The sequence below is a fragment of the Pseudomonas sp. SD17-1 genome, from assembly GCF_029201585.1.
GTDB lineage: Bacteria > Pseudomonadota > Gammaproteobacteria > Pseudomonadales > Pseudomonadaceae > Aquipseudomonas > Aquipseudomonas palmensis.
The window spans coordinates 1,582,934-1,640,604 of record NZ_CP104044.1; the positions used below are offsets into that span (position 1 = coordinate 1,582,934).

Annotated in this window: 46 protein-coding genes (1 of these 46 cut by a window edge); 26 read left to right on the plus strand and 20 right to left on the minus strand. The window is 64.4% G+C overall.

Annotation, left to right across the window (positions count from 1 at the left end; translation table 11 throughout):
* From hrpA to N0B28_RS07260, 6 genes are all read left to right on the plus strand, one after another.
* On the plus strand, positions 1–3,625 hold the 3' portion of the coding sequence (gene hrpA / locus N0B28_RS07235; RefSeq protein ID WP_275731228.1) for an ATP-dependent RNA helicase HrpA. 287 nt of this gene lie to the left of the window's left edge; only the last 3,625 of its 3,912 coding nucleotides appear in the window; its start codon lies off the left edge, out of view; it ends in the stop codon at positions 3,623–3,625.
* Between the two features lie 194 nt (positions 3,626–3,819).
* A complete protein-coding gene (locus tag N0B28_RS07240) occupies positions 3,820–4,941 on the plus strand; it encodes a beta-ketoacyl-ACP synthase III (protein WP_043864158.1) in 1,122 nt (373 codons plus the stop codon).
* A 12-nt stretch (positions 4,942–4,953) separates the two neighbouring features.
* Entirely contained in the window at positions 4,954–5,562 is a 609-nt protein-coding gene (locus tag N0B28_RS07245) for a sigma-70 family RNA polymerase sigma factor (RefSeq protein ID WP_043864157.1), read from the plus strand.
* Complete coding sequence (locus N0B28_RS07250) at positions 5,556–5,789, plus strand: zf-HC2 domain-containing protein (protein ID WP_043864156.1); 234 nt, start codon at positions 5,556–5,558, stop codon at positions 5,787–5,789. Before N0B28_RS07245 ends, N0B28_RS07250 begins: the two co-directional genes overlap by 7 nt.
* A 206-nt stretch (positions 5,790–5,995) precedes the next feature.
* Positions 5,996–7,309 (plus strand): OprO/OprP family phosphate-selective porin, encoded by a 1,314-nt coding sequence (locus tag N0B28_RS07255; protein WP_100634645.1) that lies wholly within the window; start codon positions 5,996–5,998, stop codon positions 7,307–7,309.
* A 94-nt stretch (positions 7,310–7,403) separates the two neighbouring features.
* On the plus strand, positions 7,404–8,528 hold the full coding sequence (locus N0B28_RS07260; protein WP_275731234.1) for a GNAT family N-acetyltransferase: 1,125 nt from the start codon (positions 7,404–7,406) through the stop codon (positions 8,526–8,528).
* A 77-nt stretch (positions 8,529–8,605) separates the two neighbouring features.
* On the opposite strand, the gene N0B28_RS07265 is transcribed toward N0B28_RS07260, so the two are convergent.
* The 4 genes from N0B28_RS07265 to N0B28_RS07280 all read right to left on the minus strand — a co-directional run bounded on the left by N0B28_RS07265 (position 8,606) and on the right by N0B28_RS07280 (position 12,806).
* Positions 8,606–10,435, minus strand: coding sequence for an ABC transporter ATP-binding protein (locus N0B28_RS07265; protein ID WP_058541540.1), 1,830 nt, complete (start codon positions 10,433–10,435; stop codon positions 8,606–8,608).
* Between the two features lie 68 nt (positions 10,436–10,503).
* Entirely contained in the window at positions 10,504–11,061 is a 558-nt protein-coding gene (locus N0B28_RS07270; protein ID WP_275731237.1) for a peptidylprolyl isomerase, read from the minus strand.
* Positions 11,055–11,870 carry an alpha/beta hydrolase gene (locus N0B28_RS07275; protein ID WP_043864151.1) on the minus strand — a complete coding sequence of 272 codons (816 nt, stop codon included), beginning with the start codon at positions 11,868–11,870 and terminating at the stop codon, positions 11,055–11,057. Before N0B28_RS07275 ends, N0B28_RS07270 begins: the two co-directional genes overlap by 7 nt.
* Positions 11,871–11,882: 12 nt before the next feature.
* Positions 11,883–12,806, minus strand: coding sequence for a LysR family transcriptional regulator (locus tag N0B28_RS07280; protein WP_043864150.1), 924 nt, complete (start codon positions 12,804–12,806; stop codon positions 11,883–11,885).
* 50 nt (positions 12,807–12,856) lie between these two features.
* Between N0B28_RS07280 and N0B28_RS07285 the strand changes: the two genes are divergently transcribed.
* The 5 genes from N0B28_RS07285 (at position 12,857) to N0B28_RS07305 (ending at position 16,905) form a co-directional block, all read left to right on the plus strand.
* A complete protein-coding gene (locus N0B28_RS07285) occupies positions 12,857–13,171 on the plus strand; it encodes a hypothetical protein (protein WP_043864149.1) in 315 nt (104 codons plus the stop codon).
* 107 nt (positions 13,172–13,278) lie between these two features.
* Positions 13,279–13,878, plus strand: a complete 600-nt coding sequence (locus N0B28_RS07290; protein ID WP_054914940.1) for an FMN-dependent NADH-azoreductase — start codon at positions 13,279–13,281, stop codon at positions 13,876–13,878.
* Between the two features lie 249 nt (positions 13,879–14,127).
* Positions 14,128–14,949, plus strand: a complete 822-nt coding sequence (locus tag N0B28_RS07295; RefSeq protein ID WP_054914939.1) for a hypothetical protein — start codon at positions 14,128–14,130, stop codon at positions 14,947–14,949.
* Positions 14,950–14,994: 45 nt separating this feature from the next.
* Entirely contained in the window at positions 14,995–15,933 is a 939-nt protein-coding gene (locus N0B28_RS07300) for a hypothetical protein (RefSeq protein ID WP_054914938.1), read from the plus strand.
* A gap of 93 nt (positions 15,934–16,026) precedes the next feature.
* Positions 16,027–16,905 (plus strand): carboxylate/amino acid/amine transporter, encoded by an 879-nt coding sequence (locus N0B28_RS07305; protein ID WP_043864146.1) that lies wholly within the window; start codon positions 16,027–16,029, stop codon positions 16,903–16,905.
* On the opposite strand, the gene N0B28_RS07310 is transcribed toward N0B28_RS07305, so the two are convergent.
* On the minus strand, positions 16,846–18,147 hold the full coding sequence (locus N0B28_RS07310; protein WP_058541541.1) for a mechanosensitive ion channel family protein: 1,302 nt from the start codon (positions 18,145–18,147) through the stop codon (positions 16,846–16,848). The two genes, N0B28_RS07305 and N0B28_RS07310, sit on opposite strands and share 60 nt — an antisense overlap.
* 142 nt (positions 18,148–18,289) lie before the next feature.
* On the opposite strand from N0B28_RS07310, the gene N0B28_RS07315 reads away from it, so the two are divergent.
* Complete coding sequence (locus tag N0B28_RS07315) at positions 18,290–19,618, plus strand: DEAD/DEAH box helicase (RefSeq protein ID WP_043864144.1); 1,329 nt, start codon at positions 18,290–18,292, stop codon at positions 19,616–19,618.
* A gap of 74 nt (positions 19,619–19,692) precedes the next feature.
* Here N0B28_RS07315 and N0B28_RS07320 read toward each other — a convergent pair whose 3' ends face one another.
* Positions 19,693–19,962 (minus strand): hypothetical protein, encoded by a 270-nt coding sequence (locus tag N0B28_RS07320; RefSeq protein ID WP_043864143.1) that lies wholly within the window; start codon positions 19,960–19,962, stop codon positions 19,693–19,695.
* 128 nt (positions 19,963–20,090) lie between these two features.
* Between N0B28_RS07320 and N0B28_RS07325 the strand changes: the two genes are divergently transcribed.
* Positions 20,091–20,486, plus strand: a complete 396-nt coding sequence (locus N0B28_RS07325) for a hypothetical protein (protein ID WP_043864142.1) — start codon at positions 20,091–20,093, stop codon at positions 20,484–20,486.
* A gap of 98 nt (positions 20,487–20,584) precedes the next feature.
* Positions 20,585–21,514: a DMT family transporter gene (locus N0B28_RS07330; protein ID WP_043864141.1), complete on the plus strand. Its 930-nt coding sequence runs from the start codon at positions 20,585–20,587 to the stop codon at positions 21,512–21,514.
* Here N0B28_RS07330 and N0B28_RS07335 read toward each other — a convergent pair.
* Positions 21,462–22,637, minus strand: coding sequence for an MFS transporter (locus tag N0B28_RS07335; protein WP_116053171.1), 1,176 nt, complete (start codon positions 22,635–22,637; stop codon positions 21,462–21,464). The genes N0B28_RS07330 and N0B28_RS07335 overlap by 53 nt on opposite strands.
* 104 nt (positions 22,638–22,741) lie before the next feature.
* On the opposite strand from N0B28_RS07335, the gene N0B28_RS07340 reads away from it, so the two are divergent.
* Positions 22,742–23,641, plus strand: a complete 900-nt coding sequence (locus tag N0B28_RS07340; RefSeq protein WP_088514513.1) for a LysR family transcriptional regulator — start codon at positions 22,742–22,744, stop codon at positions 23,639–23,641.
* A gap of 111 nt (positions 23,642–23,752) precedes the next feature.
* On the plus strand, positions 23,753–23,878 hold the full coding sequence (locus N0B28_RS26260; protein WP_286900691.1) for a PA1414 family protein: 126 nt from the start codon (positions 23,753–23,755) through the stop codon (positions 23,876–23,878).
* A gap of 538 nt (positions 23,879–24,416) precedes the next feature.
* On the opposite strand, the gene N0B28_RS07345 is transcribed toward N0B28_RS26260, so the two are convergent.
* Together N0B28_RS07345 and speB are read right to left on the minus strand one after the other, a co-directional pair.
* The gene (locus N0B28_RS07345) at positions 24,417–25,796 is read right to left on the minus strand and encodes a sodium:solute symporter (protein ID WP_058541544.1); all 1,380 of its coding nucleotides are present in this window, start codon (positions 25,794–25,796) and stop codon (positions 24,417–24,419) included.
* Positions 25,797–25,934: 138 nt separating this feature from the next.
* Complete coding sequence (gene speB / locus N0B28_RS07350) at positions 25,935–26,885, minus strand: agmatinase (protein ID WP_043864136.1); 951 nt, start codon at positions 26,883–26,885, stop codon at positions 25,935–25,937.
* Between the two features lie 223 nt (positions 26,886–27,108).
* Between speB and N0B28_RS07355 the strand changes: the two genes are divergently transcribed.
* The 3 genes from N0B28_RS07355 to N0B28_RS07365 all read left to right on the plus strand — a co-directional run bounded on the left by N0B28_RS07355 (position 27,109) and on the right by N0B28_RS07365 (position 30,373).
* Positions 27,109–28,002 carry a LysR family transcriptional regulator gene (locus N0B28_RS07355; protein ID WP_043864135.1) on the plus strand — a complete coding sequence of 298 codons (894 nt, stop codon included), beginning with the start codon at positions 27,109–27,111 and terminating at the stop codon, positions 28,000–28,002.
* Between the two features lie 136 nt (positions 28,003–28,138).
* Positions 28,139–29,704 (plus strand): PAS domain-containing methyl-accepting chemotaxis protein, encoded by a 1,566-nt coding sequence (locus tag N0B28_RS07360; protein WP_043864134.1) that lies wholly within the window; start codon positions 28,139–28,141, stop codon positions 29,702–29,704.
* 75 nt (positions 29,705–29,779) lie between these two features.
* Positions 29,780–30,373, plus strand: coding sequence for a DTW domain-containing protein (locus N0B28_RS07365; RefSeq protein WP_058541545.1), 594 nt, complete (start codon positions 29,780–29,782; stop codon positions 30,371–30,373).
* Positions 30,374–30,379: 6 nt separating this feature from the next.
* Here the strand turns inward: N0B28_RS07365 and N0B28_RS07370 are convergent, their stop codons facing one another.
* From N0B28_RS07370 to N0B28_RS07380, 3 genes are read right to left on the minus strand one after another with little or no spacing between them, the layout of a single operon-like run.
* Positions 30,380–31,735, minus strand: a complete 1,356-nt coding sequence (locus N0B28_RS07370; protein WP_078481616.1) for an HlyD family type I secretion periplasmic adaptor subunit — start codon at positions 31,733–31,735, stop codon at positions 30,380–30,382.
* 11 nt (positions 31,736–31,746) lie between these two features.
* Positions 31,747–33,900 (minus strand): type I secretion system permease/ATPase, encoded by a 2,154-nt coding sequence (locus N0B28_RS07375; RefSeq protein WP_043864131.1) that lies wholly within the window; start codon positions 33,898–33,900, stop codon positions 31,747–31,749.
* 28 nt (positions 33,901–33,928) lie between these two features.
* A complete protein-coding gene (locus N0B28_RS07380) occupies positions 33,929–35,302 on the minus strand; it encodes a TolC family outer membrane protein (RefSeq protein WP_043864130.1) in 1,374 nt (457 codons plus the stop codon).
* 510 nt (positions 35,303–35,812) lie between these two features.
* Between N0B28_RS07380 and N0B28_RS07385 the strand changes: the two genes are divergently transcribed.
* The gene (locus N0B28_RS07385; protein ID WP_275731253.1) at positions 35,813–43,666 is read left to right on the plus strand and encodes a retention module-containing protein; all 7,854 of its coding nucleotides are present in this window, start codon (positions 35,813–35,815) and stop codon (positions 43,664–43,666) included.
* A 124-nt stretch (positions 43,667–43,790) separates the two neighbouring features.
* Here N0B28_RS07385 and N0B28_RS07390 read toward each other — a convergent pair whose 3' ends face one another.
* Positions 43,791–44,156 (minus strand): YbaN family protein, encoded by a 366-nt coding sequence (locus tag N0B28_RS07390; protein WP_058540758.1) that lies wholly within the window; start codon positions 44,154–44,156, stop codon positions 43,791–43,793.
* A 10-nt stretch (positions 44,157–44,166) separates the two neighbouring features.
* Positions 44,167–44,754 carry a YecA family protein gene (locus N0B28_RS07395; RefSeq protein ID WP_054916593.1) on the minus strand — a complete coding sequence of 196 codons (588 nt, stop codon included), beginning with the start codon at positions 44,752–44,754 and terminating at the stop codon, positions 44,167–44,169.
* A 245-nt stretch (positions 44,755–44,999) separates the two neighbouring features.
* On the opposite strand from N0B28_RS07395, the gene recQ reads away from it, so the two are divergent.
* Both recQ and N0B28_RS07405 read left to right on the plus strand, forming a co-directional pair.
* Positions 45,000–47,132, plus strand: a complete 2,133-nt coding sequence (recQ, locus tag N0B28_RS07400; RefSeq protein ID WP_275731257.1) for a DNA helicase RecQ — start codon at positions 45,000–45,002, stop codon at positions 47,130–47,132.
* A gap of 118 nt (positions 47,133–47,250) precedes the next feature.
* On the plus strand, positions 47,251–47,685 hold the full coding sequence (locus tag N0B28_RS07405) for a MarR family transcriptional regulator (RefSeq protein WP_043864125.1): 435 nt from the start codon (positions 47,251–47,253) through the stop codon (positions 47,683–47,685).
* Here N0B28_RS07405 and N0B28_RS07410 read toward each other — a convergent pair.
* Positions 47,682–49,871: a patatin-like phospholipase family protein gene (locus tag N0B28_RS07410; RefSeq protein ID WP_043864124.1), complete on the minus strand. Its 2,190-nt coding sequence runs from the start codon at positions 49,869–49,871 to the stop codon at positions 47,682–47,684. The two genes, N0B28_RS07405 and N0B28_RS07410, sit on opposite strands and share 4 nt — an antisense overlap.
* A gap of 70 nt (positions 49,872–49,941) precedes the next feature.
* Here N0B28_RS07410 and N0B28_RS07415 point away from each other — a divergent pair, with 70 nt between their 5' ends.
* The gene (locus N0B28_RS07415; RefSeq protein WP_054916592.1) at positions 49,942–50,226 is read left to right on the plus strand and encodes a SelT/SelW/SelH family protein; all 285 of its coding nucleotides are present in this window, start codon (positions 49,942–49,944) and stop codon (positions 50,224–50,226) included.
* A gap of 1 nt (position 50,227) precedes the next feature.
* On the opposite strand, the gene N0B28_RS07420 is transcribed toward N0B28_RS07415, so the two are convergent.
* On the minus strand, positions 50,228–51,112 hold the full coding sequence (locus tag N0B28_RS07420) for a DMT family transporter (RefSeq protein WP_058540759.1): 885 nt from the start codon (positions 51,110–51,112) through the stop codon (positions 50,228–50,230).
* Positions 51,113–51,252: 140 nt separating this feature from the next.
* Here N0B28_RS07420 and N0B28_RS07425 point away from each other — a divergent pair, with 140 nt between their 5' ends.
* Positions 51,253–52,071: a UDP-2,3-diacylglucosamine diphosphatase gene (locus tag N0B28_RS07425; RefSeq protein WP_054916590.1), complete on the plus strand. Its 819-nt coding sequence runs from the start codon at positions 51,253–51,255 to the stop codon at positions 52,069–52,071.
* Between the two features lie 25 nt (positions 52,072–52,096).
* Here N0B28_RS07425 and N0B28_RS07430 read toward each other — a convergent pair whose 3' ends face one another.
* Positions 52,097–52,408, minus strand: a complete 312-nt coding sequence (locus N0B28_RS07430; protein WP_043864120.1) for a DUF962 domain-containing protein — start codon at positions 52,406–52,408, stop codon at positions 52,097–52,099.
* A gap of 159 nt (positions 52,409–52,567) precedes the next feature.
* On the opposite strand from N0B28_RS07430, the gene N0B28_RS07435 reads away from it, so the two are divergent.
* Positions 52,568–53,653, plus strand: coding sequence for an AraC family transcriptional regulator (locus N0B28_RS07435; RefSeq protein ID WP_058540760.1), 1,086 nt, complete (start codon positions 52,568–52,570; stop codon positions 53,651–53,653).
* Here the strand turns inward: N0B28_RS07435 and N0B28_RS07440 are convergent.
* Entirely contained in the window at positions 53,610–55,064 is a 1,455-nt protein-coding gene (locus tag N0B28_RS07440) for a TrkH family potassium uptake protein (protein WP_043864118.1), read from the minus strand. The genes N0B28_RS07435 and N0B28_RS07440 overlap by 44 nt on opposite strands.
* Before the next feature lie 100 nt (positions 55,065–55,164).
* Between N0B28_RS07440 and N0B28_RS07445 the strand changes: the two genes are divergently transcribed.
* Positions 55,165–55,728 (plus strand): nitroreductase family protein, encoded by a 564-nt coding sequence (locus N0B28_RS07445; protein ID WP_043864117.1) that lies wholly within the window; start codon positions 55,165–55,167, stop codon positions 55,726–55,728.
* A 128-nt stretch (positions 55,729–55,856) separates the two neighbouring features.
* On the opposite strand, the gene N0B28_RS07450 is transcribed toward N0B28_RS07445, so the two are convergent.
* On the minus strand, positions 55,857–57,194 hold the full coding sequence (locus N0B28_RS07450) for a HAMP domain-containing sensor histidine kinase (RefSeq protein WP_043864116.1): 1,338 nt from the start codon (positions 57,192–57,194) through the stop codon (positions 55,857–55,859).
* A 57-nt stretch (positions 57,195–57,251) separates the two neighbouring features.
* Complete coding sequence (locus N0B28_RS07455) at positions 57,252–57,668, minus strand: Spy/CpxP family protein refolding chaperone (protein WP_043864115.1); 417 nt, start codon at positions 57,666–57,668, stop codon at positions 57,252–57,254.
* Positions 57,669–57,671 lie beyond the last annotated feature (3 nt).

Genomic DNA, 57,671 nt, shown 5'->3' on the forward strand with positions numbered 1-57,671 from the left:
AACCGGCTCGGGCAAGACCACCCAGTTGCCCAAGATCTGCCTGGAACTGGGCCGCGGCCAGCATGGCCAGATCGCCCACACCCAGCCGCGCCGGATTGCCGCGCGTAGCGTGGCCACCCGCGTGGCCGAAGAGCTGGGTACGCCGCTGGGCGCGCTGGTCGGCTACCAGGTGCGCTTCGAAGACCAGAGCGATGCCAACACCCTGGTCAAGCTGATGACCGACGGTATCCTGCTGGCCGAAACCCAGCACGACCGCTTTCTGGAACGCTATGACACGATCATCGTCGACGAAGCCCACGAACGCAGCCTGAACATCGACTTCCTGCTCGGCTACCTCAAGACCCTGCTGCCTCGGCGCCCCGACCTCAAGGTCATCATCACCTCCGCGACCATCGACCTGGAGCGCTTTTCCAAGCACTTCAACGATGCGCCGATCATCGAGGTGTCCGGGCGTACCTACCCGGTCGAGACCTGGTACCGGCCGCTGACCAGCGAGCAGGACGAGGAGGGCAACCGCGTCGAGGACGATCTGACCGTCGACCAGGCGATCCTGGCCACCCTCGACGAGATTGCCGCCCATGAGCGCAGCATCGGCAAGGGCCCGGGCGACGTGCTGGTGTTCCTGCCCGGCGAGCGCGAAATTCGCGATGCCGCCGAGATGCTGCGCAAGGCACAGCTACGCCACACCGAAATCCTGCCGCTGTATGCACGGCTGTCGCCGGCCGAGCAGCAGAAGATCTTCCAGTCCCATCCGGGGCGGCGCGTGGTGCTGGCCACCAACGTTGCGGAAACCTCGCTGACCGTACCGGGCATCCGCTACGTGATCGACAGCGGCACGGCGCGCATCAGCCGCTACAGCTACCGTGCCAAGGTGCAGCGCCTGCCCATCGAGGCGGTGTCCCAGGCCAGTGCCAACCAGCGCAAGGGTCGTTGCGGGCGGGTCGAACCGGGCATCTGCGTGCGCCTGTACAGCGAGGACGACTTCAATGGTCGGCCCGCCTTTACCGACCCCGAGATCCTGCGCACCAACCTGGCTGCGGTGATCCTGCAGATGCTGCACCTGCGCCTGGGCGAGATCGACGCCTTCCCGTTCATCGAGCCGCCGGATGGCAAGGCCATCAGCGACGGCTTCAACCTGCTGCAGGAACTCTCGGCAGTCAATCGCGAGAACCAGCTGACCCCGCTGGGCCGCCAGCTGGCGCGCCTGCCGGTGGACCCGCGTCTGGGCCGCATGCTGCTCGAAGGCGCCAAGCAGGGCAGCCTGCAGGAACTGCTGATCGTGGCCAGTGCACTGTCGGTGCAGGACCCCCGCGAGCGTCCACCCGAGCGCCAGCAGGCTGCCGACCAGGCCCATGCGCAGTGGAAGGACAGCGACTCGGATTTCGCCGCGCTGGTCAACCTGTGGCGCGGCTTCGAAGAACAGCGCCAGGCCCTGACGGCCAGCCCGCTGCGCAACTGGTGCCGCAAGAATTTCCTGAATTACCTGCGTCTGCGCGAATGGCGCGATGCACACCGGCAACTGAGCCTGATCTGCCGCGACCTGCAGTTGAGCATCAACAAGGAGCCGGCCGACTACCCGCGCCTGCACAAGGCGATTCTGTCCGGGCTGCTCAGCCAGATCGGCCAGAAGACCGAGGACGGCGACTACCTGGGCGCGCGCCAGCGGCGCTTCTGGGTACACCCGTCCTCGGGCCTGGGCAAGAAACGCCCGCAATGGCTGATGACCGCCGAACTGGTCGAGACCACCAAGCTGTATGCGCGCATGGTGGCCAAGATCGAGCCGGACTGGATCGAGCCGCTGGCCGGGCACCTGATCAAGAAGAACCACTTCGAACCGCACTGGGAGAAGAAGCGCGGCCAGGTGGTGGCCTTCGAGCAGGTCACGCTGTACGGCATGATCGTGGTCGGCCGGCGCCCGGTGCACTACGGGCCGATCGACCCGCAGGCCTCACGCGAGCTGTTTATCCGTCAGGCCCTGGTGGGCGGTGAGATCCAGTCGCGGGCCAAGTGCCTGGCAGCCAACACGCGCCTGCTCGAGCAGCTCGACGAGCTGGAGGCCAAGGCCCGCCGGCGCGACATCCTGGCTGATGAAGAGACCCTGTACGCCTACTACGAGGCGCGCCTGCCGGCCGAGATCCACCAGACCGCGACCTTCGACAGCTGGTACCGCGTCACCAGCCAGAAAGACCCGCAGTTGCTGATCATGCGCGAAGAGGACGTGCTGGCCCGCGAGGCCAGTGAAGTCACCGCCACGCAGTACCCCGATACCCTGCGCATCGGCGACCTGAGCCTGGCGCTGAGCTATCACTTCGAGCCCAACCACCCCCGCGACGGCGTTACCGTGAGGGTGCCGGCGCCGCTGCTGCCCAGCCTGCCGGGCGAGCGCCTGGAATGGCTGGTGCCGGGGTTGCTGGAAGCCAAGTGCATTGCGCTGGTACGCAACCTGCCCAAGGCCTTGCGCAAGAACTTCGTGCCGGTGCCCGACTTCGTCAAGGCCGCCTTGCAGCGCATGACCTTCGCCGACGGCTCGCTGCCCCAGGCGCTGGGCCGCGAACTGCTGCGCATGACCGGTGCGCGGGTCAGCGACGAGGCCTGGGCCGAGGCGGCTGCGCAGGTGGAAGGCCATTTGCGCATGAACATCGAAGTGGTCGATGCCCAGGGCAAGTTCCTGGGTGAAGGCCGCGACCTGACCGAGCTGACGGCGCGCTTCGTTGCTGCCAGCCAGGCCGCGCTGGCCGTGCCGCAATCGGCCAAGGCCCAGCAGCCGGTGCAAGCCAAGGTGTTTGCCGAGGTGGCCCAGACCGCCCAGCAGAAGATCGCCGGGCTGTCGATGACGGTGTACCCGGCGCTGGTGGAAGAGGGCGGTACGGTCAAGGAAGGGCGCTTCTCGACCCAGGCCGAAGCCGAGTTCCAGCACCGCCGAGCCTTGCAGCGGCTGCTGCTGCAGCAACTGGCCGAGCCGGCGAAGTTCCTGCGCGGCAAGCTGCCGGGGCTGACCGAACTGGGCCTGCTGTACCGCGAGCTGGGGCGTGTCGATGCGCTGGTCGAGGACATCCTGCTGGCCAGCCTGGACACCTGCATCCTCGACGGCGAGAGCAGCCTGCCGCGCGACGGTGCCGGGCTTGCTTCGCTGGCCGAACGCAAGCGCGGCCACTGGGCCGATCACGCCGAGCGCCTGGCCCGCCTGACCCTCGAGATACTCAAGCTCTGGCACGGTCTGCAGAAGCGCTTCAAGGGCAAGATCGACTTGGCCCAGGCCGTGGCGCTCAACGACATCAAGCAGCAACTGGCCAACCTGGTGTACCCGGGTTTTGTGCGGGAAACCCCGGGCATCTGGCTCAAGGAACTGCCGCGCTACCTCAAGGCGGTGGAGCTGCGTCTGGAAAAACTCGGTTCGCAGGTGCAGAAAGACCGCGTGTGGAGCGGCGAGCTGAGCGGTCTGTGGGCACAGTACAAGGCGCGTGCCGACAAGCATGCCCAGGAGGGCAAGCGCGACGAGCAACTGGTGCTGTACCGCTGGTGGATCGAGGAATACCGCGTGTCGCTATTTGCCCAACAGTTGGGTACCAAGGTACCGATTTCCGACAAGCGCCTGGCCAAGCAATGGAGTCTGGTGGAAGCCTAATCCCCGGAACTTGTGGCACACTTGGCGAACTTCGCTACCGTGTCAGGTACCTGCCACGGTAGCTACAGAATGCAGCACAGCGTACTGCCCCGCTTGCCGGGTGCATTGCCTGTATTAATTGGTACTTTCGTGCCATTTGACCGACAGAACAGGCCGTTGCCCGGCAGGCAGCGGCCCCGAACAGAGGAACGACCGTGCATAACGTCGTCATCAGCGGCACCGGCCTGTACACCCCGGCCAACAGCATTTCCAACGAAGAGCTGGTCGAGTCTTTCAACACCTATGTGCAGCAGTTCAATGCCGACAATGCCGCTGCCATCGAACGGGGCGAAGTGCAGGCACTGGCCGAGTCGAGCGCTGCGTTCATCGAGAAGGCCTCGGGCATCAAGAGCCGCTTCGTGATGGACAAGGCCGGCATCCTCGATCCGCAGCGCATGAAGCCGCGCCTGCCGGAGCGCAGCAACGACGAGCCGTCGATCCTCTGCCAGATGGGCGTGGCCGCCGCCGAGCAGGCCCTGGCGCGTGCCGGGCGCACCGCAGCCGATGTCGACGCGGTCATCGTCGCCTGCTCCAACCTGCAGCGCCCTTACCCGGCCATCGCCATCGAAGTGCAGCAGGCTTTGGGCATCGCCGGTTTCGGTTTCGACATGAACGTGGCGTGTTCGTCGGCGACCTTCGGCATTCAGGTCGCCTGCAACAGCGTGCAACTGGGTCAGGCCCGTTCGGTGCTGGTGATCAGCCCCGAGATCTGCACCGGCCACCTGAACTTCCGTGACCGTGACAGCCACTTCATCTTCGGCGACGCCGCCACGGCGGTGCTGGTCGAACGTGCTGACCTCGCTACCTCGGCGCACCAGTTCGATATCGTCAGCACCAAGCTGCTGACCCAGTTCTCCAACAACATCCGCAACAACTTCGGCTTCCTCAACCGCGCGGCGGAAGAGGGTATCGGTGCGCCGGACAAGCTGTTCGTGCAGGAAGGCCGCAAGGTGTTCCGCGAGGTGTGCCCGATGGTGGCCGAGCTGATCGGCCAGCACCTGAGCGAAAACAACCTCAACGTCAGTGACGTCAAGCGCTTCTGGCTGCACCAGGCCAACCTGAGCATGAACCACCTGATCGTCAAGAAGCTGCTGGGCCGCGACGCGCTGGTCGAGGAGGCCCCGGTGATTCTCGATACCTACGCCAACACCAGTTCGGCCGGCTCGGTGATCGCGCTGCACAAGCACCAGGACGACCTGCCCAAGGGTGCCCTCGGGGTGCTCAGTTCGTTCGGTGCCGGCTACTCGATCGGCAGCGTGATCCTGCGCAAACGTTGATCGCCCACGCCAGTGACGGCTGACGAACAGCGCTTGCTCGACCGCCTGCTGGCGGGAGAGCAGCGCGCGTTCGCCGAACTGGTTCAGACCTGCCAGGGCGCCATGCGCGCGGTGGCCTATGCCATCGTCGGCGAACGTGGCGCCGACGAGGTGGTGCAGGATGCCTGGCTGGCGGCGGTACGCGGTCTGGCGGGCTTCCAGCGCCGCTCCAGCCTCAAGACCTGGCTGCTGACCATCACCGCCAATACGGCCAAGACCCGTTACCGGCAAAACCGCCGCGAGGTGCTGCTCGACGACCTGCCGGCCCCCCATGGCAGCATCGACGACGCGCGTTTTGCCAGCGACGGTCACTGGCTGCTGGCGCCTTCGGCATGGCACGAAGACAGCCCCGAGGCCCTGCTCAGCCAGGAGCAGTTGCGCGAATGCCTGGAGCACACCCTGCTCAGCCTGTCGCAACTGCAGAGCAGTGTGCTGTTGTTGCGTGAGCGCCAGGGCCTCGAACTGGTGGAGATCTGTAATCTGCTCGACCTGTCGCTCTCCAATGTGCGTGTGCTGCTGCACCGTGCACGCCTCAAGGTCTTCGCGACCCTGGAACATTTCGAGGACACCGGCCAATGCTGACCTGCAAGCAACTGGTCGCCTGCTCCAGTGATTACCTGGACGGGCAACTGACCCTGGGCGAGCGCCTGATGACGCGCCAGCACCTGCTGTTCTGTCGCAATTGTCGTCGCTTCATCAAGCAGTTGCGCCTGGCCCAGGCAACCCTCAAGGCGCTGCCGCCGGCGCCTGTGGAGGGGGCCGATGCCCTTGCGGCGCGGCTGGCCGCCGAGCGCCGGGCAACGCGCTGAAACCCCGCAACCAGCCCTGCAACGGGGCTGATTGTCTTATTCACATTCGAAGTAAAAAGTTCCCCTGTCACTAAATATTTATCTAACAGCCACTGATCTGAAATAACCCCCCGCCAAGATTCGTCCCCAGCACAAGTGGCCTGAGCCGCGTGTTTTTTCAACGTAATCAAGACCATAAACGTTATGAACGTAGGGGAGTTCCTTCGATGATCCGTAAGCACTTCGCAGGTTTCGCAGCCAGCGCCTTGGCAATGGCCGTTACCGCCCAGGCTTTCGCGGGCACCGTGACTACTGACGGCGCCGATATCGTAGTCAAGACCAAGGGTGGCCTGGAGGTCGCTACCGCTGACAAGGAATTCAGCTTCAAGCTGGGTGGCCGGGTCCAGGCCGACTACAGCCGCTTCGACGGTTTCTACACCAAGAACGGCAATACCGCCGATGCGGGCTACTTCCGCCGTGCCTACCTGGAACTGGGCGGTGTGATGTACACCGACTGGGCCTACCAGATCGCCTACGACTTCTCGCATAACTCCGGTGGCGACAACCGTTCCGAAGACGGTTACTTCGACGAAGCGTCGCTGGCCTACAACGGCTTCAAGCCGGTATCGATCAAGGTCGGTCGCTTCGACCCCGAGTTCGGCCTGGAAAAAGCCACCAGCTCCAAGTGGGTGACTGCCCAGGAGCGAACCGCTGCCTACGACCTGGTGGACTGGACCAACTCGCACAACGGCGGCTTCGGTATCCAGGCATCGGGTAACGCCGGTGACTCGCTGTACGGTTCGGCCGGCCTGTTCGCCAAGGACGCCACCAACCAGGACAAGGACGGCGACAGCTCCAAGCAGTTCAACCTGCGCGGTGTGTTCGCACCGATGCACGAGGCCGGCAACGTACTGCACGTTGGCCTGAACTACGCCCAGCGCGACCTTTCCGACACCGCGTTCGACGGCCGTATCCGCAGCCGCCTGGGCATGCGTGGGGTGAGCACCGACGGTGGCCAGGACGCCGGCAACAACGGCAACCGCCTGGTGCTGGGCGGCAACGCCACCACCCCGGCCGGTGCCTACGACACCGACAAGGCCTGGGGCCTGGAAGCCGCCTACGCGCTGGGCCCGTTCTCGGTGCAGGGCGAGTACATCAAGCGTGATGTTCAGGCAGACGACTCGGCCTTCTCCGACATCAAGGCCAAGGGTTACTACGGCCAGGTGGCCTACACCATCACCGGTGAAGCGCGTGGCTACAAACTCGGCAAGTTCGACAGCATCAAGCCTTCCAACAAGCAGATTGGTGCGTGGGAAGTGTTCTACCGCTACGACCACCTGAGCGTCGACGACAACAACGGCGCATTTGCCGACATCGGTGACGTGGAAGCCAAAGTGCACAACCTGGGTGTGAACTGGTACGCCAACGAGTCGATCAAGCTCAGCGGCGTGTACGTCAAGGCCAAGACCGACAACGCGCAGAACGCTGCCGGCGACGACAGCGGCGACGGTTTCGTGATGCGCGCGCAGTACGTGTTCTAAGCGTTACCCCTGCAACACACTCCTTCATCCGTTAGATCTTCGCCCCGCACCTGCGGGGCTTTTTTTTGCTCGCACGAGGGGGCAGACTGCGCGCATGCCCATCTCAATTCTGCCGCACCTTGCCGATATCGACGCCGCCACCTGGGATGCCCTGGTGCCGGATGCCCAGCCGTTCCTGCGCCATGCCTTCCTGCGCAGCCTGGAAGACAGCGCCAGCGTCACCCCACGCACCGGCTGGGCGCCGGCCCACCAGGTCCTGACGGACACTCAGGGCCAGGTGCGGGCGGCCATGCCGGCCTACGTGAAGACCCATTCGTTCGGCGAGTACGTGTTCGATCACGGCTGGGCCGACGCCTGCGACCGCGCCGGTATCGACTATTACCCCAAGCTGCTGTGCGCGGTGCCGTTTTCACCGGTCAGCGGCGCGCGCCTGCTGGGTGACGCGCAGGCGGCGGGTGAGCTGATCGACGGCGTCAGTGATGCTTTGCTCGAACAGGGGCTGTCGGGCCTGCACGTGAACTTCACCGACCCGGCCAGCGACGAAGTATTGCGTGGGCGTGCGGGCTGGATGGAGCGCCTGGGGTGTCAGTTTCACTGGCGCAACCAGGGTTATCGGGACTTCCAGGATTTTCTCGACAGCCTCAGTTCGCGCAAGCGCAAGCAGATGCGCAAGGAACGCGAGCAGGTGTCGGGGCAGGGTATCGAGTTTCAGTGGTACCACGGCCATGAGCTGAGTGAGGCGCAGTGGGATTTCGTGTACGCATGCTATGCCAACACCTACGCCGTGCGCCGCCGTGCCCCGTACCTTACCCGGGCGTTTTTCAGCCTGCTGGCCGAACGCATGCCCGCGTCGATCCGCGTGGTGATGGCGCATCAGGGCGGGCGGGCGGTGGCGATGGCGTTCAGCCTGGTGGGCGGTGACAGCCTGTATGGGCGCTATTGGGGCTGCCTGGCGGAGTTCGACCGGTTGCATTTCGAGACGTGCTTCTATCAGGGCATGGACGTTGCCATTGCCGAAGGGTTGCAGCGTTTTGATGCCGGGGCGCAGGGCGAGCACAAGCTGATTCGCGGATTCGAACCGGTGATCACGCGGTCCTGGCATTACCTGCTGCATCCGGGGTTGAAGGCGGCCGTGCAGGACTTTCTGGCGCAGGAGCGGGTGGGGGTGCTGGGGTATGCCGAGGAGGCGCGTACGGCGCTGCCCTTCAGGCAAGTCTGAACGCCAAGCCCGCTCTCGCAGGCGCAGTGAAATCCCTGTGCGAGCGGGCTTGACCCGCGATACCGTCGCCGCGGTGTTCAATCGACCCCGACAAACCCACCCGTCTGGTGATGCCACAACCGTGCGTACAGCCCCTGGTGCGCCAGCAGTTCGGCATGGGTGCCCATCTCGGCAATCCGCCCCTGCTCCAGCACCACCAGCCGGTCCATCCGCGCGATGGTCGACAGGCGGTGCGCAATGGCGATCACCGTCTTGCCCTGCATCAGGGTCTCCAGGCTCTCCTGGATGGCTGCCTCCACTTCCGAATCCAGCGCCGAAGTAGCTTCGTCCATGATCAGGATCGGCGCATTCTTGAGCAGCACCCGCGCAATCGCGATGCGCTGGCGCTGGCCGCCGGACAGTTTCACGCCACGCTCGCCCACATGCGCATCGAAACCGGTGCGCCCCTGGGCATCGGACAGCTGAGGGATGAACTCATCGGCCCGCGCCCGGCGCACCGCCTCCCACAACTCCTCTTCTGTCGCATCCGGCCGGCCATACAGCAGGTTGTCGCGAATCGAGCGGTGCAGCAGCGAGGTGTCCTGGGTGATCATGCCGATCTGTGCGCGCAGGCTGGCCTGGCTCACCTGGGCAATGTCCTGGCCGTCGATCAGGATACGGCCACTTTCCAGGTCGTACAGGCGCAGCAGCAGGTTGACCAGGGTGGACTTGCCGGCGCCCGAGGGGCCGATCAGGCCAATCTTCTCGCCGGGGCGAATGTCCAGGGTCAGGTTGCTGATGATCCGGCTGCCCTGACCGTAATGAAAGTCGACGTTGTCGAAGCGCACCGCGCCGCGATCGACCTTGAGCGCCGGAGCATCTGGCGGATCGGTGACGGTGACCGGCTGGGCGATGGTCTTGAGGCCATCCTGCACCATGCCGATGTTCTCGAAGATGCCGTTGACCACCCACATGATCCAGCCCGACATGTTGACGATGCGGATCACCAGGCCGGTGGCCAGGGCGATGGCGCCCACGGTGATCAGCGACTGGCTCCACAGCCACAGCGCCAGGCCGGTGGTGGTGACGATCAGCAGCCCGTTGAGGCTGGTGATGACCACATCCATGCTGGTGATCACCCGCGAGGCCAGCTGGGTCTTTTCGGTCTGCTCGCGAATCGCTTCGCGGGCGTACTGGCGCTCGAAGTCGGTGTGGGCGAACAGCTTGAGGGTGGCGATGTTGGTGTAGCCATCGACAATACGGCCCATCAGCTTGGAGCGCGCATCCGATGACACCACCGAGCGTTCCTTGACCCTGGGCACGAAATAGCACAGTGCGCCGATGTAGGCGAAGATCCAAACGGTCAGGGGCAGCATCAGGCGCCAGTCGGCCTCGGCGAACAGTACCAGCGAGCTGATCGCGTAGATCAGCACGTGCCACAGGGCGTCCACCGCCTGCACGGCCGAATCGCGCAGCGAGTTGCCGGTCTGCATGATGCGCTGGGCGATGCGCCCGGCAAAATCGCTCTGGAAGAAATTGAGGCTCTGCTTGAGCACATGGGTGTGGTTCTGCCAGCGGATCATGCTGGTCATGCCCGGGCTGATGGTCTGGTGCACCAGCAGGTCGTGCAGGCCGAAGAACAGCGGGCGCAGCAGCAGCGTGACCACCACCATCCAGATCAGCTCGCTGGCGTGATCGCTGAAGAAATCGGGGTTTGGCGCGCCCTGGGCCAGGTCGATGATACGGCTCAGGTAACTGAACAGCGCCACTTCGATGAGCGAAGCCACCAGCCCCACCACCAGCAGTGCGGCAAAGCTGGGCCACACCTGGCGCAGGTAGTAGAAATAGAACGGCAGGACCTTGCCCGGCGGCGATGCGGTCGGTGCTTCGCGAAAGATATCGATCAGCTTTTCGAAATAGCGATACAACCTCAAAACTCTAACTCCTGTCTGACTCGACCGGGCCGGTCGTGGTTCACGTCCCTGTGAACACGGGCTCAGTCAATGCGTTTGGCGGACTTGATCAGCACGGGATCGACCGGTACATCGGCCATGCCGTTCTTGCGCGTGGTCGGCGAGTTGACGATCTGGTCGACCACGTCCATACCCTTGACCACCTTGGCGAACACGGCGTAGCCGGCATCGCGGCCCGGATCGAGGAAGGCGTTGTCGGCCACGTTGATGAAGAACTGGCTGGTGGCCGAGTTCGGGTTGGATGTGCGGGCCATCGACAGGGTGCCGCGGGTGTTGTGCAGGCCGTTGCTGGCCTCGTTGCGGATCGGGTCCTTGGTCGACTTCTGTTGCATCTGCGCGGTGAAGCCGCCGCCCTGGACCATGAAGCCCGGGATCACGCGGTGGAAGATGGTGTTGGTGTAGAAGCCGCTGTCGACATACTCGAGGAAGTTCTTGGTCGAGATGGGCGCCTTGACCGGGTCCAGTTCCACTTCGATCTGGCCGAAGCTGGTGTCGAGCAGTACGTGCGGGGCTTTTTCGGCAGCCATCAGGCTGGTGGCGAAGACGACCGAGCAGGCGGCAAGCAGAAGTTTTTTCAGCATGAACTCAATGATCCTTGAGAAGTGGTTGAAGCCGTTGCCAGAAACTGCAGCAGGGTCTGGTTGAACAGCCGGGGTTGATCCAGCGGTGTAGCGTGCCGTGAATCTTCGATGACCGCCAGTCGTGCTTGAGGAATAAGCGCGACGTAGCGCTGCTTGAGCTGTATCGGGGTGTAATCGTGGTCGGCGCTGATGACCAGCGTAGGACAGCGGATCTGGCCCAGGCGTTCCTGTACCCCCCAGCCGACGATGGCATCGAAGCTGGCCAGGTACGCACGCTTGTCGTTGCGCGCCCAGCGCTCGGCCATCTTGCGTCGCAACTCGGCCTGCTCCGGCTTGGGAAACAGGCGTGCGGCCAGGCCTTTGCCGATGGTCTCCAGGCTCAGCAGGCGGGCCAGGCTCCAGCGCTTGAACCATTGCCAGTAATCGTCGCGGCTGCGCAGCTTGACCTCGGGTGCGCTGTTGACGATGCACAGGCTGCGCAACCGGTGGGGATGGTCGACGGCAAACTGGAAGCCGATCATGCCGCCCATCGACAGGCCAGCCAGGTGTACCGGGCCGGTGTTCAGGTGCTCCAGCAGGGCCAGCAGGTCGGCGCTGAAGCCGGCGATGCTGTAGCGCTCGCGAGGCTTGTCGGAGCGCCCGTGGCCGCGCACATCGAGCAGGATCACGCGGTACTGACGGGCCAGCTCCGGTACCTGGTATTCCCAGTCCTGGCAGCTCGAGCCCAGGCCGTGCAGCAGTACCAGGGGCTCGCCCTGGCCATATTCCTCGTAATGCAGGGTGCAACCTTCATGTTCGAAATAGGCCATGGGCGTTACCTGTCAGGCTTGGGCGGGGGCGGCGAAGGGCACGTCCAGCGGCGCAGTGTCGAAGTTGCGCAGCAACTCGATGAGGATCTGCGTGGCCGGGCCCAGGGGTTTGTCCTTGTTCGAGTAAAGGTAGAACAGCGGGTGACGGCTGCCACCCTGGTCCAGCGGCAGTGGCTTGAGCACGCCTTCGCGCAGTTCGCGCTCGATCAGGTGGCGTGGCAGCCAGGCAAAGCCCAGGCCGCTGCTGACGAAGGTGGCGGCAGTGGCCAGGCTGCCGACCGTCCAGCGCTGTTCGGCGCCCAGCCAGCCCACATCCCGCGGTTGTGCCCGGCCAGAGTCGCGGATCACCACCTGCAACTGGCTCTCCAGGTCCTGGAAACTGAGCTCGCGGCCCAGGCGGTGCAGGCTGTGCTCGGGGTGTGCAACGGCCACGAACTCCACCGCGCTCAATTCGGTGCCCAGGTAGCCGGGGATGCTGAAGCCGCTGATGGCAAGGTCCGCCACCCCTTCGTGCAGCACTTCCTCGACCCCTGACAGCACCTCCTCGCGCAGGCGCACCCGGCAGCCGCGACTTTGCGGCATGAACGCACTCAGGGCACGTACCAGTCGGGCATTGGGGTAGGCGGCATCGACCACCAGGCGCACCTCGGCTTCCCAACCCTGCTCCATGTGATGGGCGAGGTCTTCGAGCTGGCTGGCCTGCTTGACCAACTGGCGCGAGCGGCGCAGCAGCACGCTGCCGGCATCGGTGAGCACCGCCTTGCGCCCGTCGATGCGCAGCAACGGCACGCCGAGCTGGTCCTGCATGCGGGCCACGGTATAGCTCACCGACGATTGGGAGCGGTGCAGGGCTTCGGCGGCCTGGGCAAAGCCGCCGTGGTCGACCACCGCCTGCAGAGTCCGCCACTGATCCAGGGTAACGCGCGGCGCTTTCATCTTCGGCTCCTGTTGTCCTAAGCTGGCGCACTTTCATGGAGAGCGCCGTTATGAAGAAAATCTGTGTTGCACTGCTGGCCCTGCTGCCGCTGACGGCCCTGGCCTACCCCATCGACGTGACCAAGAACACCGACGGGGTGAAGCTTGACTACACCACCTACGACACCGACCGTGACATCGGCTCGATCAGCCTGAACAACTACGGCGATGTGGCAGCGACGTGCAAGGTCACCTTCCGCAACGGCCCGGAGGCCCCCAGGGTACGGCGCATACAGGTACCGGCGAAAAAGAGCGTCGACGTGACGGCCAAATTCAACCGCGAAATCCTCAAGCTGCGCATCGCGCTGGACTGCAAACCGCAATAAAACAGGTTAACTGATAGATTTAACCCAGTTTTTACGCTTTTTTATCGATAGGTCAATCTCTAATCTTGCCTCCATCGACTTAGCGAACTTGCCGATGGAGGCAACCCATGTCCCGCGTACTGATCATCGAAAGCAGCGCCCGCCTGCAGGACTCCGTGTCTCGTCAGCTGACCCGTGATTTCATCAGCCAGTGGCAGGCGGCCAACCCGGCCGACCAGATCAGCGTGCGCGACCTGGCATTGAACCCGGTACCCCACCTGGACAGCCATCTGCTGGGTGGCTGGATGAAGCCCGAAGCCCAGCGCAGCGCCGAAGAAGTGCAGGCACTGGCACGTTCCAACGAACTGACCGACGAAGTGCTGGCCGCCGATGTACTGGTGCTGGCGGCGCCGATGTACAACTTCACCATCCCCAGTACGCTGAAGGCCTGGCTCGACCATGTGCTGCGTGCCGGCGTCACCTTCAAATACACCCCCACCGGCCCGCAGGGCTTGCTGACCGGCAAGCGCGCCTATGTGCTGACGGCCCGCGGCGGTATCCACGCCGGGGCCGGTAGCGACCATCAGGAGCCCTACCTGCGCCAGGTGATGGCCTTCATCGGCATTCACGAGGTGACGTTCATTCACGCCGAGGGCCTGAACATGGGCGGCGACTTCCACGAAAAAGGCCTGAACCAGGCCAAGGCGCTGCTGGCTGCGGTAGCTTGAGCCGTACCGATTTCCCCCCCGCCTGACACCTTTGCTCCTTTGGGTGTACCTGCCCGGTCAGACACTGGTTTGACCGGGCTTTTTTGTGGGTGGTTATAAAACTTGTCATTGCCAGGTTGATTGTTTATAGAGAACTGACAGTTTTGTCAGGTGCGCGCTTGAATGCCTAGCTGTTTATATACAGGTGACGGACAGACTTTCCGCAGTGAAAGTTTGTAACTTGCCTCGCGGATATAAGGATGCGTACCTATGCCTGCTAAAATTGAGTCCAAGCTATATGCCTGGGATGCCCCGACGATCGACTGTTCGATTGAACATCCCGATTACCCCCAAGACCCGTCGAGAAGGTATTTCCTGATAAGGGGGATCTACAACTGCGGCAGCAATACGGATTTTTTGTCAGTCAGGACGCTCATATCAGCCGGCATGTACGCCGGTGACAGGGTCAGGGTAAGAATTGTCGAACCTTCCGGTATCATCTTCGATTTGCCCGTGCAAGTCATCAAAAACCCGCCGCAAGCGCTGTACTCTTCTTGTCCAAAAGCGCTGATGTACAGCAGTTCCGGTCAAACGGCACAGGTAAATTTCGCGCTGAGCAGGAATGGCGGAGCATGGGTGGTTTCGCAGAGTCGTTACTATACGGTGCAAGTCCAAAGTTTCGATCCATTGGACCGGCCAACACTTGAGCGCGGTTCTCGCGTGGTCAAGGTTACCTATCCCCAATGGCAACCTTCACACAAGGTTCGTCTAAGAGGTTTCACCATGACAGGGCATGAGGACCTGGGGTGGAAACCCATGACGGGTGGTACTGCCCAGTTTGAAATTCCACTGAGCTGGTTTCAGCAGAACAGAGGCAAGCAAGTGTGGCTCAATTATGCGCTTGAAGCGGTTACGGGCTCGGACTACCAATTTTCCAGGCTGCTTTATATCCCGAGCCTGGAGGTGCCCCCGGCATCTGCGAAGGCGCCTGAGGGCCCTGCGAAAGTGCCGGTGAAAAAACCTGCGAAGGCGTCAGAGGCACCTGCGAAAGTGCCTGGCAAACCTGCGAAACGCCCGCCAAGCAAGGCGTGACCCGCAAGCAAGGGTTCAAAGCCGGCGCGAGCGCAGGGAGGCACCATGTTGAACACGTTCACACTGTTGCTGTTGATCAGCCTGATGACAGCCTGCGCCAACCGGGCGCCGGTGCAGCCTGCCAATGACGAGGTTGCGCAGGCAAGCTCGGTGCCGCCAACGGTCCAGGCCGCTGCGTTGCAGTCCCGTGCAGGTACGGCGGCTGTTTCCGGAGCCACGGTTGCACGCCACCTGCAGGAACGTTACCGCGACACCCGGCAGAACTGTAACGCCTCCAGCGCGCCGGCCTTTCTGTGCAGCGGCATCCTCATGCGCGCTACGCAGAACAGCCCGGCGTTTCATTCGTGGAACCCGAACCCCACCGCCTCGGGCGTGTCGTTCTCCTACCTGCGCGCCGACTCTGCGTTCAGTCGGTTGGCCTATGGGTACACTAACGGCTTCATCTTCGTGCCTATCTTGTACGCCAACAATCAATACAAGCCCCGTGTGTTGTGCTCGTTTCCTGTGGACGCCGATTCCAACAGGCGAGAATCGCAGGGGTGCGGGCAGAATGTCGGTTACCCCACGGTGAGTCGCGAGTGCAGGGCGCAGGGCATCGGTACAGCCGAACAATGGCTGGCGCATTACAACGCCAACCGGATCAATGCACGCCAGTGCGGCTTCAATGTTCGCGATGAACTCAACAAAGAAGGCGCCATCGCGTTCTATCAGAGCCTGCGTGCCAGAAACCTGCCCGGCGCCAACCTTGGTGGCATCCAGAACGAAGTGCGCATGGCCCTGTGGCCGCAGAACATCGGTCGGCAATTGCCGATGGAAGCCTTCTTCTATATTGGCGGGAGCGCGAGCGGAAGGGCGGGGGCGCAGGCGGATCAGCGGGACTTCTTCAGCCAGACGGGCATCCTGGTGCCGATCATCGCGGTGACCTTGCCCTCTGGCGCCACCCCCGCACGGTTCCAGTTCATCACGGCCGATCAGACCCGTTGAGCCTGCTGGCACCTTGAGTGCAGGCGTTTCAAAAGCGGTTGCCGGCCCGTTGGTCAACCGCTAAGGTCGCCGCCTGCATATCAGGGGGCATACATGGGCTACTTATTGATCGTCGCGCTGATCCAGGCGTTTTCCTTCAGCCTGATCGGCGAATACCTGGCCGGGCATGTCGACAGCTACTTCGCGGTGCTGGCGCGGGTACTGCTGGCCGGCCTGGTGTTTTTGCCGTTGACCCGCTGGCGCAAGGTCGAGCCGCGCTTCATGCGGGCCATGCTGCTGATCGGCGCGTTGCAGTTCGGCATCACCTATGTGTGCCTGTATTTGAGCTTTCGTGTGCTGAGCGTGCCCGAAGTGCTGCTGTTCACCATTCTTACACCCTTGCACGTGACCCTGATCGAGGATGCCCTGAACCGGCGCTTCAACCCGTGGGCACTGGTGGCCGCACTGGTGGCGGTGGGGGGCGCAGCGGTGATTCGCTTCGACCGCATCAGCCCGGACTTCTTCATGGGCTTTGTGCTGCTGCAACTGGCCAACTTCACCTATGCCGCCGGTCAGGTGCTGTACAAGCACCTGGTTGCCCGTTACCCCAGTGACCTGCCGCACTACCGACGCTTCGGCTACTTCTACCTGGGCGCCCTGCTGGTGGTGCTGCCGGCCTTCCTGCTGTTCGGCAACGCGCAGCATCTGCCCAGCACCGACGTGCAGTGGCTGGTGCTGCTGTTTCTGGGATTGTGCCCGACGGCGCTGGGGCTGTACTGGTGGAACAAGGGCGCCTGCCTGGTTTCAGGCGGCACCCTGGCGGTGATGAACAACCTGCATGTGCCGGTCGGGCTGTTGCTCAACCTGCTGATCTGGAACCAGCACGAGCCGCTGGGCCGGCTGTTCATCGGTGGTGCGGTGATACTGGCCTCGCTATGGCTCAGCCGACTCGGTGCTCAACGCCCGTTGCTCGCGAACGGCACCGGCCGGTAGCAGCCCGGCGCGCAGGTCGCTGCCGCTGGGTTGCTGGTACAGGCCCAGACCGAACTCGGGCATCACGGCCAGCAGGTAGTCGAAGATATCGCCCTGGATACGTTCATAATCGGCCCAGGCGGTGGTGCGGGTGAAGCAGTAGATTTCCAGGGGCACGCCCTGGGCGGTGGTCTGCATCTGACGCACCATGCAGGTCATGTTCGGCTGGATGTCCGGGTGGCTTTTCAGGTACGCCAGGGCATAGGCGCGGAAGGTGCCGATGTTGGTCATGCGCCGGCGGTTGGCCGACAGTGCTGCCACAGGGCCCTGGGCTTCGTTCCAGGCCTGCAGTTCGCTGCGCTTGCGGGTCATGTAGTCGGTGAGCAGGCGCACCTTGCTCAGGCGTTGCTCTTCTTCATCGGTCAGAAAGCGCACGCCGCCAGCATCGATGAACAGGCTGCGCTTGATGCGCCGACCGCCGGCCTGCTGCATGCCACGCCAGTTCTTGAACGATTCGGACATCAAGCGCCAGGTGGGGATCGAGACAATGGTCTTGTCGAAGTTCTGCACCTTGACCGTGTGCAGGGTGATGTCCACCACGTCGCCGTCGGCGCCCACCTGGGGCATCTCGATCCAGTCGCCGACGCGCAGCATGTCGTTGCTGGTCAGTTGCACGCTGGCCACGAACGACAGCAGGGTGTCCTTGTACACCAGCAGGATCACCGCCGACATCGCACCCAGGCCCGACAGCAGCAACAACGGCGAGCGGTCGATCAGGGTGGCGACGATGATGATCGCGCCGAACACGAACAGCACCATCTTGGCCAGTTGCACATAGCCCTTGATCGAACGGGTACGCGCATGTTCGGTGCGGGCATAGATATCGAGCAGGGCATCGAGCAGTGCACTGATGGCCAGCACCAGGAACAGGATGGTGAACGCCAGCGCCACGTTGCCCAGAAAATGCTGGCTGGTGGCGCTGAGCTCCGGCACCAGCTTGAGGCCGAACTGCACCACCAGCGAGGGCACCATCTGCGCCAGGCGCTGGAATACCTTGTTGTGCAGAAGGTCGTTGAGCCAGTGCAGGGCCGGCTGGCGGCTCAGCAGCCGGACGGCGTGCAGGATCATGAAGCGTGCCACACGCCCCAGTACCAGGGCGGCCAGCAGCAGTACCGCCAGGCCCAGGCCGGCGTGCAGCAGCGGGTGCTGATCGAGGGTGCCCCACAGATCCAGGGCGTTTTGCCAGAACAATTGAATATCCATGCCTTAGTAAAGGTGTCCGCAAAAAGAGTGGAAGTGCAATTAGAACGCGGAAAGTCGTGACAATGCCAAAAGAAATTCGGCGTGAGCGCCGGAAAACGTTACCCTATATGGCTGAATTTCTGCACTTGCCCGAGGTACACCCGTGTTTTCCCAATTCGCCCTGCACGAACGCCTGCTCAAAGCCGTGGCCGCACTGAACTTTGTCGAGCCCACGCCTGTGCAGGCGGCGGCCATCCCCCTGGCGCTGCAAGGGCGTGACCTGCGGGTGACGGCGAAAACCGGTAGCGGCAAGACCGCCGCCTTCATGCTGCCCGTGCTCAACCGCCTGGTGGACCTGAAGCAGAGCCGTGTCGAGATCCGTGCCCTGGTGCTGCTGCCGACCCGCGAGCTGGCCCAGCAGACCCTCAAGGAAATCGAGCGTTTCGCCCAGTTCACCTACATCAAGGCCGGCATGATCACCGGTGGTGAAGACTTCAAGGAACAGGCCGCCATGCTGCGCAAGGTGCCGGACATCCTGGTCGGCACCCCGGGGCGCATGCTCGAGCACCTCAATGCCGGCAACCTGCACCTTGAACATGTGCAGGCGGTGGTGCTGGACGAAGCCGACCGCATGCTCGACATGGGCTTTTCCGAAGACGTCGAGCGTCTGTGCAACGAGTGCGCGAACCGCGAGCAGACCCTGCTGTTCTCGGCTACCACTGGCGGTGCCGGCCTGCGCGACATGATCGGCAAGGTACTCAAAGACCCCGAGCACCTGATGCTCAACACCGTCAGCCAGCTCAACGACGGCACCCGCCAGCAGATCATCACCGCCGACCACAACCAGCACAAAGAACAGATCGTGCAGTGGCTGCTGGCCAACGAGACCTACCAGAAGGCAATCATCTTCACCAATACCCGGGTGATGGCCGACCGTATCTACGGTCACCTGGTGGCCAAGGACATCAAGGCATTCGTGCTGCACGGCGACAAGGACCAGAAGGACCGCAAGCTGGCCATCGAGCGCCTCAAGCAGGGCGGCGCCAAGGTGCTGGTGGCGACCGACGTCGCGGCCCGTGGCCTGGACGTGGACGGCCTGGACCTGGTGATCAACTTCGACATGCCGCGCAGCGGCGACGAATATGTACACCGTATCGGTCGTACCGGGCGCGCCGGCAACGAAGGCCTGGCAGTGTCGCTGATCTGCCATGGTGACTGGAACCTGATGTCGAGCATCGAGCGCTACCTCAAGCAGAGCTTCGAGCGCCGCACCATCAAGGAAGTCAAAGGCACCTATACCGGGCCGAAGAAGGTCAAGGCGTCGGGCAAGGCCGCCGGGGTCAAGAAGAAAAAGACCGACAAGAAGACCGACAAGAAGGTGGTGGCCAAACGCAAGCCGACCGCCAAGCCCAAGCCCAATGCTCCCTCCCTGGTGAGCCAGGACGGCATGGCACCGCTGAAGAAGCGCAAGCCGGCACCGGCTGCCGAGTAAGGTTGCAGGGCCTATTCGCCGGCAAGGCCGGCTCCTACAGGAGCTGTCTTGCCAGCGAACGCGTCATCCTCGATTCAGACTTTCTTCTCTGCCGCCTTCAGTTCCTGCATGCGCTTGTCGATCAGCTGGCATTTGTCCGGCAGGTCCTTGCTCTCGGTTCCCAGCTTCATCCCCTGCAATTCTTCATTGATCTCCTTGGCCTTCTGCGGGTTCTGCTCCGTCAGTTTGCTGACCTCCTTGGCCAGCTCCTCGCGCTTCTGCGTGGCCTCTTCCAGCGTGCAGGCCCAGGTGGGCACGGCAAATAGAAGGGCAGCGGCAGCGGTGATGCTCATCAGCGTTTTCATGGTCGGACCTCGTGTTCCATTACGGGCGAAGGTGTTCGGTGGAGGGCTGTGCCGGCCGGAAAGTTCAGTCGAACCGCTGCCGCGCGCGCCTGTCACACCCTTACATCCCCTTGCTGGAGGTTGGACCGATGAGCACTACCTATGACTGGGACCTGATGGAGCGCCTGCTGCACGAAGTGCAGAACGGCGCCGGCCACAGCTTTACCCCGCGCCCGTATGCCGAGCAGCATGCTGCCGGCCTGGCTGCCAAAGGCGATGCAGTGCCGGAGCTTGATCATCTGAAGACCAAGGCCTGCGAATACGAGAAGCTGCTGTTCGAGCGCGGCTTTATCGAGACGCGCCCTGAAGAGGAAGGGGGCAATGGCGAGAACTTCGTCCTTACCCAACGAGGCTCGCGCCTGCTCAGCCTTATCGACAGCGCAATCCCGGGCAATGATCATCCGCGCCAGGTGTTGAACGAGCAGGCTGATGCACTGGATGAGGCGACCTTCGACGAAGTGGCGTCAAAGGCACAAATCGCCTGATCGGGCTGGTAATCGCTGGCAGCAGGCCCTGATAATCGGCGCTGGATCCACTATTGCCGAGAGCCTGCCATGCCGTGCCGCGATAATGGGGGTCGCCCTTGAGCGCCCTTCGTAAGAATACCGACACCTTCGCTCTGCAAGTCATGCTGGGCCTCTGCCTGATCTGGGGCATCCAGCAGGTCATGATCAAGTGGGCCGCGCCGGACATCGCACCGGTGATGCAGGCCGCCGCGCGCTCGGGCATCTCGGCACTGATGGTCGCGTTGCTGATGTGCTGGCGGGGTGGCTGGGAACAGCTGGGCACCACCTGGAAGGGCGGTCTGCTGGCCGGTTCGCTGTTCGGCCTGGAGTTTCTGCTGATAGCCGAAGGGCTGCAACTGACGTCCGCGGCGCACATGTCGGTGTTCCTCTACACCGCGCCGGTGTTCACTGCGCTGGGGCTGCACTTCATGCTGCCCAGCGAGCGCCTTCGCCCGCTGCAGTGGCTCGGCATCCTGCTGGCGTTCGCCGGTATTGCCGTGGCCTTTGCCGGCGGACTGTCGCTGGACAACCTCGATGGGCGCATGCTGCTGGGCGATGCGATGGGCGTGATGGCCGGCATGGCCTGGGGCGCGACCACCGTCGTGGTGCGGGCTTCGCGCCTGTCGGAGGCACCGGCTACCCTGACCCTGTTCTACCAACTGATGGTCGGCTTCGTCGGCCTGCTGCTGATCGCGGTACTGACCGGGCAGGTCGGCCATGTGACGCTGACCGCCACATCGATCAGCAGTGTGCTGTTCCAGGCGGTGGTGGTGTCGTTCTTCAGCTACCTGACCTGGTTCTGGCTGCTGCGTCGCTACCTGGCGTCCAACCTGGCGGTGTTCTCGTTCATCACCCCGTTGTTCGGGGTGACGTTCGGCGTGTTGCTGCTGGGCGAGCCGTTGAGCCTGAACTTCATCCTGGGCGCCGTCTGCGTGTTGCTGGGCATTACCCTGGTCAGTGCCGAGCAGTGGGTACGCAGGCGTCTGCGGCGCCTGCTCGGCCAGTAGCCGGGCGCAACAGCAGGGCCCCGGCGATGATCAGGCCGCTGGCGGCCACTACCAGCGCCGGTTGCAGGCTGGCGCTGAACTGATTGCTCAACGCCGCCAGCAGCGGGCCGCTGAGCTGGCCGAGGGCGAAGCAGGTGGTCAGCAGGCCGGCATTGCGGTGGGTGGCGTGGGGGGCCAGTTCGCGCGAGCGCTGCATCACCAACTGCATGCAGGCCAGAAACGGCGTGCCGCACAGCAGTACACCCAGCGCCAGGCCGGCGCCGCTGCCCAGCAGGCAGGCCAGTACCCCGGCGGCCTGCAGCCACAACGTTGCCATCAGCCAGCGCGCCGTGCTGCCGTGGTGCGGGCGGCGCAGGCTGACCAGCACCACACCCATGGCGGCAGCCAGGCCGAAGGCCGGCCAGAACAGGTCGGCCAGCCACTGGCCGTGAAAACGTGCGCTGGCCATCTGTGACATGAAAGTGGCCGGAATGATGTATCCCACCCCGTACAGTGCATAGATCAGCCCCAGCCGCCCGATGCCGGGTGTCGCACCCTGCGCGGTGGCCTTGTGCGCGGGCACTGGTTGCGGGTGTGGCAGCGCGGGCTGGATCACCAGCAGCATCAGCAGCGCCACGGCGGCGTAGATCAGCCAAAGCGGTGCCGAACCCAGGCCCTGCAGATTGGCGCCCAGTGCCAGCATCCCCGTGAGCAGGATACCCATGCCAGGGCCGGCGAACACCAGTGCGCCAAGGCGCGGTTGACGGCTTTGAGCGGCCAGGTGTTGAGTCATGCCGGTGAGCGTCACCACCACCCACGCACTGGCGATGCCGGTGCCCAGGCGCAGCGCGATATGCGGCCAGAACCCGTGGGCCCAGAACGAGGCCAGGGTCAGCAGCACACACAGCCACAACCCGGCCAGCAGGCGTTTGCGCACCTGGGCGGGGCGGTGCGCGAACATCGCGTCGAGGGCGCCGAGCAGGTAGCCCAGGTAATTGGCGGCAGCTACCAGCCCGGCGGCGGTCAGGCTGATCTGGCCTTCGCTGATCAGGTGCGGCAGTTGCGGGGTGAGGGCGAATCGGCCGATGCCCATGGCCATCATCAGGGCAACGAAGCTGGCCAGCAGGCGCATTGTCGAGGACATGGTGGGGTTCCTGTGCGATGAGCGTTGACCGTCAGGCTACTGCGGGTTGACTTTCATAAAAATTGAATAATGATGAGAAACTTGTTCAGTTTTGGAGAATTGCCGTGGAGCTGAGTCAACTGCGCATCTTTCAGGCGGTCGCCGAAGAGGGGTCGATCACCCGCGCGGCCGAGCGCCTGCACCGCGTGCCCTCCAACCTGTCCACGCGCCTGCGCCAGCTGGAAGAGCAACTGGGCGTGGAGCTGTTTCGGCGCGAGCGCCAGCGCCTGCAGCTGTCGCCGGCTGGTAAGGTGCTGCTGGACTACAGCGCACGCATGCTGGCGTTGCATGACGAAGCCTTTGCGGCGGTTCAGGGGGGCGAGCCGGCGGGGAATTTCGTGCTGGGCAGCATGTACAGTTCAGCGGCCATTCATCTGCCGGAGCTGCTGGCGCGCTATCACCGAGCTTACCCGGCGGTGAACCTGCAGGTGCAGACCGCCCCCAGCGGCGAATTGCTCGAAGGGCTGCTCAGCGGGCGTCTCGACGCGGCGCTGGTGGATGGACCGCTGGCCCTGGCCGGGCTCGACGGGGTGCCCTTGTGCGAGGAGACCCTGGTGCTGCTCACCGAGGCCGACCACCCGCCGGTGCACAGTGCCCGGGATGTGGCTGGGCGTGCGGTGTTCACGTTTCGCCAGGGATGCTCGTACCGCATGCGGCTGGAGGCCTGGTACGCCCATGATCGTGCGGCGATGGGGCGGGTGATGGAAATCGAATCGTATCCCAGCATGCTGGCCTGCGTGATCGCCGGGGCGGGTGTGGCGTTGATGGCGACCTCGATGCTTGAAAGCCTGCCGGGCCGTGAACGGGTCACGGTGCACCCGTTGCAGTCGCCGTTCGACCAGACCACCACCTGGCTGATGTGGCGCAAGGGCATGTGCGGGGCCAACCTGAGTGCCTGGATAGCGGTGCAGGAAGCGGTGAAGGGGCAGGTGAGCGATGATGCCGAGGTGGCCCTGCGTGCCTGACTGAAATCAATAGAGAAGTTTTTACCCGGGCGTGATGCTGCACATGGGGCTATGATGAGTTTGTAGCGCCGCCGCCGTACTTCGCGCGCAGATGACCCGTGAGGGGGAGTTATGAGAAACGATCTGTTCAACTGGCTCCACGACCTGGCTGTGGCATTGGGGCTTGTCCCGCCACCCATGCAGCCTGTACCGATCCCTACCGATGAGGAGCAACGCAAACGCCAACCTCGGCGCTAGCGTGCTGCTGAAACCGACGCATTGCGCAATGCGTCGGTATTCTTTTGCGATTTTTCAGCCGTCCCCATTCCCACAAAATCCCTGAAAGGCTTTGGCTTTGGCTTTGGCTTTGGCTTTGGCTTTGGCTTTGGCTTTGGCTTTGGCTTTGGCTCTTGATCTTGATCTTCCCGTCCCCCAGGAGGCCGAATGGAACCTGCGCGTAGTGGGGTGGAGGGCCATGGATGGCCCGTAAAGCGCCGACGGGCAGGGATGCCCGTTCGGCGTGGCCCCACGGAGCGTGGGTGGAATGAGGGGACCCGTAGCGAAGCGTAGGGCCGGATGATGGACGGGAGCGGTTTTGCTTACTTTTTCCAAGAAAAAAGTAAGCCGCTGTAAGAGCGGAAGGGGCCCTTGCTGGCTGCATCCATGCTGGATAAGCCTGCGCTTGCCGATGTTACAGAGCCTATTGCTGACCCAGGCGTGTTGCTGCCTTCGCGGGGCAAGGCCCGCTCCTACAGGTCGTCCATGACCCTCCACCCCGCTACCCGGGCGCGACGTCCTATGCCAGATTCACCGCGCCCACCGGCCGACGCGACATCAAACTCACCACCACAAAACTCACCAACCCGATAGCCAGGCTGTAGTAGATCGGCGTATTGGCATCCATCCCATCCTTGAACATGAACACCAGCGCCGTCACGAACCCCAGCCCCATGCTGGTGATTGCCCCGGCCGTGGTTGCACGCTTCCAGTAGATCGCCCCGATCAGCGGCACCAGCATGCCGCCCACCAGCAGGTTGTACGCCAGGGTCAATGCACTGATCACATCCACTACCACCAGCGCGATCCCCAGCACCGCAATACCCGTAAGCAAGGTAAACAACCGGTTGATGCCAAGGCTCGACTGCTTGCCGCCACGCAGCTTGGGCAGCAGGTCTTCGGTCAGCACCGTGGAGGCAGCCAGCAAGCCGGCACTGGCGGTGGACATCATCGCCGCCAGGGCCGCGGCAATCACCAGCCCACGGATGCCGTCGGGCAACGCTGACTTCACGATTGCCGCAAACGCATTGTTGGCATTGCCCAGGTCAGGCAGCAGCACATGCGCACACATGCCGATCAGGGCACACACCAGGCCGTAGATCACGCAGTACACACCGGCCGTGGTACCAGCCCGCTGGGCGACTTTTTCGTCACGGGCAGTGAACACGCGCTGCCAGATGTCCTGGCCGATCAGGATGCCGAAGAAGTAGATCAGGAAGTAGGTGATGATGGTGTCCCAACCAATGGTGGTCAGGTTGAAGCTGGCAGCCGGCAGCTTGGCCACCAGTTCGTCCCAGCCGCCCACCCGGTACAGGCAGATCGGCAGCAGGATGAACATCAGGCCCACGGTCTTGATCACGAACTGCACAATGTCGGTCAGGGTCAGCGACCACATGCCGCCAATGGTCGAGTAGACCACCACCACGCCACCACCGAGCAGGATGGCGCCCCAGAACGGCAGGTCGAACAGCACCTGCAGCACGGTGCCGATGGCCAGGGTAGAGGTCACGGCGATCATCAGGGCGTAGGCCAGCATGATCACGGCGCTGGCCTGGCGGGCCATGGGGTTGTAGCGCTTTTCCAGCACCTGGGTCACGGTGAAGATGCGCAGGCGCAGCAGCGGCTTGGCCAGGAACAGGTTCAGGGCAATGATGCCCAGGCCCAGCGCGGCGCACAGCCAGAAGCCGGAAATGCCGTGCACATAGCCCAGCTTCACGGTGCCGACGGTAGAGGCGCCGCCCAGCACGGTGGCGGCCATGGTGCCCATATACAGGCTTGGGCCCAGGTTGCGCCCGGCCACCAGGTAGTCTTCGTGGGTCTTCGCGCGGCGCATGCCGAACCAGCCCAGTACCAGCATGCCGGCGGCGTATATCAGTACAACGAGTATGTCCAAGGCCATGGGGTGTCTCCGATTATCTTTATTATGGTGAGATCGATCGCCGGTGGCGTGCGCCAGGCGTCATTCATCCGCAAGCGGGCCGCGTGTACGGCCCGCCGAAAGGCTCCATCCGGGGGTGAAACTCCAGGCCGATGGCCGTTAGCGATGCGCTACGCCAGGCAGAACACACAGCATTTCGTACAACAGGTTGGCGCCGAGCAACGAGGTGTTGCCGGTGGTGTCGTAGGGCGGCGAGACCTCCACCAGATCGCAACCGATCAGGTCCAGCCCCTGGCAGCCACGGATGATCTCCATCGCCTGGATGGTGGTCAGGCCACCGATTTCCGGGGTGCCGGTGCCCGGTGCCCAGGCCGGATCGATGCCGTCGATGTCGAAGCTCAGGTAAACCGGACCACCACCGACCTTTTCACGCACTTCGGCCATCAGCGGCTCCAGCGACTTGTGCCAGCACTCCTCGGCCTGCACCACGCGAAAGCCCTGCTTGCGGCTCCAGTTGAAGTCTTCGGCGGTGTAGCCCTGGGCGCGCAGGCCGATCTGCACCACGCGGTCGCAGTCCAGCAGGCCTTCTTCGACGGCGCGACGGAAGGTGGTGCCGTGGGCGATCTTCTCGCCGAACATGTGATCGTTGACGTCGGCATGGGCATCGATGTGCACCAGCCCGACCTTGCCGTGCTTCTTGTGGATCGCGCGCAGGATCGGCAGGGTGATGGTGTGGTCGCCGCCCAGGGTCATGGGGATCACGTCGTGCTCGAGGATCTCGTCGTAGGCCTCTTCGATGATGCGCACCGCGTCCAGCAGGTTGAAGGTGTTGATTGCCACGTCGCCGATGTCGGCGACCGACAGCGAGTCGAACGGGGCGGCGCCGGTGGCCATGTTGTACGGGCGGATCATCACGGATTCGGCACGGATCTGGCGCGGGCCGAAGCGGGTGCCGGAACGCAGCGAGGTGCCGATGTCCAGCGGGATGCCGATGAAGGCAGCGTCCAGGCCGGCGGCGCTGGGCAGGTGGGGAAGACGCAGCATGGTGGCGATGCCGCCGAAACGCGGCATTTCGTTGCCGCCCAGTGGTTGGTGAAGAATCTTGTCCACGGTCGGGCCTCACGGTTTGGATTGTTCTAGTTGTTGGAACCTGTCCGGCCACCCTGCGAACAGGTGCAGCAATGCGCGAGGACAGGTGCATTGGCGCAGAGTCTGCAAAAGGTAGTGCGCCAAGAGAATCGCTACAGGCAAATACTTACTTCAGGTTTTCATGAACTAATGGCGATCAGCGGGTAGACTGGCGCGTATTCGTTGCCCTGTTGGAGCCCTTGCCATGGCCTCGGCCCTGCCTGATCTGAAACTGCTGCGCATCTTCGTCAGCGTGGTACGCCACCAGGGCTTCGCCAATGCCCAGCGCGAGCTGAACCTGTCCACATCCGCCATCAGTACCTACATGAGCCAGCTGGAGTCGGCGCTGGGTATCGTGCTGTGCCACCGTGGGCGCGGCGGCTTCAGCCTCACCAGCAAGGGCGAACTCTTCCATCAGGAGACCCTGCGCCTGCTGGCCGAAATGGACGGTTTCGAGCAGTACGCGGCGGCGCTCAAGGGCGAGCTGCGCGGCACCCTGAACCTGGGGGTGATCGACTCCACGGTCGGCGATCGCGCATTGCCGCTGGCCGACGCCATCGGTGCCTATAGCCTCGAACACCCGGCCGTGCACCTGCACCTGTCGGTGTCCAGCCCCTACGAACTGCAACTGGGGGTGCAGGACAACCGCCTGGACCTGGCCATCGGCGCTTTCTCCACGCGCATGAGCGGGCTGGTGTATCAGCCGTTGTACCGCGAGCAGCATTGGCTGTACTGCAGCAACCGGCATTCGCTGTTCACCGAGCGGCGCATTCCCGAACAGGTGATCACCCAGCAGCGCATGGTCGGTCGAGGCTACTGGAGCCAGGCCGAACTGGCCCGCCACGGCTTCAAGCACAGCGCCGCCACGGTCGAGAGCATGGAGGCACAGCTGATCCTGGTACTGTCGGGGGCCTACATCGGCTACCTGCCTGAACACTATGCCCAGGCCTGGGTGGACAAGGGCGACCTGCGGGTGCTGTCGCCGGCGACCTTCGGCTATCAGGCGCCGTTCTCGCTGATCATTCGCCGGGGCCGCAGCCGCGAACCCTTGATCCAGACCTTTCGCGACCGCCTCAAGGCGCAGCTCACGCCAGCCTGATCGGATGCGCATGAAAATCTTTTGCGCAAATAGAAGAAAAATCCTTCAGACAAGCCCTACAAGCCCGTAAATGCTCTGCTAAACCTGTTCTTGCTTGTTGAAAATTCCCAACATCTTCCAAGCAGGGATCGCCGAGATGCGTACGAATCTGCCCGTCACTGAGCATGAAAGAACCTTCCCGAGCGATCAGCGCCTGATATCCACCACCGACCTCAACAGCCGCATCACCTACTGCAACGACGCCTTCGTCAGCATCAGCGGTTTTACCTACGACGAACTGGTGGGCCAGCCCCATAACCTTGTACGCCACCCGGACATGCCGCCCGCGGTGTTCGGGCACATGTGGGACACCCTCAAGCAAGGCAAGCCCTGGATGGGGGTGGTCAAGAACCGCGCGAAGAACGGCGATTTCTACTGGGTCAGTGCCTACGTGACGGCCATCTACGAGGATGGCCGTATCAGTGGCTACGAGTCGGTGCGCTCGGTGCCCACCCCGGACCAGATCCGTCGAGCCACGGCGTTGTATGCACGCTTGCGCCAGGGCCGGGGCGCCATGTCCTGGGCCGCGCGTGCAGCGGTGCAACTGGAGCTGGGCTGGCCGCTGGTAGGGGCGGCGCTGCTGTCGGCCGCCGGCTACCTGTGGCTGCCCCAGTACGCGGCGCTGGGCGTGTTGATGGCCAGCCTGCTCAGTGCCTGGTACCTGATCGAGGCCCATCACGACCGGATGATCCGGCGTACCCTGGCCGAGCACCCCAGGGCCTTCACCAGCCCGCTGGTAGCGCTGACCTACAGTGACAACCGGGGCCTGCAGGGGCAGTTGGACCTGGCGATCATCAGCGAGGAAGCGCGCCTGCAGACCGCGCTCACGCGGCTGGTGGACGCCGGCGTCGGGGTCAAGGCACGGGCCACGCAATCGAGCGACCTGTCCGGGGCCCAGGCGCAGATGCTCGACCGCCAGCGCTGCGAGACCGACCAGTCGGCGGCCGCCATTGCGCAGATGGCGGCAACCATCCAGCAGGTCACCCACAACGTGCAGGACACCGCCACGGCGGCGTCCGATGCCGACCAGTTGGCCCGCCAGGGCAGCGACCTGGCACAACGAAGCCTGCAGGCAATGGGCAGCATGGCCGATGCGGTGACCGAGATCGGCCAGGCGGTGAACGAACTGGCCGGGCAAACCCAGTCCATCGGCAGCGTGGTGGATGTGATCACCTCGATCGCCGAGCAGACCAACCTGCTGGCGCTCAATGCCGCCATCGAGGCGGCGCGGGCCGGCGAGCAGGGCCGCGGTTTTGCCGTGGTGGCAGACGAGGTGCGGTCGCTGGCGCAGCGCACGCGGGTCTCGACCGAGGAAATCCACCAGATCATCGCCAGCCTGCGTGCCGGGGCCGAGCGGGCGGTGAGCAGTGCCAGCCGCGGCGAGCAGATCTCGCGTGACAGCGTGCACAGTGTCGAGGCCGTGCAGACCGCGCTGGTGGGCATCAGCCAGGCGGTCAGCCGCATCACCGGCATGAGCCAGCAGATGGCCACGGCGTCGGAACAGCAGAGCCATGTGGCCGAAGACATCAACCAGCAGATCACGCGCATCGCCCAGCTGTGCGACCACAGCGCCGGGCAGGCCAAGCAGGGCGCCGAGATCAGCCAGGACCTGCAGCGCATGGCCGACTACCTGTACAGCCTGGCCGAACGCTTCAATCGCTGAATCCGCGCGTTGACCCAGGGCGGTGCGGTATTTCGCGGGCCTGCTGTGGCACACTTCGCGCCCCAGGAGAACCCGATGTCCAGAATTCACTGCGAGCGCTGCCTGCGCCCACAAACCCATTGCCTTTGCGCGTTGATCCCCCGCCTGGACAGCCGCACCCGTGTACTGCTGCTGCAGCATCCCAGCGAAGTGAACCATGCCTTGAACACCGCCAGGCTGGCGGCGCTTGGCCTGCGCAATGCCGAGTTGCGGGTGGGCGAGGTGTTCGAGGATCTCGAGCAGTGGCTGACGCAGCCGGGGTATCGCACCGGCCTGTTGTTCCCGGGTGAGGGCGCGCAGGCGCTGCAGGCTTATGCTGGCGATGAGCGACCGTGGTTGCTGGTGGTGCCCGACGGCACCTGGCGCAAGGCGCGCAAGTTGCTGCATGTGAACCCTTTGCTGGCAACGTTGCCACGGGTCACGCTGGGGGCGTTGCAGCCGTCGCGCTACCGGTTGCGCAAGGCACCCGGGGAGGGCGCCTTGTCGACCATCGAGGCAGTGACGCAGGCGTTGAACGTGCTGGAGGCGCCGGCGCTGTTCGATGCGCTGCTGCGGCCGTTCGATGCCCTGATCGAGGGGCAGATTGCGGCGATGGGGCAACAGACCTACGAGCGCAACCACCTGCGTTGATGGGCGCTAGCGCTCGCGCAACGCCTCGGTGCGTGCCTTGAGCACCGGCTTGAGCAGGTAATCCAGCACGCTCTTGTGCCCGGTGATGATGTCCACCGTGGCGGTCATGCCCGGGATGATCAGCAACGGTTTGTTGTCCCCCCCCAGGTGGTTCTTGTCGGTGCGCACCTGGATCAGGTAGAACGCGTTGCCCTTGTCGTCCGTCACCGTGTCGGCGCCGATCAGTTCCAGCTTGGCCTTCAGGCCACCATAGATCGTGTAGTCGTACGCACTGAACTTGACCATCGCGGTCTGCCCGGGGTGCAGAAAGGCCACATCCTGTGGGCGCACCTTGGCCTCGATCAGCAGGTTGTCTTCCAGCGGCACGATCTCCAGCAGGTCGCTGCCCGGCTGCACCACACCGCCAATGGTGTTGACCTTGAGCAGCTTGATGATGCCGTGCACCGGCGACACCACGGTGGTGCGGGTGACGCGGTCGTCGATGGCGATGCTGGTGGCGGTGATCTTCGAAAGCTCGGTGCGCTTGTCGTTGAGTTCCTTGGCCGCCTCCGAGCGAAAGCCTGCCTCGGATTCCTCGATCTTGCTGCGGATCTCCGCCGCCGCCGCTTCGGCCCTCGGAATCGCCAGGCTGGTGGCGTTCAGCGAGCCGCGAGCCTCTACCGCGCTGCGCTTGAGGCGCAGGATCTCCACCGGCGAAATCGCGCCGGTGCCCACCAGCGGGGTGGACATGTTCAGCTCTTCCTGCAGCAATGCCAGGCCCGAGCGGTACTGCTCCAGTTTGGAGCGAAACTCGGCCAGCTCCTGGGTTTTCTGCCGCAGTTGCTCGTTGAGCGTCTGTTTCTCGCTGGTGAGGCGGCGCTGGCGCGACTGGTACAGCGACAGTTCGTCCTCGGCCACCTGCGGGGCCTTGCTGCGTACCACCTCCGAGAGCTGGAAGGGGCGGCCCTCGGCCTCGGCGGACAGGCGCTCGACCTGCGCGGTCAGGGCATAGCGGTCGGCTTCGCTTTCGCCCTTGTTCGACAGAAAGCGCGTGTCGTCCAGGCGCAGCAGGGTGTCGCCCTTGTTCACCATCTGCCCCTCGCGCACGAAGATCTCGGTGACGATGCCGCCCTCCAGGTTCTGGATCACCTGCACCTTGCTCGACGGGATGGCCTTGCCTTCGCCCATGGTGACTTCATCGAGCACCGCGAATTTGGCCCACACCAGTGCCACCAGCAGCAAGCCTGCCGCAAGCCACACGGTGATGCGCGACAGGCGGGGCGAGTCCTGCAGCGTCGCGCCGGCCAGGTCCGGCATGTACTCGCGTTCGGCAGTCTTGCCGAAGCTGCGGATGTAATCGCCCAGGCCGGACAATGCAGACATGCTGATACCCCTCAGAGTGCAGAGCCGACACGGCCCTTGCGCAGTGCATCGATGACCGCGTCCTTGGGCCCGTCGGCCACCACCTTGCCGTTGTCCAGCACCACCAGGCGGTCGACCAGGCTGAGCATCGAGGTGCGGTGGGTGACCAGCAGCAGGGTCTTGCCCTGCACCCAGCCGTGCAGGCGCTGGCGCAGCTGGTCTTCGCTGCTGTTGTCCATATGGCTGGTGGGCTCGTCGAGGATCAGGATCGGCGGTTCCAGCAGCATCGCGCGGGCCAGCAGCACGGTCTGGCGCTGGCCGCCGGAGAGCAGCATGCCGCGCTCGCCCACCGGCCGTTCGAAGCCTTGCGGGTGCTGGCGGGCCAGTTCGCTCACGCCGGTCATCTCGGCCACTTCGAGCATGCGCGCATCGCTGACGTAGCGTGCGCCCAGGGTCAGGTTGTCGCGCAGGCTGCCGGCCAGCAGCGGCAGGTCATGGGCCACGTAGCCGAGCTGCTGGCGCAGGTCGGCGATGTCGAGCTGGCGCAGGTCGAGGTTGTCGAGCAGTATCTGCCCCTCTTCGGGTTCGTAGAAGCCCATCAGCAGGCGTGCCAGGGTGCTCTTGCCCGAGCCGCTGCGACCGATGATGCCGATGCGTTCGCCCGGCTTGACCGTGAAGCTCACGTTGTCCAGCGCTGCGGCGTTCTGCCCGTTGTAGCGGAAGGTCACCTGGCTGACCTGCAGCGCGCCGTGCAACTGGGTGCGCTCCAGGGTCTGCTGGCCGGCAGGGCGTTCCTGGGGCAGGGCCATCAGCGCGTCGGTGCTGTGCATGGTCAGCTGGGCCTGCTGGTAGCGGGTGATCAGCCCGGCGATCTGGCCCAGTGGTGCGAGCACGCGGCTGCCGAGCATGTAGCTGGCCACCAGGGCACCCACGCTGAGGTTGCCGGCAATGATGCTGTACACCCCGGCGACGATGGTGGCCATGCCGCACAGCTGCTGGATGAACAGGGTGCCGTTGGTGGCCAGTGCCGAAAGGTTGCGCGCCTGTACGTCGAGGCGGGTGAGGGCGCCGTGGGTGCTTTCCCACTGGTGCTGGCGCTCGCTTTCGGCCCCGCAGGCCTTGAGGGTTTCCAGGCCGCCCAGGGTCTCGATCAGCAGCGCCTGGCGCAGCGCGCCCAGGCTCAGGCTTTTTTCCACGGTATCGCGCAGGCGTGCCTGGATGAACAGCGCAAAGGCGATGGTGATCGGAAAGGCCACCAGCGGAATCACCACCAGCCAGCCGCCCAGCAGGCCGATCACCAGCAGCATCAGCACCACGAAGGGCAGGTCGATGACGCTGGTCAGGGTCACCGCCGTGAGGAATTCGCGCAGGCCCTGGAAGTCGTGGATGCTCTGGGCGAAGCCGCCGATGGTGGCCGGGCGGGCCTTCATCGACATGCCGGTGATGCGCTCGAACAGGGTGGCCGACAGGATCAGGTCGGTCTTCTTGCCGGCCTGGTCCAGCAGGTGCGCACGCACCACGCGCAGCACCAGCTCGAACAGGGTGCCGAGCATCAGGCCGATGACCAGCACCCACAGGGTGGAGGTGGCCTGGTTGGGCACCACCCGGTCGTAGGTCTGCATCACGAACAGCGGCACCATCAGGCCCAGCAGGTTGATCAGCAGGCTGGCCAGCAAGGCGTCGCTGTAGAGCCAGCGCGACTGTTTGAGGGTGTCACGGAACCAGGCGTTGACCCTGGGCAGCAGCGGTGTGCGCAGGTCTTCGACCTCGTGGCGCGGGCGTGCGAACAGGGCCTGGCCGCTGTAGACGTCGGCCAGCTCCTGGCGGCTGACCCACTGCTCGCCGCCTTCGGCTTCACTGGGCAGTATCAGGGCCTGGTCGTTCTCGCCCCAGCGCCGCAGCACGGCGCTGCGGCCATCGGCAAGCAACAGCAGCACCGGCAGGTTGAGCGCCGAGATCGCGCCCAGCTCGCGGCGCAGTACCCGTGCCTGCAGGCCGGCCCGGGCCGCTGCGCGCGGCAGCAGGTCGAGGCTCATGCGTTGTTCGGCCAGCGGCAGGCCCGCACACAGGCTGCTGCGACTGACCGCAGCGCCGTGCAGCTTGCACAGTATCAGCAGCCCGTCGAGCAACGGGTCATCGAAGCTCTGGCGCGGGTCGGCGGTGCCGGCCGGCTGCATGCTGGTCATGGGCGGCTCCTCGGGCGGTCGAACGTGTTCAACGCAGGTCCGGCAGCGTGGCGTCGCTTCTGACTTCGCTGCGTGCAATGGCCTCCGGTGGCAGCGAGATCTTCTGTTTGCTCAGCAACTCGCCCATGTTGGCCAGCACCCGGTACATCGAGAACTCCTCGGTGTAGCGCACTTCGGTGTAGCGACGGTTGGCGTTGTACAGCTCGTTCTCGCTGTCGAGCAGGTCGAGCAGGGTGCGTTGGCCCAGGCCGAACTGATCCTGGTAGGCGGCGCGCACACGGGTTGTGGTGTCGGCGTATTCGCGTGCGGTCGGGGTTTGCAGGCGCGCGTTGGTCATGGCGTTCCACGACAGCGCGAGGTTTTCGTTGAGGGTGCGCAAGGCGTTGTTGCGGATGTCCATGGCCTGGTTGATCTTGTGCGCATCCGACTGCAGGCGGGCCTTGTCGCTGCCGCCCTTGAACAGGTTGTAGCTCATCACCACGCCGGCTCGCCAATCGCTGTTGGCATGCCCGGGTTCACCGGCGATGTTGTTGTTGGCGCCGGTGGCGAGCTCTGCATCCAGGCGCGGGTAGAACGGCGACTTGGCCACTTCGTACTGTTGCTCGGCGGCCTGGATGTCGGCCTGGGCCGACTTGAGGTAAGGGTTGTTCTGCAGCATGGCCTGGCGCGCCTGGGTCAGGTCGCCGGGCATCTCGCCCTTGATCGACACCGGGGTTTCCAGCTCGTCGGGGGCACGCCCGACCACGCTGATGAAGTTGGCTTCGGCATCGGCCAGGTCGACCTGGGCGGTGTACAGGTTGTTGTCGGCCAGCGCCCGGCGTGCGGTGGACTGGTCAAGGTCGGCATTGCTGCCCACGCCGCGCTCGCTGCGCAGGCCGATCTGGTCGTTGACGCGCAGGTGTGCCTGCAGGTTGTTCTTGGCCAGGGTCACCAGCTCGCGGCGCTTGAGCACTTCCAGGTACACCTCGATGGCGCGCAGGGCGATGGTCTCGGAGGTGGCCTGCACGTAGTAGGCGCGTGAATTGACCACGGCCTCGGTGCGGCCCACTTCATTGGCGGTATTGAAGCCGTCGAACAGCATCTGGCGCAGGCGCAGTTCGGACTGGGTGTAGTTCAGGGTTTCCTTGTTGTGATTGCGGCTGCCGTCGGCGTTGAAGCCGCGGGTGTTGGTGTTGTCTGAACGTTCGCGTCCGTAGCCGGCCACCAGGTCGACAGTGGGAAAGTAGCCCCCTCTGGCCACCTTCACATCCTCGTCGGCGGACAGCCGGCTATTGATCCCGGCCTTGTTCTCCGGGTGGTAGTCCACGGCGCTCTGCACGGCTTGTGACAAGGACATGGCCTGCGCGTTGGCACAGATCATGGCGAACAGAATCGCGCTGCTGATGGGGGTCAAAACGCGCATGGATGACATCTCCCTGATTTCTTGTGGTCTCTCAATCGCCAAAAAAATGACGAAAAATGGAGGTCAAACCGTTTCAGGCTTGTAACAACAGAGCTAAGAACATTTAACGGCCAACCTAAGAAGTATTTCTCATAACCGATATGCGAAAAAAAACTTATGCGCTGTGCTCAAAGCAAGACATTGTTCTCTTCAGATAGCTCGAAAACAGGCGCAGATGTTGGCCTGTCAGGGCGTCCGATAAAGTTCCTCGTTTTTTGCAGCATTGGGTTTGGAGTGAGCGGAGGAGAGGTCAACGCGGCGAAATATGGCGACAAAATTTTGGCTCATGGCCGATTGCCAGATCGCAGTGTGACTTAACCGGAGCATGGGCAGGCCGAATGCATTGATTTCGTTGAGATCGGTGCGTGCGGTCGCAAGGTTGTTCTCCGAGTCGGCCGGGCATTGCCCGCGCCAGGTTTCGCGATACCCCGGCACGTGTTTGCGAAAACCTTCGGCAATGGAGGCATGCTCATGGCTAATTTGATCGGTGTGGTCAGCAAGGTTGTCGGCCAGGTATTCGCGGTAGCGGCCGATGGCGGTCGACGTGCCCTGGTGGAAGGCGACCGCCTTTATGCCGGGGAACAACTGGAAACCGGCGCGGCCGGGGCAGTGGCGGTGCACCTGGAAAACGGTGCCGAGCTGACCCTGGGCCGTGACAGCAGCCTGCAGCTGTCTCCCGACCTGCTGGCCAACCATGCCTCGCACGTGAACGCGCCCGAGACGGTGACGCCCAGCCAGGCACAACTGACCGATGTGGAGAAACTGCAGCAGGCCATTGCGGCGGGCGCCGACCCCAGCCAGGAGGGCGAAGCTCCGGCGGCGGGCCCCGGCAACGGCGGTTCGCCAAGCGCATTGGGCGGCGGCCATTCGTTCGTGCAGCTCACCGAGGTGGGAGGGCACCTGGACCCGGTGATCGGCTTTCCGACGGCGGGTTTCAACAGCATCCCCGAGATTCCCGAACCCTGGATTGGCGCGCGGGGTGATGACCAGGGCCCTGGCGGTTTCGTGCCGCCGGTGATCCCGCCGGTTGAGCCGCCCATCGATCACCCGGTGACACTGGACGGGCTGGAGGTGAATGGCGGTGAACTGACCGTGTACGAGAAGAACCTGGCCGATGGCTCAAGCCCCGATCATGGCGCGCTGACCCAGAGCGGCAGCTTTACCGTGCATGCCCCCGATGGCCTGCACACGCTTACCGTCGGGGGCATCAACGTGGTGATCGGCGGGGTGGTCAGTGGTTTTCCGCAATCGATCACCACGGGGCTGGGCAATACCCTCACCATCAGCGGCTACAACCCCGCCACAGGCGTGGTGAGCTACAGCTACACCTTGCTCGACAACGAAGCTCATCCCGCTGGTCAGGGCATCAACAACATCGGTGAGAGCTTCAGCGTGGTGGCCATCGACAGCGATGGCAGCAAGGTCACCGGCAGCCTGGACGTGAACATTGTCGATGACGTGCCGCAGGCCAGGCCCGACAGCGCCTCGGTGGTCGAAGGCGGTACCGTCACCGGCAACGTGCTGCACAATGACAGCCTGGGCGCCGATCGCCCGCCGGTCGAGCACACGGTGGTCGGTGTGCGGGCCGGCTCCGATACCTCGACATCGGCCATCGGCTCGCTGGGCGTGAACATTGCGGGTACCTACGGCACGCTGGTGCTCAACGCCAATGGCGAGGCGGCGTACAAGGCCGACCCAAACGCCGTGCCGCCAGCGGGCGCGACCGATGTGTTCACCTACACCATCCGCGATGCGGACGGCGATGAAAGCACCACGACCATCACCATCAATGTCACCGACAGCAAGCTCGTCGCCTGCCCGGACAGCGTCACGGTGTATGAAAAGGCCCTGGACCTGGTCCAGGACCCGCAAGACCTTGCGCCGGGCACGGTGCTGGGCAGCAACCCGGGCTCGGCGGGCGAGACCGCGACCGGAACGCTGGCCGGCTCGGTCGGTGGTGGCTCCGGCGCGCTGACCTTCACGCTGGTGGGCAGCAGCACCGGCGCCTACGGGCAGATCCAGATCAACGCCGACGGCAGCTACAAGTACACCCTGACGTCCGCGCCGCAGGTGGGCGGTGGCAACGACGGGGCCAATGTGGTCACCTCCGAAACCTTCACCTACAAGGCTACCGACGCGCTGGGCAACAGCGTCACCAGCACCATCGTGATCAAGATCGTGGACGATGTGCCACGGGCAGAGTCGGACAGCACCACGGTGGTGGAGGGCGGTACGGTCACCGGCAACGTATTGGACAACGACACGCTGGGTGCAGACGGTGCAGCCCAGGGCGGTGCGGTGGTGGGTGTGCGGGCGGGCGCCGACACCTCGACCTCGGCCATTGGCTCGCTGGGCGTGAGCATTGCCGGTACCTACGGCACGCTGATCCTGAATGCCAATGGCGAGGCGATCTACAAGGCCGACCCCAACTCGGTAGCGCCAACCGGCGCCAAGGACGTGTTCACCTACACCATCCGCGACGCGGACGGCGATGAAAGCACCACGACCATCACCATCAATGTCACCGACAGCAAGCTCGTTGCCTGCCCGGACGATGACATCAAGGTGTACGAGCGCGGGCTGGACCTGGTGCAGGACGCCTGGGACCTGGCGCCTGGCACGGTAGAAGGCAGCGCGCCGACCAGGGCCACGGAAACCTCGGTCGGCAACCTTCAAGGCCGGGTGGGCGGTGGCTCCGGTGCCCTGACCTACAGCCTGGAAGGCAGCGCCATTGGTAACTACGGGCAGATTCAGATCAACGCCGACGGCAGCTACAAGTACACCCTGACCTCGGCGCCGCATATCGGCAACGGCAACGACGGCGCCAACGTCGTGAGCACCGAGACCTTCACCTACAAGGCCACCGATGCGCTGGGCAACAGCGTTACCAGCACCATCGTGATCCATATCGTCGACGACATGCCCATCGCCGAATCGGACAGTGCCACGGTGATGGAAGGCGGTACGGTCACCGGCAACGTGCTGCTCAACGACATCCTGGGGGCAGACGGCGCAGCCCAGGGCGGTGCGGTGGTGGGTGTGCGGGCAGGCGGCGACACCTCGACCTCGGCCATCGGTTCGCTGGGCGTGAGCATCGCCGGCACCTACGGCACGTTGATCCTGAACGCCAATGGCGAGGCGATCTACAAGGCCGACCCCAACTCGGTAGCGCCAACCGGCGCCAAGGACGTGTTCACCTACACCATCCGCGATGCGGACGGCGATGAAAGCACCACGACCATCACCATCAATGTCACCGACAGCAAGCTCGTCGCCTGCCCGGACGATGACATCAAGGTGTACGAGCGCGGGCTGGACCTGGTGCAGGACGCCTGGGACCTGGCGCCTGGCACGGTAGAAGGCAGCGCGCCGACCAGGGCCACGGAAACCTCGGTCGGCAACCTTCAAGGCCGGGTGGGCGGTGGCTCCGGTGCCCTGACCTACAGCCTGGAAGGCAGCGCCATCGGTAACTACGGGCAGATTCAGATCAACGCCGACGGCAGCTACAAGTACACCCTGACCTCGGCGCCGCATATCGGCAACGGCAACGACGGCGCCAACGTCGTGAGCACCGAGACCTTCACCTACAAGGCCACCGATGCGCTGGGCAACAGCGTTACCAGCACCATCGTGATCCATATCGTCGACGACATGCCCATCGCCGAATCGGACAGTGCCACGGTGATGGAAGGCGGTACGGTCACCGGCAACGTGCTGCTCAACGACATCCTGGGGGCAGACGGCGCAGCCCAGGGCGGTGCGGTGGTGGGTGTGCGGGCAGGCGGCGACACCTCGACCTCGGCCATCGGTTCGCTGGGCGTGAGCATCGCCGGCACCTACGGCACGTTGATCCTGAACGCCAATGGCGAGGCGATCTACAAGGCCGACCCCAACTCGGTAGCGCCAACCGGCGCCAAGGACGTGTTCACCTACACCATCCGCGATGCGGACGGCGATGAAAGCACCACGACCATCACCATCAATGTCACCGACAGCAAGCTCGTCGCCTGCCCGGACGATGACATCAAGGTGTACGAGCGCGGGCTGGACCTGGTGCAGGACGCCTGGGACCTGGCGCCTGGCACGGTAGAAGGCAGCGCGCCGACCAGGGCCACGGAAACCTCGGTCGGCAACCTTCAAGGCCGGGTGGGCGGTGGCTCCGGTGCCCTGACCTACAGCCTGGAAGGCAGCGCCATCGGTAACTACGGGCAGATTCAGATCAATGCCGACGGCAGCTACAAGTACACCCTGACCTCGGCGCCGCATATCGGCAACGGCAACGACGGCGCCAACGTCGTGAGCACCGAGACCTTCACCTACAAGGCCACCGATGCGCTGGGCAACAGCGTTACCAGCACCATCGTGATCCATATCGTCGACGACATGCCCATCGCCGAATCGGACAGCGCCACGGTGATGGAAGGCGGAACGGTCACCGGCAACGTGCTGCTCAACGACATCCTGGGTGCAGACGGCGCAGCCCAGGGCGGTGCGGTGGTGGGTGTGCGGGCGGGCGCCGACACCTCGACCTCGGCCATTGGCTCGCTGGGCGTGAGCATTGCCGGTACCTACGGCACGCTGATCCTGAACGCCAATGGCGAGGCGATCTACAAGGCCGACCCCAACTCGGTAGCGCCAACCGGCGCCAAGGATGTATTCACCTACACCATCCGCGATGCGGACGGTGACGAAAGCACCACGACCATCACCATCAATGTCACCGACAGCAAGCTGGTGGCCTGCGCCGATACCGAGGTGAAAGTCTACGAAAAAGCGCTGGACCTGACCCAGGACCCGCAGGACCTGGCCCCGGGCACGGTGGTGGGCAGCAACCCTACCTCGCCTGGCGAGACGGGTATCGGCACCTTGGTCGGCTCGGTCACGGGCGGTTCCGGCGCGCTCACCTACACGCTGGTGGGTAGCACTACAGGTGCCTATGGGCAGATTCAGCTCAATGCCGACGGCAGCTACAAGTACACCCTGACCTCGGCGCCGCACATCGGCAACGGCGACGACGGGGCGAATATCGTCACGTCCGAGACCTTTACCTACAAGGCGACCGACCAACTGGGCAACAGCGTCACCAGCACCATCGTGATCAAGATCGTGGATGACGTGCCAAGGGCGGAGTCCGACAGCACCACGGTGGTGGAGGGCGGTACGGTCACCGGCAATGTGCTGGATAACGACACATTGGGGGCAGACGGCCCGGCCCAGGGCGGGGCGGTGGTGGGTGTGCGGTTCGGCGCCGACACCTCGACCTCGGCCATCGGCTCGCTGGGCGTGGGCATCGCCGGCACCTATGGCACCCTCATCCTGCATGCCAACGGCGAGGCCGAGTACAAGGCCAACCCCAATGCGGTGACGCAGGACGGTGCCCAAGACACCTTCACCTACACCATTCGTGACGCGGACGGCGACGAAAGCACCACCACCATCACCATCAATGTCACCGACAGCAAGATCGTCGCCTGCCCCAACAACGAGGTCACGGTGTACGAGAAGGCCCTGGACCTTAGCCAGGACCCGAACGACCTCGCCCCCGGTACCGTGACCGGCAGCGACCCCGGCTCAGCGGGTGAAACCGCGACCGGCAGCCTGGTGGGCTCGGTCAGCGGAGCCAGCGGCGCGATCACCTATACGCTGGTGGGCAGCAGCACGGGCGCCTATGGGCAGATTCAGCTCAACGCCGACGGCAGCTTCAAGTACACCCTCACCTCCGCACCCAAAACCGCAGGCGGGCTCAACGACGGCCCCAACGTGGTCACCAGCGAGACCTTCGTCTACAAGGCCACCGATGCGGCCGGCAATTCGACCACCAGCAACATCGTGATCAATATCGTCGATGACGTGCCCACAACGGCCGACGCCGTGCGTTCGACCACGCCGGGGCAGGTGGACACCAACGTCATGCTGATCATCGATGTGTCCGGCAGCATGGCCGACAATTCCGGGGTGCGCGGCCTGTCGCGCCTGGAGCTGGCCAAGGAGGCCATCGGCGCACTGCTGGACAAGTACGACGACATGGGCGATGTGAAGGTGCAGGTCGTCACGTTCTCCACCGGTGCCAGTGATCGCACCGACGTGTGGGTGACGGTGGCCGAGGCCAAGGCCCTGATCAAGGACCTGACCCCGGGTGGCTCGACCTATTACGACTCGGCAGTCAACGTGGCGCAGACGGCCTACCAGACGCCGGGCAAGCTGGAGGGCGCGCAGAGCGTCAGCTACTTCTTCTCGGACGGTGCGCCGACCTCGGGGCATGCCCTGACCGAAACGCGCACCGGCAACTGGGAGAACTTCCTGGGCGACAACGGCATCAAGTCGTATGCGATCGGGCTGGGCAGCGGCGTCAACACCGGCAATCTCAACCCGGCTGCCTATGACGGCAGTACCCACACCAATACCAACTCGGTGGTGGTCACCGACCTGGCGCAACTGGACAACGTGCTGTCGGGCACCGTGCAGGGCGCGCCGATCACCGGCAGCCTGATGAGCGGTGGCGACTTCGGTGCCGATGGTGGCTTCATCAAGTCGCTGTTGATCGACGGCACCACCTACACCTTCGACCCCAAAGGCAACGCCAACCAGCCCAGCTATGCAGCCAGTGGCGGCGCAGACCGCGGCACCTTCGACGCGAACACCCACAGCATCACGGTCAAGACCGCGCTGGGCGGGACGTTGGTGGTGGACATGGACAACGGCCAGTTCACCTATACGCCGCCCAAGGACAGCGGCAGCAATCAGGTGGAGACCATCCGCTTCGTGGCCAGCGACAACGACGGCGACCTGAGCGGTGCCAACCTGGTGATCAACGTCAACACCAATGCTGCGCCGGTGGCCGGTGCCGATCATGTCATCACCAATATCCTTGCGCCGAGCATCAGCGTGCCGGCCGCCGCCTTGCTGGCCAACGACAGCGACGCCAACCACGATCGCCTGAGTGCGGCGCCGATCACCTTCAACACCGGCTGGACCAAGGGGGCGGATTTCACGGCCGGCAACGGCAAGACGGTCATCACCTTCACCGGCCAGGACGACACGCTGGCCAATCAGGAGCGGGTTCTGGCGCGCAGTGCCTTTACCGGCGCAGCCGGGTCGATGACCGCGGCGCTGGTGGTCAGTGGCTACCTGGGGGCGGTGAGTGCTGCCAATGGCAATGACGAAGACGTGATCAAGGTAAGCCTGCGCGAGGGCGAAACCCTGACCCTGGACCACAACCGCACCGCTGATCGCAACTTGCTGATGCAGTGGAAGGATGAGGGCGGCACCTACCACACCATCGCCGATGGCGGCAGTTTCACCGCCAGCCATGATGGGGTGTACAGCATCCATCTGGTCAACCAGGTCAATGACGACGGCGGCAAGGGCGCAGAAAGCTACCAGCTGAACATGTCGATCAACTACGCCGGGGCGCATGACTACACGCCCACCTACAACGGCACCTATACCGTCAGCGACGGCCATGGCGGCAGCGCCACGGGGGCGGTGGACATCACCTACCAGGCCGGCAGTACCCTGGAAGGCACCAGCCACGACGACGTGCTGCTGGCCGGGAGCGGTGATGACGTTCTCAATGGCGGTGCAGGCAACGACGTGCTGATTGGCGGCGATGGCAACGACAAGCTCTACGGGGGGGATGGCAACGACCTGTTGATCGGCGGCAACGGCAACGATCTGCTCGACGGTGGCGCCGGCAACGACACCGCCAGCTACGCCGGGGCGAGCGCTGGGGTGACGGTGAGCCTGGCGCTGACCGGTGAGCAGAACACGATCGGCGCCGGGCTCGACAAGCTGGTGTCGATCGAGAACCTGATCGGCTCCGACCACGACGACAAGCTGACCGGCGCCGACAACGCCAACACGCTGATCGGTGGCCTTGGCAACGACATCCTGATCGGGGGCGGCGGTGATGATCTGCTGATTGGCGGGCCTGGCAACAATACCCTGACCGGTGGCGCGGGCAGCGATACCTTCCTGTGGCAACAGGGCAATACTGGCCACGACAAGGTGACCGACTTTACCCCGGGTACCGATCGGCTGGACCTCTCGCAATTGCTGCAGGGCGAGAACGCGACGTCGGCGTCGCTGGACGATTACCTGCACTTCACGGTGACGGGCACGGGCAACGGTGTGATATCGACCATCCAGGTGAGTGCGGTGGCCGGCGCGGCGCCGACCCAGACCATCGAACTGGCTGGCGTGGACCTTGCCCATCACTATGGGGTGACGGCGGGCGCGGGTGGGGTCATCTCGGCGGGGGCGGATACAGCCACGGTGATCAACGGGATGCTCAATGATCATTCGTTGAAGGTGGATACGGTGTGACATGAGGCGTAGATGGCGCAGCTGACCTGCCGCTGCCATTGCGGGCCAAGCCCGCTCCCACAAGAGCAATGAAGTAGCTGTGGGAGCGGGCTTGGCCCGCGATGGGGTGGGCGCGTGGTTGCGCCTAGGTACGCTTGCGCAAGGTCTTCTGCCGCGCGATGTACACGGTCACCAGTACCGCACTGGTGAGCATGAACCCGCGTGCCCACGGCAAGGGCACCAGGTAGCACGAAAAACCTATGCTCAGCCACATCAGCCCGATGGCGTATACCTTGGCCTTGAGCGGAATGCCCTCACCGCCCAGGTAGTCGCGAATCCACGGCCCAAGCCGCGGGTGGTTGACCAGCCATGCGTGAAAGCGGGGCGAGCTGCGCGCAAAGCAGGCTGCCGCCAATAACAGAAAAGGGGTGGTCGGCAGCACCGGGAGGAAGATGCCGATCACCCCCAGCGCGACGCTGAGCCAGCCGATGGCCAGCAGCAGGTAGCGCATGGATGCAGACTCAGTGGTGGCGAGGCTTGAGCAGCGCAGGTTTCTCGTCCGGGGCATGGCACAGCAGGTACAAGGCCGTCAGCGCCTCGGGGATCTGCACGATCATGTCGTCCATCAGGTTGGCGTCGCTGGCGATGTCGGCGAACTCGGCCTCTTCGTCGAACAGGCCGGAACCGACCATTATCGGCAGCAGCATTTCGCTGACTTCTTCCTCGGCGCTTTCGAACCAGGCCGCTTCACGCAGGAACACCCCTTCCATGAAGCCGATGCACCAGCCGCGCAGCTCGGAGTCGTCCGGCTCGTCGCCAAGGTCCAGGTCGCACGGCAGCTCGAATTCCTCATCGCTGGCCAGTTGGCGGGCGATGTGATCCTTGAGCTTGATCAGTGTGCTTTCGATTTCTTCGCGCTGGGCCTCGTCCTTGTAGTGCGGCGGCTCGGCGAACAGGGCGTCGATCCATTCACGCTCGGGAACGGCTTCGGAGCAGATCGACAGCGCGGTCAGGTAGCCGTGTGCGGCAACGTAGTCCAGCGCTTCTTCGTGCAGCTCGTCAGCGTCGAGGAAGGCTTGCAGGCGGGTTAATTGCTCAGCGAAGGACATTACAGGGCTACCTTGGGAATAAACGATGCTGGAATTCTAGCATCTTGCGGCGCCTGCGAGGCAAAGGATGACGCCTATCGCAGAGCCCCCTGCACGGGCGCCGTGTCCGGTATAATGCCCGGCTTTTGCGCCCGGTCACGCCAGCATGCGGCCCCGGCAAAAGCCGCTTACGCAATTTCAGGTGTGGCGGGGAAGCTTTTCATCCAGCCTGTGGCCAGGATGGTTCTGCGATTTATGGAGTTTTTATGCTCGAACAGGCTCAGCGCGTCCTCAAGGACATCTTCGGCTACGACAGCTTTCGCGGGCGCCAGGGGGCGATCATCGAATGCGTGGCCAAGGGCGGCGATGCGCTGGTACTGATGCCCACCGGCGGCGGCAAGTCGCTGTGCTTCCAGGTTCCGGGGCTGCTGCGCGAAGGCCTGGCAGTGGTGGTGTCGCCGCTGATCGCGCTGATGGACGACCAGGTGGCGACCCTCGACGAGCTGGGTGTCGCCGCGGCTTCGCTGAACTCCACGATGAGCGCCGACCAGCAGCGCGAACTGGCCATGCGCATTCGTCGCGGCGAGCTCAAGATGCTGTACCTGGCCCCGGAACGCCTGGTGCAACCACGCATGCTGGATTTTCTGCGCAGCCTGGACATCGCGCTGTTCGCCATCGACGAGGCGCATTGCGTGTCGCAATGGGGCCATGACTTCCGCCCTGAATACCTGCAACTGGGGCAACTGGCCGAACTCTTCCCCAACGTGCCGCGCATTGCCCTGACCGCCACCGCGGACATGCGTACCCGCGAAGAGATCGTCACCCGCCTGCACCTGCAGAACGCCGAGCGCTTTCTGTCGAGTTTCGACCGGCCGAACATCTTCTATCGCATCGTGCCCAAGGAACAGCCGCGCAAACAGTTGCTGGCGTTCCTCAACGAGCGGCGCGGCAACGCCGGCATCGTCTATTGCCTGTCGCGCAAGAAGGTCGACGATGTGGCCGCGTTTTTGTGCGAGCAGGGGTTCCCGGCGCTGCCCTATCACGCCGGCCTGCCTGCCGAGACCCGCGCCAGCAATCAGCGCCGCTTCCTCAACGAGGAAGGCCTGATCATGGTCGCGACCATCGCCTTCGGCATGGGCATCGACAAGCCCAACGTGCGTTTCGTGGCCCACCTGGACCTGCCCAAGTCGCTGGAAGCCTACTACCAGGAAACCGGTCGCGCCGGCCGTGACGGCCTGCCCGCCGATGCCTGGATGGCCTACGGCCTGCAGGACATGGTGATGCTCAAGCAGATGCTGCAGAACTCCGAAGGTGACGAGCGTCACAAACGGGTCGAGCAGCACAAGCTCGATGCCATGCTGGCACTGTGCGAAGAGACCCGCTGCCGTCGCCAGACCCTGCTCAACTATTTCGACGAAGAACTGCCCCAGCCCTGCGGGCACTGCGACAACTGCGTCGACGGCGTGCAGACCTGGGACGCCACCGAGCCTGCGCGCCAGGCGCTGTCGGCCATCTACCGTACTGGCCAGCGCTACGGCGTGGGCCATCTGGTGGACGTGCTGCTGGGCAAGGACAACGAGAAGATCCGCAGCTTCGGGCACGAGAAGCTTGCCGTGTATGGCGTGGGCAAGGCTCGCGCAGAAGGCGAGTGGCGTTCGCTGTTCCGCCAGCTGGTGGCGCGTGGCCTGGCCGATATCGACCTGGAAGGCTATGGCGGGCTGCGCCTGTCCGATACGTGCCGGCCCTTGCTGCGTGGCGAAGTCACCCTTGAGCTGCGCCGCGACCTCAAGCCGCAGACCAGCAGCAAGAGCAGCAGCTCGGGCAGCCCGGCCAGCCAGCTGGTGCGCGGCGAGGAACGCGAACAGTGGGACGCCTTGCGCGCCTTGCGGCGCAAGCTGGCCGAGGAGCATGGCGTGCCGCCGTATGTCATCTTCCCCGACTCGACCCTGCTGGAGATGCTGCGCAGTCAGCCCGGCAGCCTCAGCGAGATGGCCCAGGTCAGTGGCGTGGGGGCACGCAAGCTGGAGCGCTACGGCCAGGCCTTCCTCGAGGTGCTGGGCGGCGCTGCAGAGGCCCCGGCCCCGGTCGCCGACCTGCGCCACGAGCTGATCAGCCTGGCCCGCGCTGGCATGACTCCGCTGCAGATCGCCGGCCAGCTGCAATGCAGTGAAAAGAACGTTTACAGCCTGTTGGCCGAGGCCATCGGTCGCCAACAGCTGTCACTGGAACAGGCGCTGGACCTGCCCGAGGACCTGATGGGCGAGATCCAGGACGCGCTCCTCGACGGCGAAGGCGAGTTGCCGCCGGTGTCGGCGATCATCGAGCAGTTTGGCGGACGCGTGCCTGAGGGCGTGCTGTATTGCGTGCGCGCCGCACTGGCGGCCGAGTTCGAGATGTAGAAAGGTTGTTTGTCATCATTTATGACGATTATGCAGCGCCTGCCGACGGCATGAGCCTTGCCTAAGGCCCAAGGGCATGATTAGCTGCCTATTAATTAGTTCTGATGATGAGTTTCCTATGCCGTTGACCGATCACCACCGTTTCGGGATGCAGTTGGCCCATATGTCCCGGGGTTGGCGCGCCGAGCTGGACCGCCGCCTGGCCGGGCTCAACCTGTCGCAGGCGCGCTGGCTGGTGCTGCTGCACCTGGCGCGCTTCGACGAGGCCCCCACCCAGCGTGAACTGGCGCAGAGCGTGGGGGTTGAAGGGCCGACCCTGGCCCGTCTGCTCGACAGCCTCGAGGCCCAGGGCCTGGTCAAGCGCCAGGCCGTACTGGAGGACCGACGCGCCAAGAAGATCGTGTTGTGCCCGCCCGCCAAGCCGTTGATCGACCAGATCGAGACCATTGCCAACGCCTTGCGCGTCGAGCTGTTCGAAGGCATCGACGAAGAAGAGCTGCGCGTGTGCATGCGGGTGCACGCGCGCATCCTGGGCAACCTGGAGAAGTCCTAGAAGGTCTGCCCCAGGTTGAGGTAGAACGCCTTCTGGTTCTCGGTGTTCATGCCGTAGCTGAAGTTCAGCGGCCCCAGCGGCGTTTCGAAGCCCAGGAAGATGCTCGCGGCGTTGATGTAGCCGCTGTCGAACTCGTTGTCGTTGTTCCAGGCGCGGCCGCGTTCCAGCGAGCCGCCCAGATACAGCGGGAAGTCCAGCGGCAGGTAGGAGCGCGGGGTCAGGCGCCGGTAGTAGACCATGCGCATCAGGCTCAGGTTCTGGCCTGACACCGAGTCCTGGCGAAAGCCCGACAGCTGCCGGGCGCCGCCCATCACGAAGCTCGAGGTGACCACCTCGGCATCATCCAGAGTCCGCGCATAGCGACCGCCGAATACCCAGGTGTTCGGCCCGCTGCTCAGGGCCTTGTCCAGTTTCATGTCCCATTGGCGATAGCGCTGGTCGGAGCCCAGGCCCGGCTCGAACTGGCGCAGGGTCAGGCTGACGTCTTCGCCGCTGTGGGGGAAGTAGACGTTGTCCAGGGTGTCGAACGAATACTTGAGGTCATAGAAGCCTTCGTTGAAGTTCACCTTGGGCAGGCCCTGTTCGCCGATGCGTACCTCGGCCTGCCCCCAGGCCTGGCCCACCCCCAGGCGCACTTCGCCGTTGTTGCCGATCTGGCGGCCCAGGTTGAGCCCGAAGCCATAGCGTTCGAGGCGGTACTCGGCGATGGGGTCGTTGTCCAGGGTGGCCTCGATGTTCTGCGAGCCGATGTCCAGGTAGGGCGCCACGAAGTAGCGCGACCCGGTATCCAGCGGCTGGTAGAACTCGCTGTAGAGCTCCTGCTTGTCGCCGATCTGGGCTCGGGTGAGCCACTCGGCGCCCAGGCGGTTGATGCCGTTGACGCGGTAGCTGGCGCCCAGGTTGAAGGCGCTGTCGCCACGCAGGTCATCGGACAGGTTCAGCCCCAGCCGCAGATAGTCGGTGCCGCCACGTCGGCCCCGGGCGTTGATCACCAGGGTGTTCTCGTCGCCCTTGTGCACCACGCGGTACTGCACCCGGTCGAAGTAGTCCAGGCCGTACAGGGTGCCCATGTCGGTGCGCAGGCGGTCGAGCTCCAGCGGTTCGCCGATGGGCTGGCGAATGTAGTAGCGGATCACGTCGTCACTGACCTTGGAGTCGTTCTCGACCTTGATGGCGGTGATCACCGGGGTGCGTTGCCCGGCCGAGCGCGCCTCGGCCAGTTGCACCGCCGTGTCGTTGACCCGGCGCAGGCTGGCCAGGCGCGGGTCGAGCAGGCGGGTGGCGCGGTAGCCGGCGTCGATCATGTCCTGGGCCCGGCCGAAGTCGGTGACGCCAAAGCTCGACAGCGGCGGCTGTACCAGGATGTCGTCGCGGTGCAGCGAGGCCAGTTGCTCTTCGGAGTTGCGCCGGGTCATCAGGGTGATCGACTGGTTGAGCACATCGACCACCGTGGCCAACTGCTTGCGGTTGCGCAGCGGCGTGCCGATATCGACGACGATCGCCATGTCCACACCCATCTCACGCACGATATCCAGCGGGATATTGTCGACCATGCCGCCGTCGACCAGCAGGCGGCCGTCCAGCTCGACCGGGGCGAACACCGCCGGGATCGACATGCTGGCGCGGATCACCTGGGGCAGGTGGCCCTTGCGAAACACCACTTTCTCGCCGCTGGCGATATCGGTGGCCACTGCGCGGAACGGGATCGGCAGCTTGTCGAAGTCACGGGTGTCACTGGCGTGGGCCAGCAGGCTTTCGAGCAGCAGCGCCAGGTTCTGCCCCTGGATCACCCCCAACGGCAGGCCCAGGCTGCCGTCGTCGCGAAAGCTCAGGCGCTGTTTGACCAGGAAGTCGCGGTCGTCCTGCTTGCGCCTGAAGGGGATGTCCTTGCGCGGCGGTGCATCGGACAACGCCTGCTGCCAGTCGATGGCCAGGGCCAGCTTCTCCAGCTCGTCGATCTTGTAGCCCGAGGCGTACAACCCGCCGATCACCGCGCCCATGCTGGTGCCGGCGATGGCGTCGATCTTCACCCCCTGTTCTTCCAGCGCCTTGAGCACACCGATGTGGGCCAGGCCGCGCGCCGCGCCGCCGGACAGCACCAGGCCGACCTTGGGCCGGGCGGCCTCGGCGGCGCAGAGGGCAAGGGAGGTAAGGGACAGCAACAGGCACAACAGCAGACGACGCATCGCGGCTCTCGGAGCAAAGGCTAAAGGTGGCTAGTATAAGCGCGACCACCTATCAGGAGACCGTTACCCCATGTCCGTATCCAAACCCGAAATTGTCATCACCTATTGCACGCAGTGCCAATGGCTGCTGCGCGCCGCCTGGCTGGCCCAGGAACTGCTGAGCACCTTCAGTGACGACCTGGCCCGGGTGGCCCTGGAACCGGCCACGGGCGGCAACTTTCGCATCACCTGCGATGGCGTGCAGATCTGGGAACGCAAGGCCGATGGCGGTTTCCCCGAGGCCAAGGTGCTCAAGCAGCGGGTCCGCGACCAGATCGACCCGCAGCGCGACCTGGGCCACAACGACCGCGCCTGACTCAGCCGCCGGAGGTGGCGGGTGCGGTGTGTGGTGCGCCGGCGGCCAGACGGCTTGAAATCACGATGGCCAGAATGATCAGCACCCCGCCCATCAGCATGCGCAAGGTGGGCTGCTCGGCGAAGATCACCCAGGCCATGGCGATGCCATAGACCGGCTCCATGGCAAACACCACGGCGGCGGTACGGGCCTTGATCACCGCCAGGCTGGCCACGAACAGGCTGTGTGCCACGCCGGTGCAGAACACCCCCAGCAGCCCCAGCCACAGCCAGTCCAGCGCGCTCACCGAAGGCAGCAGCGGGCCCGCCACCGGCAGCAGACACAGTGCCACCACGGCGTTCTGGCACAGCGCCGCCTGTATCGCCGGAATGTGCCGGGAGCCTGCACGGTTGAGCAGTGACAGCAGGGCGAACAGCAACCCCGAGAACAACGCCCACAGCAGCCCGCTGGTGGCCTGGCTGGCGAGGTCGAAGTCGGGCGTCACCAGCACCAGGCCGATGCTCACCAGCACTACCAGCAAGGCTTCGTTGCGACGGATGCGCTCACGGAACAACAGCCCTTCCAGAATGACCGTGAACGCCGGGAAGCTGGCAAAGCCCAGGGTCGCGATGGCCACGCCGGCCACCTTGACCGCGACGAAGAAGCTGACCCAATGGCCGGCCAGCAACATCCCGGCCAATGTCAGCCCGCGCCAGTCCCGTGCCTTCAGGGGTTGCCAGTGTTGTCGGGCAACGCCGACGAAGATGGCCAGGGCCAGCACGGCGAAGGCCGCACGGCCGAACACGATGACCGACGGGCCGGCACTGGCCAGCTTGCCGAACACGCCGGTCAGGCCGAACAACAGCGCGCCTGCATGCAGGGCGCCCAGGGCAGTACGAGGGGTCATGGCGGGCGGTTGCCTTGGATCGGGAGCACAGGCCACGCAGTGTACATGCCCCGACGGCCTGTCACAGGACTGCCGCACAACGGTCATGGTCGATTCACTGCCCACAGGCAAGCTCGCACAAACTCTCCCGGAGCCTGCCCATGACCCATGCCGAGCTTGGCAAACCTTCGCGCAAGCAGCGCGTGCGCACGCTGTGGATCTCGGACGTGCACCTTGGCACCCGCGACTGCCAGGCCGAGCATCTGTCGCAGTTTCTCAAGGGCTACCAGGCCGATCGCATCTACCTGGTGGGCGACATCATCGACGGCTGGAAGCTGCGGGGTGGCATGTACTGGCCCCAGGCCCATACCAACGTGATCCGGCGCCTGCTGACCATGAGCAAGCGCGGCACCGAGGTGATCTATGTGACCGGCAACCACGACGAGTTCCTGCGTCGCTACTCCAAGCTGGTGCTGGGCAATATCCAGCTGGTGGACCAGGCCGAGCACCTCACCGTCGACGGCAGGCGGCTACTGGTGATCCATGGCGACCAGTTCGACGTGATAACCCGCTATCACCGCTGGCTGGCCTTCCTGGGTGACTGGGCCTATGAACTGACCCTCACCCTCAACCGCTGGCTCAACCACTGGCGCGCGCGGTATGGCTATGGCTACTGGTCGCTGTCGGCCTACCTCAAGCACAAGGTCAAGACGGCGGTGAGCTTTATCAGCGACTTCGAGGAGGCGATTGCACGCGAATGCGTCAAGCGAGGGTTTCACGGGGTGGTGTGCGGGCACATCCACCACGCCGAAATCCGCAAGGTGGGAGAGGTGGACTACCTCAATTGCGGCGACTGGGTGGAGTCGTGCACTGCCTTGATCGAGCACTGGGACGGTACGATCGAGCTGTACCGCCTGGCCGACGCCCAGGCCCGGGAGGCCCTGCGCCAGGCCCGGGCGGTGGGTGAGCCCAGCCTCTAGGCCACGCGCAGGGGGCGGGCGATGCTCAGAACTGCACCTTGCCGCGCAGCATGTCGCGGTACAGGACAAAATCGCCCAGCAGGCTGTAGAAGGGGTAGGTGAAGGTGGCGGGGCGGTTCTTCTCGAAAAAGAAGTGGCCTGCCCAGGCAAAGCCGTAGCCGGCCACCGGCACCGCCAGCAGCAGCCAGCCGTTGGCACTGGCCAGGGCGTAGGCCAGCAGGGCGATCACCAGGCTGGTGCCGACGAAGTGCAGGCGGCGGCAGACAGGGTTGCTATGCTCACCCAGATAATACGGATAGAACTCGGCAAAGCTGTTGAAGCGTGGGGGGCTGTTCACTGCGTCGCTCCCGTATCGGTCGAAGGTGGCGAAACATGCACGGCGTGGAGCCTGAACCGAGTCTAGAATTGTGTCGCAGTATCAGTCAGTGACAATAAGCGCCACTTTAGTATCCTTTGCGTTCACCGCAGGAGCGGTCTTACCCAAAAGAAGCCAGCCATGAGCGAAAGAACCACGTCAGCAAGCTGGGCCTCGGGGATCGTCAAGGCACTTGAATTCGAAGGGCTCGATTGCCCTGCGCTGTTCAAGCAGCTCGGCCTGGACTTCGCCGCGCTGGACGACCCCGACGCACGTTTCACCCAGGACTCCATGACCCGCTTGTGGCAACTGGCCGAAGAGTTGTCGGGCAACCGTGCCATCGGCCTGAACATGGCGCGGGTGGTGCGCCCGGCATCGTTTCACGTGGTCGGCTATGCCTTGATGTCCAGCCGCACCCTGGCCGAGGGGTTCGAGCGCCTGGTGCGTTACCAGCGCATTATCGCGGAGAGTTCCGACCTGAGCTTTCGCCTGGGGCCGGAAGGCTACTCGCTGGTGCTGACCGTGCATGGCGATCACCTGCCGCCCACCCGGCACAGCGCCGAGGCCTCGCTGGCCTGCGCCCTGGCGCTGTGCTGCTGGTTGAGCGGGCGCACCATCCAGCTGCGCCGGGTGCTGGTACAAGGCCCGCAGCCTCAGGATATAGAACCCTACAAGCAGGCGTTTCGTGCCCCGCTGGTGTTTGGCGCGCCCCACGATGCGCTGGTGTTCGAGCGCGCCGACATGGAGGCGCCGTTGCCCACGGCCAACGAGGCCATGGCGATTCTGCACGACCGTTTTGCCGGCGAGTACCTGGCGCGTTTTTCCGAAAGCCGGGTGACCCACCGTGCACGTCAGGTGCTGTGCCGCATGCTGCCCCAGGGCGAACCCAAGCGCGAAATGGTCGCCCAGGCCCTGCACCTGTCGCAGCGCACGCTGCAGCGGCGCCTGCAGGAGGAGGGCACCAGCTTTCAGACCCTGCTCGATGATACCCGTCGCGAACTTGCCGAGCAGTACCTTGCGCAGCCGAACATGACATTGCTGGAGACTGCCTACCTGCTGGGTTTTGCCGACCCGAGCAACTTCTTCCGGGCTTTCCGGCGCTGGTTCGACCTCACCCCCGGGGAATACCGCACCCGTATGGAGCTGGCGCGCAGTGCCGGCCCCGAGGCGTCGGCCCAGGGCGTCAGTGTCGCCAGAACGCCGGCATGCACAGAACCAGCACCGTAATGATTTCCAGGCGGCCCAGCAGCATGCCGCCGGCCAGGATCCACTTGGCGGCGTCGGGCAGGGTGGCGAAGTTGCCCGCCGGGCCGATGGTTTCGCCCAGGCCCGGGCCCACGCCGGATACGGTGCTGGCCGCGCCGGTCAGGGCAGTCATCCAGTCCACGCCCAGCAGCGAAAGCAGCAGCGCGATGATGCAGATGGTGATGGCGAAGAAGAACGAGAAGGTCAGGATCGACCGCACGATCTCTTCGTCGAGGCGGTGACCGTTGTATTTCTGTTTGATCACCGCGCGCGGGTGAATCAGCTGGTTGAGGCTGGCCTTGAGCAGGATGTAGGCCACCTGGAAGCGGAAGATCTTGATCCCGCCCGCGGTCGAGCCCGAACAGCCGCCGATGAAACCCAGGTAGAAGAACAGCATCAGCGAAAAGTTGCCCCACAGGCTGTAGTCGCCCAGGGCGAAGCCGGTGGTGGTGACCACCGAGGTCACGTTCAGCGCCACGTGGCGCAAGGCATCGAACCACGGCAGGCTGGTGGTGGCCCAGTACCAGGTACCCAGCACCACCCAGGTGGCCACCAGCAGGCCGAGCAGGCCCTGTACCTGCTGGTCCTTGATCAGTGCCTTGCGATTGCCACGCATCGTGGCCACGTAGAGGGTGAACGGCACACTGCCCAGGATCATCACCACCACCGCCACCCAGTGCACGGCCGGCTGGTCCCACTTGGCCAGCGACTGGTCGGAGGTGGAGAAACCGCCGGTGGAAATTGCCGACATGGCGTGGTTGATGGCATCGAACGGGCTCATGCCGGCCAGCCAGAACCCCAGCCCGCCGATGGTGGTGATGCCCACGTACACCGCCACGATCGACTTGGCGACCATGTGCGAGCGGGGCATGACCTTTTCGGAGCGGTCCGAGGACTCGGTCTGGAACAGGCGCATGCCGCCGATGCGCAGCAGCGGCAGGATCGCCACGGCCATGCCGATGAAGCCGATGCCGCCCAGCCAGTGCAGCAGCGAGCGCCATATCAGGATGCCCGGCGACATGCTGTCCAGGCCACTGAGCACGGTGGCGCCGGTGGCGGTGATGCCCGACATGCTCTCGAAGAAGGCATCGGTGTAGCTGATGTGCTGGGTCAGCAGGAACGGCAGGGCGGCGAAGATGCACACCACCAGCCAGCTGCTCACGGTGAGCAGGTACATGTCGCGCGGGCGCAGGTGCACGTGCTCGGGGCGCCCGGGTATGACCAGGGCCAGGCCGGCAATGAAGGTGATCAGGCTGGCCCACAGAAACGACGGCAGGTCGCCGGTGCGCTCGTAGATGACCAGGGTGGCCATGGGCACGGTCATGCTGATCGCCAGGGTAATCAGGAAGATGCCGATAATGAAACCGATGATCCTTAAGGTCGGCAACGCCATGTGATCTGCTCTGGGTTGAAACGGAGGGGCGCCATTCTACCTATGGGCCTCTTTAAGTAAACGGTAGAATAGCCGCACATTTCTCGACAGGGGGTAGCCGATGGAGGCTCTCGACGCATTGCTCAACCGTGTTTCCGTTCCTCGCCTGGTAGAGCCGGCACCTGATGCTGCGCAGCGCGAGTTGCTGTTTCGGGCGGCCTCGCGTGCGCCGGACCATGGCCAATTGCGGCCCTGGCGGTTCCTGACCATCGAAGGCGCGGCCCGCGAGCAATTGGGGGCGCTGCTGGCCGAGGCGGTGCAGGCGCAGGGCGAAGCCACCGAGGCAGCGCTGGAAAAGGCCCATGCCATGCCGCTGCGGGCGCCGTTGCTGATTGTGGTGATCGCGAACGTGCAGGATCACGTCAAGGTGCCCAAGTCCGAGCAGCGGCTGGCGGCCGCGTGTGCGGCGCATGCCATTCTGCTGGCGGCATATGCCCAGGGGATCGGCGCGGTGTGGCGTACCGGCGAGCTGTCCTACAGCCCGCAGGTGGCCAAGGGCCTCGGGTTGGCGGATACCGAAGAGCTGATCGGCTTCCTGTATGTGGGCACGCCGCTTAACCCGCCGCGTACGGCGCCGGTGGTGTCTGTCGAGGCGTTTGTCAGCGCCTGGGAACAGCCCCGCTAAGCTATACAGGCATCAGATGGCCCTTTCGCTGGCAAAGCCAGCTCCCACAGGTGCGCAACGGCCCCTGAGGACGGTGACAAGCCTGTGGGGGCCGGCTTGCCAGCGAAGAAGCCAACACCCGTCTTTATTCAGGCGCTAGCCGGCCCCGCCACCGGCAACTCCAGCGTCGCCACGAACCCGCCCTGCGCATGGTTGCCCAGCACCAGGCTGCCACCATGACGTTCCGCCGCCTTGCGCGCGATCGCAAGGCCCAGGCCATGCCCGGCCGTGGTCTGCCCCGGGGCGCGGAAAAACGGCTCGCCCAACTGCGCCAGGTGCTCGTCGGCCACCCCCGGCCCGTGGTCGCGCACCGTCAGCACGATACGCTCGCCTTCACGCTGTGCACTCATCTCGATCGGTTGCCCCGGCGGATTGAAGCGCACGGCATTGCGCAGCAGGTTGTCCAGCGCACGTTCGATCAGTGTCGGCCAGCCCTGCAGGCTCAGCCCAGGCGTGTCGTGCAGCTGGATGTCCTGTTCCGGCGCTGCGAGCTGAGCATCCTTGCGCACGCTGGCCAGCAGCGCATTGAGGTCGACCGGTTCTGCGCTGGCGCTTTCGGCATCCACCCGCGCCAACACCAGGATTTCACTGATCAAAGCCTCGAGGCGGTCGCACTCGCGGGTCAGGCGCGGCCAGTAGGCCTGCTGCTGTGCAGGCTCTGCCCGCTCGGCCAGGGCCAGGGCGATCCGCAGGCGTGCCAGCGGTGAGCGCAGTTCATGGGACACGTCACGCAGCAGTTGGCGCTGGCTGGCAATCAGGCTCTGCAGGCGCGCGCCCATGCGGTTGAAGTCATTGGCCAGCACACCGAACTCGTCGCGCCGGTTGGCCAGGCGTGCCAGGCTGTTCTGCTGGTAGGTGGTCTGCCCCAGGTCATGTACCGCGCCACGCAGGCGACTGAGGGGGCGGGTGATCGACAGGGTTACCAGCAGGCTGAACAGGGTCAGTACCACCAGGGCAATGCCCAATGCACTCAGCGGCCACAGCAGGCTGTCGCGGTGCCAGGCGTCGAGTTCGGGGTGAGGGATGCGGTAGATCAGCAGGTAGGTGTCGCCCGTGCCGGGGCTGGTGTACTCCTCGGTGAGGCGTCGCCAGGGCAGCGGCTCGCCGTTGTGCCGGCGCGCCTCGAAGGCTGCTGCGCGGCGCGGGAACGTGCCTGGCACCACCGCCTCGCCGCTTTCGTTGAGCACCTGCACGTCGATGTTGTAGCGCCGCTTGCGCAGCTCCAGATAACGCTGCGCGGCCTCGGGCCCTTGCTGTTCGTAGCGCGCCGACCAGTTCATGGCCAGGGTATTGAGCCCCGGGTGGCGGCTGAGGATCCAGGCGTCCTGATTGAGCATGTGGCCGAGCAGGATCGACAGCCCGGCAACCAGGGTGATGGCCAGCCAGAAGCTGGCCAGGATGCGCCAGAACAGTGAACGCAAGGGCATTACCTCAAACGAAAGAAGCCCGACCTGCGGGGGCAGGTCGGGCGGGGTGTGGACAGCTTACTGGGCCTTGCTGGCTTTTTCAGCTTTCCAGGCTTTGAACTCGGCCCACTCGGCCTTGCGCTCTGCCTGCTTCTTCTTCATTTCATCGAACTGCTTCTGCTGCTCTGGCTTGAGCATGCCGCGGATCTGGGTGTCGACCTTGTCGTGGCTTGCCTTGAGTTCGTCCTTGAGTGCCTTCTGGTCGGCTGCCGGCAGCTTGGCCAGGTAGCGCTGGGTGATTTCGTGGCGGCTCTTCATCTGCTCGCCCATCAGTTGACGGATCTGCTGGCGCTGCTCGCGGGTCAGGTCCAGCTGGGCGAAAGGCGCTCCACCGCGTTGGTGCTCGGCGCCGTGACGGGGGCCGCCATCGGGCATGGCCATGGCTACGGTTGGCAGGGCGGCAGCGAACATCAGGGCGATAAGGGTCTTGCGCATGGT

What these genes read in the sequence shown, in the direction of transcription:
- N0B28_RS07250 (WP_043864156.1), top strand. Translation starts at nt 5,556, where the DNA reads ATGCTGACCTGCAAGCAACTGGTCGCCTGCTCCAGTGATTACCTGGAC.
- N0B28_RS07255 (WP_100634645.1), top strand. Translation starts at nt 5,996, where the DNA reads ATGATCCGTAAGCACTTCGCAGGTTTCGCAGCCAGCGCCTTGGCAATG.
- N0B28_RS07260 (WP_275731234.1), top strand. Translation starts at nt 7,404, where the DNA reads ATGCCCATCTCAATTCTGCCGCACCTTGCCGATATCGACGCCGCCACC.
- N0B28_RS07270 (WP_275731237.1), bottom strand. Translation starts at nt 11,061, where the DNA reads ATGCTGAAAAAACTTCTGCTTGCCGCCTGCTCGGTCGTCTTCGCCACC.
- N0B28_RS07275 (WP_043864151.1), bottom strand. Translation starts at nt 11,870, where the DNA reads ATGGCCTATTTCGAACATGAAGGTTGCACCCTGCATTACGAGGAATAT.
- N0B28_RS07280 (WP_043864150.1), bottom strand. Translation starts at nt 12,806, where the DNA reads ATGAAAGCGCCGCGCGTTACCCTGGATCAGTGGCGGACTCTGCAGGCG.
- N0B28_RS07285 (WP_043864149.1), top strand. Translation starts at nt 12,857, where the DNA reads ATGAAGAAAATCTGTGTTGCACTGCTGGCCCTGCTGCCGCTGACGGCC.
- N0B28_RS07290 (WP_054914940.1), top strand. Translation starts at nt 13,279, where the DNA reads ATGTCCCGCGTACTGATCATCGAAAGCAGCGCCCGCCTGCAGGACTCC.
- N0B28_RS07295 (WP_054914939.1), top strand. Translation starts at nt 14,128, where the DNA reads ATGCCTGCTAAAATTGAGTCCAAGCTATATGCCTGGGATGCCCCGACG.
- N0B28_RS07300 (WP_054914938.1), top strand. Translation starts at nt 14,995, where the DNA reads ATGTTGAACACGTTCACACTGTTGCTGTTGATCAGCCTGATGACAGCC.
- N0B28_RS07305 (WP_043864146.1), top strand. Translation starts at nt 16,027, where the DNA reads ATGGGCTACTTATTGATCGTCGCGCTGATCCAGGCGTTTTCCTTCAGC.
- N0B28_RS07310 (WP_058541541.1), bottom strand. Translation starts at nt 18,147, where the DNA reads ATGGATATTCAATTGTTCTGGCAAAACGCCCTGGATCTGTGGGGCACC.
- N0B28_RS07320 (WP_043864143.1), bottom strand. Translation starts at nt 19,962, where the DNA reads ATGAAAACGCTGATGAGCATCACCGCTGCCGCTGCCCTTCTATTTGCC.
- N0B28_RS07325 (WP_043864142.1), top strand. Translation starts at nt 20,091, where the DNA reads ATGAGCACTACCTATGACTGGGACCTGATGGAGCGCCTGCTGCACGAA.
- N0B28_RS07335 (WP_116053171.1), bottom strand. Translation starts at nt 22,637, where the DNA reads ATGTCCTCGACAATGCGCCTGCTGGCCAGCTTCGTTGCCCTGATGATG.
- N0B28_RS26260 (WP_286900691.1), top strand. Translation starts at nt 23,753, where the DNA reads ATGAGAAACGATCTGTTCAACTGGCTCCACGACCTGGCTGTGGCATTG.
- N0B28_RS07345 (WP_058541544.1), bottom strand. Translation starts at nt 25,796, where the DNA reads ATGGCCTTGGACATACTCGTTGTACTGATATACGCCGCCGGCATGCTG.
- N0B28_RS07355 (WP_043864135.1), top strand. Translation starts at nt 27,109, where the DNA reads ATGGCCTCGGCCCTGCCTGATCTGAAACTGCTGCGCATCTTCGTCAGC.
- N0B28_RS07360 (WP_043864134.1), top strand. Translation starts at nt 28,139, where the DNA reads ATGCGTACGAATCTGCCCGTCACTGAGCATGAAAGAACCTTCCCGAGC.
- N0B28_RS07365 (WP_058541545.1), top strand. Translation starts at nt 29,780, where the DNA reads ATGTCCAGAATTCACTGCGAGCGCTGCCTGCGCCCACAAACCCATTGC.
- N0B28_RS07370 (WP_078481616.1), bottom strand. Translation starts at nt 31,735, where the DNA reads ATGTCTGCATTGTCCGGCCTGGGCGATTACATCCGCAGCTTCGGCAAG.
- N0B28_RS07375 (WP_043864131.1), bottom strand. Translation starts at nt 33,900, where the DNA reads ATGACCAGCATGCAGCCGGCCGGCACCGCCGACCCGCGCCAGAGCTTC.
- N0B28_RS07380 (WP_043864130.1), bottom strand. Translation starts at nt 35,302, where the DNA reads ATGCGCGTTTTGACCCCCATCAGCAGCGCGATTCTGTTCGCCATGATC.
- N0B28_RS07385 (WP_275731253.1), top strand. Translation starts at nt 35,813, where the DNA reads ATGGCTAATTTGATCGGTGTGGTCAGCAAGGTTGTCGGCCAGGTATTC.
- N0B28_RS07390 (WP_058540758.1), bottom strand. Translation starts at nt 44,156, where the DNA reads ATGCGCTACCTGCTGCTGGCCATCGGCTGGCTCAGCGTCGCGCTGGGG.
- N0B28_RS07395 (WP_054916593.1), bottom strand. Translation starts at nt 44,754, where the DNA reads ATGTCCTTCGCTGAGCAATTAACCCGCCTGCAAGCCTTCCTCGACGCT.
- recQ (WP_275731257.1), top strand. Translation starts at nt 45,000, where the DNA reads ATGCTCGAACAGGCTCAGCGCGTCCTCAAGGACATCTTCGGCTACGAC.
- N0B28_RS07405 (WP_043864125.1), top strand. Translation starts at nt 47,251, where the DNA reads ATGCCGTTGACCGATCACCACCGTTTCGGGATGCAGTTGGCCCATATG.
- N0B28_RS07410 (WP_043864124.1), bottom strand. Translation starts at nt 49,871, where the DNA reads ATGCGTCGTCTGCTGTTGTGCCTGTTGCTGTCCCTTACCTCCCTTGCC.
- N0B28_RS07415 (WP_054916592.1), top strand. Translation starts at nt 49,942, where the DNA reads ATGTCCGTATCCAAACCCGAAATTGTCATCACCTATTGCACGCAGTGC.
- N0B28_RS07420 (WP_058540759.1), bottom strand. Translation starts at nt 51,112, where the DNA reads ATGACCCCTCGTACTGCCCTGGGCGCCCTGCATGCAGGCGCGCTGTTG.
- N0B28_RS07425 (WP_054916590.1), top strand. Translation starts at nt 51,253, where the DNA reads ATGACCCATGCCGAGCTTGGCAAACCTTCGCGCAAGCAGCGCGTGCGC.
- N0B28_RS07435 (WP_058540760.1), top strand. Translation starts at nt 52,568, where the DNA reads ATGAGCGAAAGAACCACGTCAGCAAGCTGGGCCTCGGGGATCGTCAAG.
- N0B28_RS07440 (WP_043864118.1), bottom strand. Translation starts at nt 55,064, where the DNA reads ATGGCGTTGCCGACCTTAAGGATCATCGGTTTCATTATCGGCATCTTC.
- N0B28_RS07445 (WP_043864117.1), top strand. Translation starts at nt 55,165, where the DNA reads ATGGAGGCTCTCGACGCATTGCTCAACCGTGTTTCCGTTCCTCGCCTG.
- N0B28_RS07450 (WP_043864116.1), bottom strand. Translation starts at nt 57,194, where the DNA reads ATGCCCTTGCGTTCACTGTTCTGGCGCATCCTGGCCAGCTTCTGGCTG.
- N0B28_RS07455 (WP_043864115.1), bottom strand. Translation starts at nt 57,668, where the DNA reads ATGCGCAAGACCCTTATCGCCCTGATGTTCGCTGCCGCCCTGCCAACC.